The sequence below is a fragment of the Pseudomonadota bacterium genome, from assembly GCA_016195085.1.
GTDB lineage: Bacteria > Pseudomonadota > Alphaproteobacteria > SHVZ01 > SHVZ01 > JACQAG01.
Window position 1 is genome coordinate 1 of the sequence record JACQAG010000080.1, and the last position, 57,671, is coordinate 57,671.

Sequence of the window (57,671 nt, forward strand, 5' to 3'; positions counted from 1 at the left end):
AGACCCGCAAAGATGCTATCGAGGTGGCGCATGCCCGGCTTCCCTTCTGAGTCTCGACAACCAGAAGGTACCCGGCAATCGCAGGGTTTGCCGGGCATGCGCCTGCGACCAATCGACTCATTCCCCGGACACCCGTGCGCGATGCGGGAGAGGGGTCTATGGGCGAGCCTTTCGTAGCCCCTCTCCCGCACCGCGGGGTCGGGACGGTCGGGGACGGGTCCTCCCGTCCCCGACGCCGCGCCGGGAGGATCCGGCGCGGCCGTCCCCGACGGTGCCGAGCGCGAGCGAGGCGGGTGAGGGTCTGTTTACCGCGCATTTACGACTCGGGGAACTAGCGTGGCGGAGAGTTTCGATTTCGTCGTCGTCGGTGCCGGCATCTCCGGGGCCAGCACCGCCTATCATCTGAAGCGCCGCGGTGTGCCCAAGGTGTTGCTGATCGAGCGGGCGAGCCCGGCCTCGGGCGGCACCGGCAAGAGTGCGGCGATCGTGCGCCAGCACTATTCGAGCCCGATCCTGGTCAGGCTGGCGCGCGAAAGCATCGATCTCTTCAAGGCGATGCCGGAGGAGCTCGGACAGAGCGGCGGCTATGTCAATTCCGGCTACTGCTTCCTCATCGCCGCCGACATGCTGGAGGGTGCCAGGCGCAACATCGCCATGCAGCGCACACTCGGCATCGATACCGTACTGGTCGAGGGGGCCGGCTTTCCCCAGCATCTGCCGGAGCTCAATCCTGAAGGGGTGGCCGCGACGGTGTTCGAGACGCTCGGCGGCTATGCCGACCCGGTGAAGTCGACGGAAGCCTATGTCGCCGGCTTCCAGCGCCTAGGCGGCAGCTTCCGTCCGCGCACGCCGGTGCGCTCGCTCCTCAGCGAAGGGCCCAGCATCACCGGCATCGTGACCGACAAGGGGAAGATCGCCGCCGGCACGGTGGTGAATGCCGCCGGGCCCTGGGCGAAGCCGCTCGCCGCCAGCGCCGGGCTCGCGCTCGAGCTGCGCGCCGTGCTCGAGCAAGACACGGTCTGGCAGGTGCCGCCGGGCCGTCCGGTGCCGTCCGTCTCCATCTCCAACGGCGTCGATGCAACCTATCTTCGACCCTTGGGCGACCGCCGGTTCGTCATCGGCCGCGGCTTTCCCAAGGAATATGCCGACGTCGATCCCTACAACTATAAAGAGACGGGCGACGAGGCTTTCATTGCCGACGTCCAGTCTCGCATCGAAAAGCGGTTCCCCGCCTTCGCCGGCATGCGGCTCATCGATGCCTATGGCGCGCTCTACGATGTGAGCCCCGACTGGTATCCCTTCGTCGGCACGCGCGCCGGGCTCGCAGGCTATGCCGATGCCTCGGGCGGCAGCGGCCATGGCTTCAAGATCGGCCCGGCCTTGGGACGGGGGCTCGCGAACTGGCTGGTCGACGGCGATGCGCCCCAGGATTTCAAGGCGCTCAGCCACGACCGGCTGGCCTCGGGGCGGCTCTTCGTCGGCTCCTTCGGCGGCAATCGGGGCTAGGAGTCGGTTGATCTGACCCAAGCGCTTTCTACCTCGCGGGCGAGCAAGCTGCGCCCCCACCCCAGCCCTCCCCCGTCTGACGGCGAGGGAGGGAGCAGGTGCGCATTCGACTCCCTCCCCCATGCGCAGCGTGGGGGAGGGCTGGGGTGGGGGCACCGTGCGGCGTCGGTCTCCGTTTGCGCAGCCGAGTTACGAGCTTCATGAGCCTGCTCGCGGTCGATGGTGTCGTTGCCGGCTATGGGCCGCATGACGAGATCTTGAAGGGCGTGGCGATCCACGCGGAGGCCGGCGAGATGGTGGCGCTCGTCGGCCCGAACGGTGCCGGCAAGTCGACCCTCCTCAAGACCATCGCCGGCCTGTTGAAGCCGCGCCAGGGCTCTGTGCGCTTCAAGGACGAGGACTTGCAGGCGCTGCGTCCACGCGAGATCAGCGCCCGGGGCATCGCCTTCGTGCCCCAGGAGGCCAACGTGTTCGCCTCCTTGAGCGTGAACGAGAATCTGGAGATGGGCGGCTATCTCGAGCCGGGCCAGGTCAAGCGACGCATGGCCGAGGTCTACGAACGGGTGCCGGAGCTGGCCGCCAAGAAAGTCAGCGCTGCCCGCACGCTATCCGGCGGGCAGCGGCAAATGCTTGCCATGGGGATGGCGCTCATGGTCGCGCCGACCTTGTTGCTGCTGGATGAGCCCTCGGCCGGGTTGTCGCCGATCGCAGCGGAGAAACTGTTTGATACCATCAAATCCATACACCAAGATGGCATGACCATCGTCATGGTCGAGCAGAACGCGCTCGAAGCGCTGGCGATCTCGGACCGCGCCTACATCCTGGTCGATGGCCGCAACAATCGCGACGGCCCGGCCAAGACCCTGGCGGCGGATCCGGAGATAAGACGGGTCTTCCTGGGCGGCTGACGCGGTCCGGGAGATGCCCAATAAGCTGCCGATCGAACAGGGGAACCAGATCATGAAATCCAGGCTTCAGACCACCCGTCGCACGCTTCTCCAGGGTGCTGCCGCACTCGGCGCCGGCGTCGCCTTCCTGCCCCGTGGCCTCCGCGCGCAGGCGAGCGGGCCCATCCGCATCGCCGGGCTGGTGCCCTTGACCGGCGGCGGCGGCGCCTTCGGCCCGAATATGAGCCTCTCGCAGAAGACGGTGGTGGACGAGGTGAATGCCGCCGGCGGCCTCTTAGGACGCAAGGTCGAGCTCATCACCGAGGACGACCAGACCAACCCCGAAGCCGGCGTGCGCGCCGCGCGCAAGCTCATCGACGTCGACAAGGTCTCGGCGATCATGAGCGTCTGGGCATCGGCGGTCGGCACCGCGGTCTTGCCGCTCTGCTGGGAGAACAAGGTGATGATGCTGGCGATCTCGGCGGCCGATACCATCGCCGAGCTGCCGCACCAGGGCTATTTCGTGCGCACCCAGCCGCACACAGCACTCCAGGGCGAGCAGTTCGCCAAGTTCGCCATCGATACCGGCACCAAGCATCTCTACGTGATGATGCCGCAGACGCCGTTCACCGAGACGGTGATCAAGGGCATCACCCAGATCTGCCAGTCGAAGAACATCAAGGTCACCTCGATGATCTACGACGCGAAGAAGACCTCGCTTCGCTCCGAGGTCGACGAGATGATGCGGACGACACCCGACACGCTGATGATCGGCGGCTATCAGCCCGACGACATCGTGCTGGCGAAGGACGTCTTCCGCGCCAACTACAAGGGCCGCGTGGTCGGCTTCGCCTATGGCATGACCCCGCAATTCGTCGAAGGTGCCGGCGCCGAGGTGACGGAGGGCATGTATACGATCGAGCCGATTCCGGCCGCCGGTTCGACCGCCTATGGCCGCTTGCAGAAGCTCCTGAAGAAGGACGCGCTCGACACCTACACCTGCCAGGGCTACGACCACGCCAACCTGGCGCTCCTGGCGATCGCCCAGGCCAAGGAGGCGAGCGGCACCGCCATCCGCGACAACATCCGCAAGATCGGCGACCCCGCCGGCGTCAAGGTCGACAACGCCGTCGACGGCATCAAGCTCCTGGCCGAAGGCAAGAAGATCAACTACGAGGGCGCGTCGGGGCCCTGCAAATTCACCGATATCGGCAACATCCGCGAAGTCGTGTTCCGCTTGAATCAGATCAAGGCCGGCAAGATCCTGCCCGCCTAGGCCCGAGCCGATCCTGCCGGCTTTCGTCGATGCCAAAGAAGGCCCCCACCCCAGCCCTCCCCCGCCGATGACGGCGAGGGAGGGAGCGAGACGCGCCTCTTCACTCCCTCCCTCGCCAAAGGCGGGGGAGGGTCGGGGTGGGGGCACTACCGTAGCCTCCGATACCCGGTCCTAGCCGCCTTGTCAGCGCAGGTTCTGCAGCTCATCGTCAACGGCGTGGTGGCGGGCACCATCCTGGCGGTGCCCGCCATAGGCCTCTCCACCATCTTCGCCGTGCTGCGCTTCGCCAATTTCGCGCTTGCCGGCCATATGGCGATCGGCGCGTTCGCCGGCTATGTCGCCAATGCCTGGCTCGGGCTCCCGGCTTATGTGGCGATCCTGGCGGCCTTCGCCGCCGCCGGCATCGTCGGCATCGTCTCCGACCATTTCGGGCTTCGCCCCTTGCGCAACTACGGGGCGCTGACCTTGGCGATCGCCTCCATCGCGCTCAATCTCGTGCTCGAGAACGTGCTGCGCTTCGGCTTCGGCAATCGGCCGCGCGATTATGCCATCAAGCTGGTGCGCGACTGGACCTTCGGTCCCATCCGCATCGGCCCGCAGCAGCTGGAGAATTTGGCGATCGCGGTCGCCGCCATGGCGCTCATCTTCCTCTTCCTGGCGCTCACCACCACCGGCAAGGCCATGCGCGCGGTCGCCGACAACCCGATTTTGGCCGACATCAAGGGCATCGATCCCGACCGCATGGCGCGCTTCGCCAACTTCATCGGCATGGGCCTGGGCGGCGTCGGCGGCATGCTCGTCGGCCTCGACACCTCGGTCGATCCCTTGGTCGGCTTCCGCGCCCTTCTCTCGGTGTTCGCCGCCGCGGTCGTCGGCGGCCTCGGCAGCATTCCCGGGGCGGCGATCGGCGGGCTCTTTATCGGCCTGGCGGAGGAGCTGTCGCTCTTGGCGCTGCCGGCCAGCTACAAGACCGCGGTCGGCTTTCTGGCGATCCTCATCATGCTCACGCTGCGCCCGCGCGGCATCCTGGGCGAGCGCGGCCTATGACCAGCTATCTCGTCGCCATGGCCACCTTCGGGACCATCTATGCGCTCCTGGCACTGTCGCTCAACGTCATGTGGGGCATGACCGGTATGGTCAATCTCGGGTTGACCGGCTTCTTCGCCGTCGGCGCCTATGCCTCCGCCTTGCTGACCGTGCGCCTCGGCATGCCGGTCGCCGTCGGCTTCCTTGCCTCGATGGCGGTCGCCTCATGCGTGGCGGCGGTCACCACCTTCGGCCTCATGCGGCTCCGCGACGACTATCTCGCCATCGTCACCCTCGGCTTCGCCGAGGTGGTGCGCATCGCCGGCGAGAACGAGATCTGGCTCACCAACGGCACCGACGGCATCTCGCGGATCCCGCAGCCGCTCAAATCCACCCTCGGCCCGGACTTCAACACGTTCTATCTGGGCTTGGCGCTCCTGGTGCTGGCCATCGTCTTCTTCCTCCTGGAGCGGCTGCGGCTCTCGCCCTTCGGCCGCGTGCTCCGCGCCATCCGCGAGGATGCGCAAATGGCCGCGGTCGCCGGCAAGAACGTGCTTCTCTTCAAGGTCTGGGCGTTCGCGATCGGCGGGCTCATCGCCGGGCTCGCCGGCGCGCTCTACGGGCACTACACCAGCTACATCGTCCCGGAGCTGTTCCAGCCGCTCTTGACCATCTACATCTTCCTGGCGCTGACGGCCGGCGGCCGCGGCAACAATTGGGGCGCGGCGATCGGCGCCTATGTCGTGGTCTTCTTCCTGGAATCGACCCGGTTCCTGACCGGCATCCTGCCCGGCATATCGGTCGTGCAGATCGCCGCCATGCGCGAGCTCCTGGTGGGCCTCGGGCTACTTCTGGTCCTGCATGTCCGCCCCTACGGGCTCATGCCGGAGCGGCTGCCGCGGCTGGAGGCGCCGCGCGCTCCGAGGAGCTAGAGCCTCGTCACCCTAACCTTGGGCAGAGATCACGCGCGCTGCCTATTTGGTCATCGCCCGGCGATCCGCGGCCCCGCGGGCAAGCGGGAAAAAGCGCGGATGGGATTGTGGCATGAGGCGTGCACCCCCTTGTAAGGCGGCGGGCAAGGCAGCTACGTTTGTCGTAAAGGAAACTCGGTCGCGACAGGCGACGGCTCTTCACCCTAGGAGTGCATCATGAAGCTCGGAAGCCATTGGCGGATTCGATTGCTCTTGGCCTCGGCGGCGGCGACCGCGCTCGTGGCCGGCGATGCCTCGGCGCAGCAATTCGCCTGCCCGAAGAAGGGCGGCGAAATCGTCTTCGCCCAGGAAGCCAAGGTCAACAGCCTGGACCAGCACACCTCGTCCACGATCTCGACGCGCAACGTCGCCATGAACATGTTCGAGTCCTTGATGACCCGCGACGAGAACTTCAATCCGATGCCCGAGCTGGCGGCCTCGGTCGAAGAGAGCAAAGACGGCATGACCTACGTCTTCAAGCTCAGGGACGGCATCAAGTTCCACAACGGCAAGCCGATGACCACCGCCGACGTGGTGGCGACCTTCGACCGTTATAAGAAGGTCGGTATCGATCGCGGGATTTTGGACGTGGTCGAGAGCTGGGAGGCGAAGGATGCCTCGACCTTCATCCTCCACATGAAGGTGGCGCAGCCGACCTTCCTGGAGAATTTCAGCTCCTTCAGCATTCCGATCGTCATCGTGCCGGCGGAGAACGCCAAGGCCGAGCCGATGCAATTGGCGACCGTCGGCACCGGACCGTTCCAGTTCGTCGAGTTCGTCGCCGATAGCCACGTCAAGATGAAGCGCTATGACGGCTACAATGCGGACACCCGCTACAAGGAGATCGACGGCTTCGGCGGCTACAAGCAGGCCTGCGTCGACAGCGTCAATTTCCGCATCGTGACCGAGCCCGGTGCCCGCGTCGCCGGGCTGGAGACCGGCGAGCTGCATGGCGCCGAGGACGTGCCGACTAAGTCCCAGGAGCGCTTGAAGCAGAACAAGGACATCGTGCTGAAGCCGCTCAAGAACTTCTGGATCCAGATCGCGACACCGAACGTGTCCATTCCGCCCACGGACAATCTCAAATTCCGCCAGGCGGTGCAGGCTGCAATGGACATGGACGAAGTCATGGAGGCGGCAACCGACGGCGCCTATCAGCTCAACATCGGCTTCCAATATCCAGGACAGAATTTCTACACCGAAGCCGGCAAGGAGACCTACAACCAGAAGAATGCCGCGAAGGCGAAGACGCTGCTCGCCGAGAGCGGCTACAAGGGCGAGGAGATGATCCTCTTGACCAACCGCGACTACACCAACATGTACAACGCGGCCTTGGTCATGTCCGAGCAGCTGAAGGCCGTCGGCATCAACGCCAAGCTCCTGGTCATCGACTGGCCGGCCTCGGTGCAGATGCAGCAGAACACCAACACCGGCTGGAACTGGTTCTTCACCGGCTACGGCACCAACACGGCCTTGGGCGGTGTGGCGGCCTTGCGCTTCCATGCGCCGCCGTTCAACACCTACAAACCGAAGACGCCGGAAGACGCCGACAAGGAGTTCATTGCCGCGTTCCGCGCCATCGAGAATGGCAAGACGCTGGACGAGCGCAAGGCTGCCTTCGCCAAGGCGCAGGCACGCGTCCTGGACCAGGTTCTGGCGCTGCCCTTCGGCTCCTTGACCAAGGTCCAGGCCGTGCGCGCCAATGTGCAGAACTTCAAGCCGTTCCGCATCCCGCGCATGTCGAACGTGTACTTCTCGGGCTGAGGCAACGCTTGGCGACGCAGTGCCGGACCGGATGAAGCTACCCCCCTCCCTATCCCTCCCCCGCAAGGGGGGAGGGGAAACAAGCTGCGGTGTTGGTCTGGCCTCCTCCCCCTTGAGGGGGGAGGGGTGGGGAGGGGGTGACGCATGCGAGTTCGCAGGTTCGTCGCGATGACCGAGGAAGGCGCATGGGTCGCTACATCCTCAATCGGCTGATCCAGGCGATCCCCGTCATCTTCTTGGTGAGCCTGATCTCATTCTGCATCATGCAGCTCGTGCCGGGCGATCCGGCGATCCTGATCGCCGGACCCAGCGCCACGCCGGCCGAGCTCGACAATGTCAGGCGCAATCTCGGCCTGGATCAGCCCTTCTACGTCCAGCTGACGCGCTACTACACGAACCTCCTGCAGGGCGATCTCGGCCGGTCGCTCTTCCTCGGCAAGCCGGTCTTGGATGCGACGATCGAGCGCCTGCCGGTTTCCATGTCGATTGCACTTTACTCAATGGTGCTGACCTTGTTGCTCGGGCTGTTGAGCGGTCTGGTTGCGGCCATGCGCCAGAATACCTGGGTGGACCAGGCAGTGATGCTGTTCGCGCTGCTCGGCGTCTCGATGCCGAATTTCTGGCTCGGCCTGATGATGATCGTGCTGCTGGGCGTGCATTGGGGTTGGCTGCCGACCGGCGGTTACATTCCCTATACGACCAGCTTCTACGGCTGGCTCGCCACCACCACCATGCCCGCGGTCTCGCTCGCCATGCTGAACACCGGGTTGCTGGCCCGCATCACCCGCTCGACCATGCTGGAGGTGCTGCGCCAGGACTATATCCGCACCGCCAAGGCCAAGGGCCTGCCGGGATGGATGATCATCGGCAAGCACGCCTTGAAGAACGTGATGATCCCGGTGATGACCGTCATCGGCATCATCTTCAGCCTGCTTCTGTCCGGCTCGCTGGTGATCGAGTCGATCTTCTCGGTGCCGGGCATCGGCTCGCTCTTGGGCTCCGCCATCCTCCGGCGCGACTATCCGATGATCCAGGGCGGACTGCTGTTCGTGGCCACCTCGCTCATGCTGCTCAACATCACGGTCGACATCCTCTATGCCTATTTCGATCCCCGCGTTCGCTATGACTGAACGGGCCCTGCCATGATTGAAGCCGACACGACGCTCGTTGCCATCCCCGAGACGATCCAGGCGCCGCCGCCGCGCTGGGCGTTCTGGCGTCATGCGACATTCCGCCGCCTGATGCACCACCAGCTCTTCCTCTCCGGCTCGATCCTGTTTGCCATCATCTCGCTGGTGGCGGTCTTCGCTCCGCTGATCACCGACGCCGATCCCAACAAGCTCGCCATGCGGCTCCGCTTCCATGCGCCGGATTGGGACTATCCCTTCGGCACCGACAATCTCGGCCGCAGCCAATTGAGCCGCGTCCTCTATGGCGCCCGGCTCTCGCTTGCCATCGGCCTCGGCGTGGTCATCCTCAACGGTGTCTTTGGCGTGCTCATCGGCGCCATCAGCGGCTTCTTCCGCCATCTCGACGACATCCTGATGCGCATCTCCGACGCGCTCATGGCGTTTCCGCCGCTCTTGCTGGCGCTCGGCATCGCCGCTGCCCTCGGGCCCTCCTCGAACACCGCGGTCATCGCGCTCTCGGCAGCCTACATTCCGCGTACGGCGCGCATCGTCAGAGCCTCGGTGCTGGTGGTGCGCGAGATGGAATATGTGCAGGCGGCCCAGGCCTGCGGCGCCAAGTCGTTGCGCATCATGTGGACCCATATCCTGCCCAACTGCATGGCCCCCTTGATCGTGCAGCTCACCTTCATCTTCGCCTATGCCGTGCTAACGGAGGCGACCTTGAGTTTCCTGGGCTTGGGCGCCGAGCCGCCGACTCCCACCTGGGGCAACATCATGGCCGAAGGCCGCACCTATCTGCGCGAAGCCGAATGGATCACCCTCATCCCCGGCATCGCCTTGGCGATGACCGTGCTCGGCCTCAACCTCCTGGGCGACGGGTTGCGCGACGTGCTCGACCCCAGGCTCAAGGTGCAGCAGGGCTGATGCCGGGAATGACCCACCCTCTGCTCCGGGTGCGCAACCTCACCACCGTCTTCGCCACCGGCCGGGGCGAGGTCGTCGCCGTCGAGGACGTCAGCTTCGATCTGGCCCAGGGCGAGGTCTTGGGCATCGTCGGCGAGTCCGGCTCCGGCAAGAGTGTGACCGCGCTCTCCATCATGGGCCTCCTGCCGCAGCCGCCGGGACGGGTGGCCAAGGGCGAGGTCTGGCTCGAATCGCGCAATCTCCTGACGCTGTCGGAAGGCGAGATGCGGCGCATCCGCGGCAACCGCATGGGCATGATCTTCCAGGAGCCGATGACCTCGCTCAATCCGGTCTTCCCGGTGGGCAACCAGATCATGGAGACCTTGCGGGTGCATCAGCGCCTGGGCGGCGTGGCGGCGCGCGCGCGGGCGGTCGAGCTCCTGGCCAAGGTCGGCATCCCGTCACCGGAACGGCGCATCGACGACTATCCCCATCAGCTCTCCGGCGGCCAACGCCAGCGCGTCATGATCGCCATGGCGCTGGCCTGCAGCCCGCAGCTCCTGATCGCCGACGAGCCTACCACTGCGCTCGACGTCACCATCCAGGCGCAGATCCTCGACCTGCTCCGTCAGCTGCAGGAAGAGTTCCGCATGGCGGTGATCATCATCACCCACAACATGGGCGTGGTCGCCGAATTCGCCCATCGCGTCATCGTCATGTATGCCGGCCGCGTGGTCGAGCAGGCGACGGTGGATGAGATCTTCGACCATCCGGCCCATCCCTACACGGAGGGGCTGCTCCACAGCATTCCCGACATGGAGAGCGATGCGAGGCGCCTGACCACCATCCCCGGCGTGATGCCGAGCCCGTTCGCCTTGCCGCCGGGTTGCCGCTTCCAGCCCCGCTGCGCCTATGCGCGACCGGTCTGCGGCACCCAGCAGCCGCCCCTGATTCAAGCCGACGACGCCCATGTCGCCGCCTGCATTAGGCTCACGGATTATCGCTTTCCGTTTCCCCAACCGGCGCTGGTGGAGGCGGGATCGTGAGCCAGGGCAGCATCGAAGCCGAGAGGATGACCGCTTCCGGCACCGGCGGCACGCTGCTGCGCGTCGAGAATCTGGTCAAGCACTTCCCGATCAAGCGCGGCTTCATCATCTCCCGGCATGTCGGCACGGTGCAGGCGGTGGATGGCGTCAGCTTCACCGTCAACCGCGGCGAGACTTTGGGACTCGTCGGCGAGTCCGGCTGCGGCAAGTCGACCACCGGGCGGCTCATCCTCCGTCTCCTGGAGGCCACATCGGGCCGCGTCGTCTATGACGGCACCGACATCTTCCGCCTCGATCAGGAAGCGATGCGCCGGTTCCGCCGCGACCTGCAGATCATCTTCCAGGATCCCTACGGCGCCCTCGACCCGCGCATGACCGTGGAAGAGATCATCGCCGAGCCGCTGGTGATCCAAGGCGCCAAGCGCGGGCCCGAGACCCGCCGCGCGGTGGAGCGCATGCTCGATGTCGTCGGGCTTGCCTCCTACCACGCCGGCCGCTATCCCCACGAGTTCTCCGGCGGCCAACGCCAGCGCATCGGCATCGCCCGCGCCCTGGCACCGCGGCCGAAATTCATCGTCTGCGACGAACCGGTCTCCGCCCTCGACGTCTCCATCCAGGCGCAGATCGTCAACCTCCTGCAGGATCTGCAGGAGGAGTTTAATCTGACTTATCTCTTCATCGCCCACGATCTGGGCGTGGTGAAGCACATCTCCGACCGGGTCGCGGTCATGTATCTCGGCAAGATCGTCGAGATCGCCGCCAAGAAGGCGCTCTACGCCACGCCGAAGCACCCCTACACCCAGGCGCTGCTCTCGGCGATCCCGGTGCCGCGGCCGCGCGCGCGGCGCCAGCGCCAGGTGCTCACCGGCGACGTGCCGAGCCCGATCAACCCGCCCGCGGGGTGCCGCTTCCACACGCGCTGTCCCTATGCCGAGGCCGTGTGCCGCGTCGAGGAGCCGCCGCTCCGAGAAGTTGCGGGCGGGCAGTTCGCCGCCTGCCATCTGGTGCCGGCGCTCTGAGGCGACCATGCCGTCCCAGCCGGCGCCGGACTTCGTCCTTGCCAATGCCTTGATGCCGGACGGCAGACGCGGCGCCATCGGCATCGCCCAAGGCCGCATCGTCGAGATCGCCGCCACACCGCGCCCGGGCGTCCCCGGCATCGACCTTGCGGGCGATCTCGTAATGCCCGGCTTCGTCGACGGGCACATGCATCTCGACAAGACGTTGGTCGGCCTCGGCTGGATGCCGCATCAGGCCAAGCCCGATCGCATGAGCCGGATCGAGACCGACAAGCGCATCTGGCCCACCCTCAACCTCTCCGTAGCCGCGCGCGCCGCCAATCTGATCGAGCTCTGCATCGCCCACGGCACCACTCAGATCCGGACCCACGTTGACGTCGACACCGAGGGCAAGCTCTCCCAGCTCCATGGCGTTCTGGAGGCGCGCGAGCGCTACCGGGATCGCGTGTCGATCGAGATCGTGGCCTTTCCCCAGAGCGGCGTCATGCGCCGGCCCGGCACCCTCGATCTCCTGGATGCCGCGGTGGCGGACGGCGCCGATCTCGTCGGCGGCATCGATCCCTTGGAGATCGATCGCGATCCGGCCGGCCAGCTCTCCGGCATCTTCGCCATCGCGGAGCGCCGGGGCATCGGCCTCGACATTCACCTGCACGAGCCGGGAGAGCTCGGCCTCTTCAACGTGCATGAGATCTGCCGGCGCACCGAGGCCTCGGGTCTCGGCGGCAAGGTCACCATCAGCCATGGCTTCTGCCTCGGCATGGTCGCCGACGCCAAGGCCGATGATGCGGCTTCGCGCATGGCGCGGGCCGGCGTGTCCCTGGTCACCCATGGCGGCGCTTCGGCGGCGATCCCGCCCCTCCTCAAGCTGCGCGCGGCAGGCGTGGAGGTCTTCGCCGGCAATGACGATGTCCGCGACACCTGGTCGCCCTATGGCAGCGGCGACATGCTGGAGCGGGCCATGCTGATCGGCTGGCGCTCCGACTTCCGGCGCGACGATCAGCTGGCACTCGCCTTCGATTTGGTGAGCGCAGCCGGGGCTCGGGCCCTCGGTCTCGGGCCCCATGGCATCGCCGTCGGCGCGCCGGCCGATCTCTCGGTGGCGGCGGCGTCGGGCGTGCCAGAGGCGGTGGTGGCGCATCCGCCTAGAAAATGGGTGATGAAGCGGGGACGCATCGTGGCGCGCGGCGGGAGTACCTTGGCGCGGCCTGAGGCACCGGTCGGTCTTGCCTGAGTGGACGCTAAGGTTCCTGCCGCAACGCCAGCACTGCGATTTCGACAAGACTCCCGTCCGCAAGAGTCGCGCCGATGCAGGCTCGTTGCGGCCAATGCTGCGGTTCTGGTCCTACCCAGTCGAGCCATTCCTCGTCGAACAGCGGCTTTTGGCGGAGATCCGCCAGCCAGACTGTCGCCGAGATGATGTTTCGTTTGTCGCTGCCCATCTTGAGCAGCTGGCTCTGAAGCTTCTCGAAGACCTGCCGGACTTGCACCACCAGGTCGCCAGTCTTGTCGGTCGCTGTCGTCGCCGTCCACGCGAAGGGGCCATGCGCGGAGCCAGCGCTTCTCCCCGGAGACCGCCCGGGCAGGCGCTGAATCTTCGCCGGTTTGCTGCGGCTCGGCATCCGAGTTGCTCGCTCAGGTTACGGCGAGCTCGAAGGCTTCGCCGCCGATGTAGAATTGCACCCGGTCGCTGGGGTAAGCCATGATCGAGTAGAATACCGGCTGTCCCGATCGGTCGATGCTGACGGACTCCGTCTCGATCACGTAGTCGCCCGGAGCGACCTCGAGATGCTCGATGTCTTCGCGTGTGGCTTCGCGTGCGCGCAGCCGGATGTCTTTGCGCCGATATTGCGCGATGCCGATGGAGCCCAAAGTCGCCGAGACGGAAAATCGCTCAGGTGATCCCTTCGCCGCTTTCTTGAATGCATTCTCGACGCCAGTCATCCGGCTGCTCGGGAAATAAATGCGAGCGAGAGCGACGGGCATACCATCCGCCTTGCCCAGCGTGCCGACAAACAGCACCGGCGTTGCCAGCTCCAGCTCGAGCTTAGCGGCGATTGCCTGCGTCGCGGGGAGGGTGTGCATTTCGATCATCTCTCGCCGCGGGGTCATGGAGTTCTCGGCGAGATTCTCCTCGAAGGTCTTGCGGGCCGAGATGCGGTACTCGAAGACCTTGTCGGTGACGAAAGTCCCGCGTCCATGCTCGACCCGGAGCAGGCCCTCGCTCTGCAAATGCGACAGCGCCCGCCTTATCGTCTGCCGGGCAACGCCGTAGCGGCTCGCAAGAGCGATCTCCGCGGGCAGCTTATCGCCCGCGCTGAGGACGCCTTGATCGATGTCGCGCACGATCGCGTCGCCGATGCGGCGCCAACGGCTGATTCCTTCAACTTTCACGGGTGCTTCCATCCGCTCGAGGGGTTGCTCGCCAGTGTCCAACCGCCGCGCTGCGTCATTGCCAGCTCTCGCCATGAAACTATCATGGGTTGGTCATAGTTGTCTATAAGTACGAACGTCTTGACATAGGGTCTATCAGACATCTATCGTGACGTAAAGCCGAGGGGAGGCTCGGTCATCGGCCGGGCCGCCGTCAAGCGGGAGGTGCGGGTGTCGGGACTGTCGCTCCAGCGCATCACCAAGAGCTTCGGCGCGACTGCCGTGCTCAAAGGCGTGTCGCTAGACGTGGCGCCCGGCGAGTTCCTGACTCTGCTTGGCCCGAGCGGTTGCGGAAAATCGACCTTATTGCGCGTGATCGCCGGGCTCGAGGCCCATGATTCCGGCAGCGTCTCGATCGGCGGCGCTCAGGTCGACGGCGAGCGGCCGAAGTATCGCGACGTCGCCATGGTGTTCCAGTCTTACGCGCTTTATCCGCACATGACGGTGGCCCAGAACTTGGCGCTGCCGCTGCGAATGCGGCAGCTGTCGGCCGCCCAACGCTTGCCCCTCGTCGGTCGTTGGCTGCCTGGAACGCGCGGCAGAACCGAAGCGATCGACCACGAGGTTCGGCGGACCGCCGCCGCGCTCGAAATCGGACATCTGCTCGATCGCAAGCCGGGTCAGCTCTCCGGCGGCCAGCGACAGCGGGTCGCCCTCGGCCGCGCCATGGTCCGTCACCCGGCGATCTTCCTCATGGACGAGCCACTCTCGAACCTGGACGCGAAGCTGCGGGTGGCAACACGCGCCGAGATCAAGGAATTGCATCAGCGGCTCGGCGCGACCTTCGTCTATGTGACGCATGATCAATCCGAGGCGATGACATTGTCGGATCGGGTCGCTGTCATGCTCGACGGCGAGCTTCTGCAGGTAGCGTCGCCTCGCGAGATCTACGCCGAGCCGGCCGATCGGCGCGTCGCCGAGTTCATCGGCTCGCCGAAGATCAACATGCTGACGGGCAGGGTTCGCGACCGGGATTTCGTCGATGTGGCCGGGGCGACGCTTTCGCTGCGCACCGGAGTCGCTTCCGGCGGCACGATCAGGCTCGGGATCAGACCGGAAGCGTTTCAGCTGGCCGATGGCACGACGTCGGGAACCTTGGCGACGCGGCTCCGTTTCGTGGAGCATCTCGGCTCCGATCTGTTCGTGCACCTGGACGCGCCCGGCGAAGCCGAGCCGCTCATCGCTCGCCTGGATGCCGAGAGGACTCCGGATCTGGTGCCCGGTTCCACGGTCCATCTCGAGGTTCGCCCGGGGCGCATTCTTCTATTTGACGAGGCGGGCTGCCGCATCCGGCTGGAACGGCCCAGGATCGCCGCGCTTCGGAGCTACGCCTAAGTGAGCTCCTCACCGTTCATAGCGGGATCCTCGGCCCGGGGCAGGGCCACTCGATCCGCAGCAGCCGCTCGCGCCGATGAAGCGCTGGCCGGCTATGCGTTGGCCGGTCCCGCGTTTCTCCTGCTTTTGTGCCTCTTCATACTGCCCACACTCAGCGTTCTGCTGATAGCCACAACCGACTGGAAGTTCGGCGCGCGCACGCTTTCGTTCGTGGGTCTGCGAAATTTCGCCGAGCTGTTTTCCGATCCCGTGTTTCGCATTTCGGCTGTCAATACCGTCCTGTATGTCGCCGTGGTCGTGCCAGCCACGGTCTCCTTGGGACTGACGGTCGCGCTTCTCATCGAGAGCGGCCGAAGCCTCCGCGCCTTCTATCGAGCAGTCCACTTCTTGCCCTTCATGGCCACGCTCGCGGCTATGGCGATCGCGTGGGAAATGCTGCTCCATCCCACGATTGGATTGGTCAATCAGGTGTTCACCCTGCTTGGTCTACCGGCGGCGAATTGGCTCAGAAACGCCAACACCGCCTTGCCTGTCTTGGCGGTAATCGGCGTTTGGCAGGACCTCGGCTTTGCGATGGTGCTGTTTCTCGCCGGTCTCAAGGCGATCCCGCAGGAGCTCTATGACGCCGCCGATGTCGATGGGGCCGACCGCATGCTCGACCGCCTGCGAACCGTAACGCTGCCGCTCCTCGGTCCGGTGACGATGTTCGTCGTGATCGTGATGACGCTGAAGGAGCTAAGAGTGTTCGATACCGTGAAGATCCTCACAGAAGGCGGCCCCGCCAAGGCATCGGAGGTTCTGCTCTACACTCTATATGTCGAGAGCTTCGAGTATATGCGGACCGGATACGGCGCAGCGATAACGGTGCTGTTTCTGGCTGTGGTCGTCGGGTTGACGCTGCTGCAGGCGAAGGTCATGGACAAGCGAGTCCATTACTCATGATTGGGCCTGCTTTGCATAGCAGGGTCCGTGGCTTGCTGAGGCACGCGATCCTCTCCACGACCGCGGCCGCCTCGCTCGTTCCTTTCGTCTGGATGATCAGCCTCTCGCTGAAGCCCCGCAACGAGATCTTTCAGTCGACTATCTCCCTGCTTCCCGCCCATTGGCACGCCTGGGAAAACTATGCGCGCGCGCTCACGGCGGCGGCGCTTCCTCGCTACTTGCTGAATGGCGCGGTGGTGTGCGCCGCCATCTTGACGTTGCAGATCCTGGTCTGCGCACCGGCTGCCTACGCGCTCGCCAAGCTCAGGTTCAAGGGCCGCGAGGCGCTGTTTGGATTGGTGCTCGTCGGCTTGCTAATTCCCCAGCAGGTGCTCGCTTTGCCGCTCTTCATCCTCGCCTATCAGGCGGGAATCCTGAACAGCTACGCGGCCTTGATCTTTCCCTTCGTGGTGTCGCCGTTCGGTATCTTTCTGTTCCGGCAATTCTTCAAGACTATCCCTGATGACATCGTGCATGCGGCGCGGCTCGACGGGCTGTCGGAGCTCAGCATCGTCTGGCGGATCATGGTTCCGATGGCGCTTCCGGCCCTCATCGCGTTCTCGATCTTCTCCGTCGTCAGCCACTGGAACGATCTGTTCTGGCCATTGATCGCCGTACAGTCGGAAGCGCTGATGCCGCCGACGCTCGGCGTGGTGACCTTCAAGAACGCGGAAATGGGTCACGACTATGGCCCATTGATGGCGGGCGCGACGCTGGTCATCGCGCCGCTGATCATCGCCTTTCTGTTTGCGCAACGATGGTTCATCGAAGGCCTGATGGTGGGCAGCGTGAAATAGCGGCGTGTGGCCGGAATCGGGAGTGTGAAATGGAAAGCTCTATGCGTCTCGATCTGCGGCCTGCGACCCCGCATATCGGGGCCGATGTCGAGGGCCTCGATCTCGGCAAGCTTGCAGACGATCAGAGTGCCGAGACCCTCGATACCCTTCGGCGTGCGCTCGACCGGCATATCGTGCTGCGGTTTCGCGGCCAATCGCTCTCGCCGCAGCAAATGGAACGATTGGGCGGGTATTTTGGCCCGCTCTTGAGCCTAAAGCGACCGGAGAACAAGACCGCCGATCACATCCGTGGCGTCGAGTTCCTGAAGATCATTTCCAATGCGCGCACCGCCGATGGCCGCCCGTTGGGCGACGGCAGTCCCAATGCTCAGGATTGGCACAGCGACGGGGCGATGAAGCCGCGTCCGGCCACCTATACCTACTTCTACGCGCGCAAGGTGCCGCGAATTCCGCCACGAACCTATTGGATGAACGCATATCTGATCTACACGTCGCTGCCGGACAATGTGAAGGCACGGATCGCGGGGCTGAGCGTGATCCATCATCATTTCACTGCCGGCAACGAGTTTCCGCTCCCGCAGTCGCTGCCGCTGGAGGTACGCCAGAGTGGACCGCGGCACCCGCTCGTCCGCGTACATCCGTCGACCGGGCGGCCCAGCCTCTATCTCCCGCATCGCTCCGACGCGCTCATCATCGGCATGAACTCCGGCGAGAGCGCCGAGCTTATCAGTTATCTCAGGGATTTTGCGCGGCTCGCCCCGTTCTGGTGGGCGGCGGCCATGGAGGTGGACGACGTGGTCATCTGGGACAACCGGCCCGCCCTCCACCGGCGCGATGGCTGGGATCCGTCGGAGGAGCGAGTGCTCTGGCACCTCGCTAACGAAGGCGAGGCACCAATCCCATACAGCGCAAATTCTGGCGCCTCAAAAGCGACAAAGGTGCAGATGGCATCGTGATGCAAAGCGCGGCGCGGGTACGAAAGAAGGCCCGGCCGTCGAAAGATCGGCAATCAATTTACGACAGGAGGTTTCAAATGAGAGCATTTCGGGCAGCGCTCGCCGGGATTCTCGGTCTTCTGGGAACCGACCCAGCGGCCAGCGCTCAGACCATGGTCGACATCAGGGCCAGCTCCTATATCAAGCCCGTCTATGAGCAGCTGGTCACGGAGTTCAATCAAAGCGCCAAAGGCATCGCCGCCAAGTTCACTGTGACGGCGCGCGATGAGGAGGAGGCGGTACAGCAGCTCCTCCGCAGCGGCCTTGTCGGCAGCGATGTTCCGGACGTGCTCTATATCAGCGGAACCTTCGTCCGTCTGCTCGCGGATCGCGGCCTCGCGGTGGACCTGGATCCTCTCATCAAGTCCGACCCAAATTGGAGCAAGCAGGGATTCACGGAAGCCGTAGCCGCGGCGGGACGCGTCAACGGCCGCACTTACGGGCTGGCATTCGGCCTTTCGATGCCCGTAGTCCTTTTCAACTCGGAGCTTGTGCGCAAGGCGGGCGGCGATCCCGGCAAGCTGCCGGGCGAGTGGTCCGGAATTCTGAGTCTGGCCAAGAAGATCGACGCGCTCGGCTCGAGCAATGTCGGTGGGTTTCTCGAGCATGACAATGGCGGCTCCTTCAGCCTGCTCTTTCTGCTCGAAAGTCATGGCGGGCAGATGTTGAGCGCCGACGAGAAGAAAGTGACGCTCAAGACCCCGCAGGGTTTGAAGGCACTCGAGGTGCTGCGCGGCTTTGGCGAATCGGGCCAGGCGCGGGCCAGCATGACGCGCGATCAAGCGCGCCAGGCCTTCGGCGCCGGCAATCTCGGCGTGTTCGTGACCATGAGCAGCACCATTCCCGCCCATGAGCAGGCATCGGCCGGCCATTTCGAGGTGCTCTCGGTCCCGTTTCCGATCGCGGCGGCGGAAGGTAAGTTGCCTGCTGCGGGCCCGATCGGCGTCATGCTGACCCATGATCCAGCCAAGCAGAAGGCGGCGTTCGAGCTGATGAAGTTCGCATCGGGACCGCGCGGCCAGACGATCCTAGCCACCGGCAGCGGCTACGCGCCGGTCAACGAGATTGCGATCAAGGACGCATCGATGCTCGGCGAAGTCTTGTCGAAGCGAAAGAATGCCCACTCCTATATCGCTCGCCTGAACGTCGCCACCAGCTGGTATGCGCCGCCCGGTGACAACGCCATCAAGATCTCGAGGGTGGTCAAGGATGACCTCGAGCAGGTGGTCACGCTCCGCATGACGCCGGAGCAAGCTCTCGATGCCATGACCAGCGAAATCCAGCCGCTGCTTCCCAAGCAGTAGGCTTCCCGGCCGTCTGTGCCGAGCAAAACAAGGCCGGAGAGGGTCTGCGGTCAATGACCCCAGGTGCCGAGACCGCACCCCTCTTGCCGGGCGAGAGGCTGATCCGCTCGGCCGGATTCCCGGCGCTCGCCTATTTCCGCGCCGGCCGCCGCGATAGGCCCCTCATCGTCTTTTTGCCGGGCGCGGGGTTCCTCGCCAGGGTGGCCTATGGGCACCCCGGGGGGGTAAAGCCTGACTTTCTCGATCATTGGCTCGCGCTTCGAGGATATCCTCTGCTGGCGCTTTCCTACCCGACCGACCATCCTACCTTCGATCGGCTCTATCCGGCCATGACCGTTCGCGATTGGGGCGAGAGCGCCGCGCACACAACCGCAACCCAGCTGCAAGCAGCAGGAATCGAGCCGCAGCGTCCGATCATCCTCTTGGCCTGGAGCATGGCAGGGCGCGTCGTCAGGGCTTACAACGTCGCCACCACGCGTCTCGGTCTTAATCTCGAGTGCTGCGTATCGCTGGCCGCAAGTGCTCCGATTCCCGGCATGATTCCCCGATCGCCGGATGGGGAGCCTCTCACCGCGGCCGGTCTGTGGGAGGTTGGCGCTCCGCTACCCAGGGGGCGTGGACGACGGGGAGCTTGGTTGGCGGAGCTGGCAGCGATCGCGAAGGCGAATGGGCGGGAGGTCATCTCGGAAGTGGTGTGCCGGGATTTCTACTGGGCCAATACGCCGATCCAGCTCCGCGGCGAGTCGCAGCGCATCGGCGCCGATAGCCGGATGGTCGACGACTTGGCCGGCGCTCTGGCCGATCTCGGAACCCTTAGCTTTGGCGACTTCCCCGTGACGGCGGCAATCGTTCCAAAGCACCCGATCGACGCCAGACACGCTCTGACCGATAGTGCAACATGGGCGTTTTTCAATGCCCATAAGATCTTTCAGACGTGGCTCACGTCGTCCGGCGGCGACCCGGCTTCGCTTTCGGCACCGGCATGGCAAGAGTTGAGAACGCTCATGCTGGACTTGCCGAACCGATTGACGCGCTCGATCGATGGCGGGCATTTCTTTTTCATCGGTGAAATCGGGGCTCGGCAGACCGTTGAGCACATTGCCGATCTCGCGGGCGAAGCAAGGTCGATCCGCCGGGAGCTGTCCGAACTGACCAACCATGGCCGATGATGATTGGCTTCAGCAATTCGTGCCTATCGGGAGAAATCGACGCATGAGCAAGGCGAAGCGGCTCCGCGCCGCCATGGCTGAGGCCGGCTTGGTCCATATCATGGCGGCGCACAGCCCGCTCTCGGCCGCTTTGGCCGAGGAAGCGGGCTTCGACGGGCTTTGGGCGTCGGGCTTCGAACTCTCGGCGCTCTACGGGCTCCCCGATGTGAGCCTTGTCACCATGACCCAACACCTGGAGATGACGCGCGCCATGGCGGAGCGCTCGCAGCTCCCCATCGTCGCCGACATCGACACCGGCTTCGGCAACGCACTCAACGTGATCCATGCGATCGAGCGCTATGAGCAGGCCGGCGCCGCCGCGGTGGTGATCGAGGACAAGAGCTTTCCCAAGGTGACGAGCCTGGTGGCCGGCGGCCGCCAGGAACTGGTGCGCTCGCAAGAGTTTCAGGGCAAGATCGAAGCCGCGATCGCCACCCGCAAGGATCCGGACTTCCTAGTGATCGCCCGCACCGAGGCCCTAATCGCCGGGCTCGGCGAGAAGGAAGCGCTCATCCGCGCCCACGCCTATGCCGAAGCCGGCGCCGACATGATCTTCGTTCATTCCAAGCAGAAGACACCGGACGAGGTCGAAAGTTTCGCCCGAGCCTGGTCCGGCCGATTGCCGCTGGTGCTGGTTCCGACCGCCTATCCCGATCTCGACGCCGCGCGCATTCGGGCTTTGGGCAAGGTCAAGATGGTCATCTATGGCAACCACGCGATCCGCGCCGCGGTGACTGCGATGCAGAGCGTCTTCCGCCGCATCCGTGAGGATGGCGGCATCAAGAACGTGCACAAGGACATCGTCTCGGTCGAGGAGATCTTCCGCTTGCAGGGCATGGACCGGGTGAAGGCGAACGAGGCGCGATTCCTCAAATAGACTGCGGCGAAGGGTCGGATCGGCGCCCGGGCGCAACTCCCCGTGTCGGCTCGGAAAATATCGCTATAGAATGGCCGAGGGAGTTCGGCCGAGGAGCAGATGCATGTGCGGCATTGTAGGTCTTTTCCTCAAGAACCCGGCCTTGGCGCCCTCTCTCGGCGATCGCCTGTCGGCGATGCTGATCGAGATGAGCGACCGCGGACCGGACAGCGCCGGCGTCGCGTTCTATCGCGAGCCGGCACCTCCAGGTGCCGTCAAGCTCGTGCTGTTCCACCCTGATCCGGGCTTTTCCTGGCTCGAGCTGGCCGAGCGCCTGGCCGCCGAGCTTGCCACCGAAGCCGAGCTCGATGTGCGCGCGAGCCACGCGCGCACGGTCATCGCAGCCCCTTACGAGGCCATCGCCGCGTGGCTCGCCCTGACATATCCCGATGTCAGGATCATGAGCGCCGGCGGGGCCATCGAGATCTACAAGGAGATGGGCCTGCCCGAGGACGTGGTCGAGCGCTTCCAGCTCCGCGGCATCGCCGGCAGCCACGCCTTGGGCCATACCCGCATGGCGACCGAGAGTGCGGTTACCACCGAGCACTCCCATCCGTTTTCGACCGGGCTCGATCTTTGCCTGGTGCACAACGGCTCGCTCTCCAACCACAACCGCTTGCGGCGCACGCTCTCGCGCCACGGTATCCGCTTCCAGACCGACAACGACACCGAGGTGGCCGCGGGCTATCTCACCTGGCGCATGCTCGAAGGCGCCACCTTGGCCGAAGCCCTCGAAGCCTCGCTCGCGGATCTCGACGGCTTCTACACCTTCGCCGTCGGCACCAGCAACGGCTTCGCCGTGCTGCGAGACCCCATCGCCTGCAAGCCCGCGATCCTGGCCGAGACCGACGACTGGGTGGCGATGGCATCGGAATACCGGGCGATCTCGGTCTTGCCCGGCGCCGAGTCCGCCCGCATCTGGGAACCGGCGCCGGGCAAGGTCTATAGCTGGGGCCGAGCCTAGCCGTCCGCCATGCAGATTGATCTCGATCAGGTGTCGATCCGCGAGCTGAACCAGCGCTTGCACGGGCTCTCGCCGGAAACAAATTGGCGGGAGGTCCGCATCGTCAATCCGAAGGGACGCCATGCGCTGGCGGTCGGCTTGACCCTGCCGATCGAGGTCACCGTCGAGGGCCATGTCGGCTATTACTGCGCCGGCATGAACAAGGAGGCCGCGGTCACCATCGCCGGCCATGCCGGGCCCGGGGTGGCGGAGAACATCATGTCCGGCGTGGTCAGGGTCGAAGGCAATGCCTCGCAATACGCCGCCGCGTCCGGCCGCGGCGGGCTGGTGGTGATCGAAGGCGATGCCAGCGCCCGCTGCGGCATCTCGATGAAGGGTGTCGACATCGTCGTCGGCGGCTCGGTGGGCCATCTCTCGGCCTTCATGGCCCAGCGCGGCCATCTCGTGGTTTGCGGCGATGCCGGCGCCGATCTCGGCGACTCGCTCTATGAAGCGCGCCTCTATGTGCAGGGGCGGGTCGAGAGCCTGGGCGCCGACTGCATCGAGAAGGAGCAGACGGCGGCGCATCAAGAGGGCTTGGCGGCACTCTTGGAGCGCGCCCGCATCAAGGCCGATCCACGGGCGTTCCGGCGCTACGGCTCGGCCAGGCGGCTCTATCACTTTCACACCGACCACGCCCATGCCTATTGACGTCCATGCCTATTGACGACAGCAGCAAGCCCGAGCCGGTGCTAAAGCCGGTCTTGCGCGAATCCGCGAGCTTCCCGCGCCAGGTCCTGGCCGAGATCCACCGGGCGGCGGCGGAGGGGGTCTACGCGATCCGCGGCTTCGGCGCCAAAAGGCGCGTGCCGAATTTCGACGATCTCGTGCTGCTCGGCGCCTCGGTCTCCCGCTATCCCTTGGAAGGCTACCGGGAGCGTTGCGCCACGGAGGTCGTCATCGGCACTCGCTTCGCCAAGAAGCCGATCACCCTCAAGATCCCGATCACCATCGCCGGCATGAGCTTTGGTGCCTTGGGCTCCCACGCCAAGGAGGCGCTGGGGCGCGCCGCGACCCAGCTCGGCACCAGCACCACCACCGGCGATGGCGGCATGACCGAGGAGGAGCGTCTTGCCTCGAAGACGCTCGTCTACCAGGTGCTGCCGTCCCGCTACGGCCTCAATCCCGACGATCTCCGGCGCGCCGATGCGATCGAGGTGGTGGTGGGCCAGGGGGCGAAACCCGGCGGCGGCGGCATGCTGCTCGGCCAGAAGATCACCGAGCGCGTCGCCGGCATGCGCGATCTGCCCGTCGGCATCGACCAGCGGAGTGCCTCCCGCCACCCCGATTGGACCGGCCCCGACGATCTCACCATCAAAATCCAGGAGCTGCGCGAGGTAACCGACTGGGAGAAGCCGATCTACGTCAAGGTCGGCGCCACCAGGGTCGCCTATGACGTGGCGCTCGCGGTCAAGGCCGGTGCGGACGCGGTCGTCGTCGACGGCATGCAGGGCGGCACGGCGGCGACCCAGGATGTGTTCATCGAGCATGTCGGCATCCCGACCTTGGCCGCGGTGCGCCTTGCCGCCGATGCCTTGGTCGAGCTCGATCAGCACCGCAAGGTGCAGCTCATCGTCTCCGGTGGCATCCGCAGCGGCGCCGATGTGGCGAAGGCGCTGGCGCTCGGCGCCGATGCGGTCTCCATCGGTGTCGCGGCCTTGGTGGCACTCGGCTGCAACCGCGAGGCCTATGTCGAGGACTACCAGAAGCTCGGCACCATGCCCGGCTTTTGCCACCACTGCCACACCGGCCGCTGTCCGGTCGGCATCACCACGCAGCTCCCTGAGCTGGAGGCCCGCCTCGATCCGGAATTGGGCGCCCGCCATGTCCGCAACTACATCTCGACCTTGGTCCTGGAGCTGCAAACCTTGGCGCGTGCCTGCGGCAAGAGCCATGTGCTCAATCTCGAGCCCGAGGATCTGGCCGCCCTCACCATCGAGGCCGCCGCCATGGCCCGCGTGCCGCTCGCCGGCACCAACTGGATTCCAGGGGTGAGTGGCGGCTAAACAAGCACGGTGCGGGATGCCCCCTCCCTCACCCTCCCCCACCCATGGGTGGGGGAGGGACGGGGTGGGGGCGCAGCCAAGTGAACGGGGGACAGGGATGAGCATCGATCTGGCGAAGGTGGCGCGGGACAAGCGCATCGAGTATTTCCTCATCAGCTTCGTCGACATGGCGGGCACGTCGCGGGCCAAGCTGGTGCCGGCCTCGGCCATCGCGATCATGCAGAAGAACGGCGCCGGCTTTGCCGGCTTCGCCACCCATCTCGACATGACGCCGGCCGATCCTGACATGTTCGCCATGCCGGACGCCGAGAGCCTGGTGCAGCTCCCCTGGAAGCCCGAGCTCGGCTGGCTTGCCGCCGATCTCTGGATGGAGGGAAAGCCGATCCTGACCACGCCGCGCCTGGTCTTGAAGCGTCTCATCGCACAAGCCCTGAAGGCGGGCTACCGGCAGAAATCCGGCGTCGAATGCGAGTTCATGCTGATCCAACGCGATCAGATGGCGGTCTCCGATCCCTTCGATGCAGCGAAGAAGCCCTGCTACGACCAGCAGGCTTTGATGCGCCGCTATGACGTGATCCGCGCCATCTGCGACGGCATGCAGCGTCTGGGCTGGGGGCCCTACCAGAACGATCACGAGGACGCCAACGGCCAGTTCGAGATGAACTGGGAATACGCCGACGCCCTGGTGACCGCCGATCGCCACACCTTCTTCAAGTTCATGGTGAAGTCGATCGCCGAGCAGCAGGGTCTGCGCGCCACCTTCATGCCGAAGCCGTTCATGAGCCTCACCGGCAATGGCTGCCATGTGCACATGTCGCTGTGGAACCCCACGGCCAAGCGCAACCTGTTCGAGGATCCCAAGGGCGAGCTCGGCCTCGCGGCCCTGGCCTACAAGGCGATCGGCGGTCTCGTCGCCAATGCCGAGCCGCTCGCGGCCCTCTTCAATCCGACGGTGAACAGCTATAAGCGCATCAACGCGCCGGTGACGCTTTCGGGTGCCACGTGGTCGCCCAACACCGTCACCTACTCCGGCAACAACCGCACCCACATGATCCGCATCCCCGAGCCCGGGCGCTTCGAGCTGCGCCTGCCCGACGGTGCCGCCAATCCCTATCTCTTGCAGGCGGGCGTGCTCGCCGCCGCGCTCGACGGCATCGGCCAGAACCGCGACCCCGGCAAGCGCCTCGACGTCAACATGTACGAGGAAGGCCACCGCATCAAAGGCGCGAAGCGCCTGCCGCTCAATCTCCTCGATGCGGTGCGCGTGTTCGAGAAGAGTCAATTCGCCCGCCAGGCCTTCGGCGATGCCTTCGTCGAGTCCTACGCCAAGCTGAAGCACCAGGACTGGAAGAGCTATATGGCGGCGCTGTCGCCCTGGGAGCTGCAGCAGACCGTGGATTGCTGAGGGGGAAGGTCGAGGGTGCGGGTCGTGTGGTGGGCAGAAGCGCATGAAGTCGCAGCATCCGACCTAGAGCAGCTCCGGTCAGATGGAATCGCTTTGCGATTTCATCTGGCCGGATAAAGCTGCTCTACTCTTTGAATGATAGGGCAATTTCATCCACCGGCATCGAACCGGATGGTTCGATGCCGGTGGATATTGCCCTAGGCACCGCTTATTTCCCGATCGCTCATCTCCGTCGAAGGCGGGGCCAGGAACGACGCCGGCTGCGCTATCTAAGTCCGTTTTCTTAAGGAGGAGTTGAACGGCGAAGGCTTTGCGATCCTTGCGTGGAGCCGTCCTTAGGCAACCAATCGCTTGTTCCGCCTGGGCAACGGCCGCTAACGCGACAGCACGGGTCACCCGATGACTCGGATCATAGTCAGCGTCATGCCGCGCTTGTTGCAAACTCACAAACGCGTCGGCGCACGAGCATATGTCCGGCGGGAAACCCAGCCCGCGAACTTGTCCGCAGGCATTTTTCGCGAACCCATGCTCAAGTGCCCGGTAGGTTTGCGCCCATGCTTTGTCCGGCCTGTCTTGACCGACACCAAGGAGCAAATCAGCGGCGTCCCGGGCCATGGCATGGAATACCGCGTAGTATGCGGTGCTCACGGCTCGCTTGAGGTCCGCTTGCTTCGGCTTCTTCTTGGTGCTTGCGTTCGCTAAGCGCTTCGCCGTGGCAATGAGATCATCATCCACGCAACGCCACCACCTTCTGGCGGCTCGAGAAGTGATGACGAATGTAGGGGAATCGCATCTCCCCAAGGTCCCATAGCCGATTTCGGAGCTTGGTCACCAAACCGGCGACAACTCTGGGATCTATGGCCCTGCCAGCCGAGCGATACTCGGCATCGATCGCTAGAGTTGGATCGCCATCGTGATCTTCAGCGGCGGTTACCTTTACCGACTTGAGACCAAACGGCTCCATCTCCTGCCGGACGATCGTTTCGATGGCAGCGATCACATCTTCACGGACGACCTGCGCGATCATCATGGCACTCTAACAGTCAGTCTCTTACCGAACTAGCGATGCTAACCGCTCCAACATGTCTCCATACGCTTGGACGCGATGCCTATTCTTCGCCGAGCGGCTCGATAGCGCTTGGGAGCTGGAGCAGACCTTGGATCGCTGAGATCGGCTTTCGCGCGGCTTTCTTTTGGTAAACGCCTGATAAGGCTCGCAGAATTGAGGCGTAGCCGGCGCGGTGCCGGTTCGCCCGTTGCCTCGCTGGGGCGGCCTGCGTACAGTCCGGCTAGAACAAATGCCGCCAAAATCCCATCCATCCGACGGCGAATGAAGGAACCCCGGCCATGCGCATCAACCGCTTCGCCTTGCTCGCGCTCCCGTTCGTCGCCCTGGCGCTGCCGGCCTTGGCGCAGACGCCGGCGCCGCCGGGGGCCACGGTGTATTTCATCGAGCCTGCGGACGGGGCCTCGGTGAAGAGCCCGGTCACGGTCAAGTTCGGCTTGAAGGGCATCGGCGTGGCGCCGGCCCTGGTGGAATGGCCCAACACCGGCCACCACCACCTCCTGGTCGACCACGACGCCGCACCCCCGGGCAAGCCCATTCCAAACGATGCGACCTCCGTGCATTTCGGCGGCGGCCAGACCGAGGCGGCGGTGACCTTGACACCGGGCACCCACACGCTCCTCCTCGAGCTCGGCGACCACCAGCACATTCCCCACAACCCGCCGGTCGTCTCCCAGAAGATCACCGTCACCGTGACGCCATAGCATCGGCGAGAGCGCCATGACGGCTGCCAGCGAAGAGACGGTGCGGCGCGCGACGGAGGCCGGCGGCGAGGCGCCGGCGGTGCTCAGCGGCCGGGCTTGGCTCGACCGCTTCCATTGGACCATCGGCCGCCGGCTGATTCTCGCCATGCTGGTCACCGTCACCTTGGGCGTGATCGCGCTGACCGCCGGCCTGGTCTCGGCCGAGCGGGAGCGGGCGCTGGCGCAGGCAGCAGAGGACTCCCGCCTCTTCCACAAGCTGATGGCAACCGAAGGGGCGGCGGCCCTGCACTTCCGCGAGCTGCCGGCGATCGAGCGCCGTCTCGCCACCTTCGTGCAGGCCTTTAGCGACACGCTGCTTCGGCTCGAGTCCTTCGATCCGGAGATGAAGCCGCTCTACACCTTCACCGCCCCCGGCGGTGCTGCGATCGATCTCAAGACCGGACTCGACGCCGAGAAGGCGCGCATGGATACAGGCAAGATTGCCGTGGTCAGGGCCGGGAATCTGGTCGAGATCGGCAGCCGTGCCGTGCTCGGCGGCGAGACGGTGGGCTATCTCATGACCGGCTGGTCCTTGGCCGGTGTCGCCCAGGCGCACGACCAGGCGGTGCGCGAGCAGTCCTACACCTTGAGCGCGGTCATCGCCGGCGTGGTGCTGCTGGCGGTCATCGCCACGCTTGCCTGGATGGCGCGGCGCTACGTCTCCCGGCCGATCCGCAGCATGACAAGCGTCATGAACGAGCTCGCCGCCGGCAACCTCGCGGTCGAGGTGCCCTCCACCGGCGAGCGCGACGAGATCGGCGACATCGCGCGGGCGACGTCGGTGTTCCACAAAAACGCCATCCGCACCCAGGCCTTGGTCGAGCAGGTGACCCAGAGCGCCCGCCAGGTCGCCGGAGCTGCGAGCCAGGCCAGTTCCGCGGTGGGCCAGGTCTCCGATGGCTCCCAGACCCAGCTCGACGCGCTTCGCCAGGCCGCGGCGGCACTCAGCCAAAGCGCCCAGGCGATCTCCACCGTGGCCCAAGGCACGGTGGAGGCGAGCCAGAAGGTGAGGAACGCCGCCGATCTGGTGACCGGCAGCAACGAGCTCGTCGAGGAGATGGTGACCGGGGTCGGCGAGATCGCCAAGTCGAGCGCCCAGATCGGCAAGATCACCGATGCCATCGGTCGCATCGCCAGCCAGACCAACATGCTGGCCTTGAATGCCGCGATCGAGGCGGCGCGCGCCGGCGAGCATGGCCGCGGCTTCGCGGTGGTGGCCGAGGAGGTGCGGAAGCTCGCGGAAAATTCCGGCACGCTCGCCCAGGAGATCGCCGAGCTGACGCAGATGGCGACCAAGCAAGCCGAAGCCGGCGTGAGCTTGGCCGAGAACGTCAAGGCGGGCATGGCCAAGATCGCCGAGGCGGTGCGTACCAGCGACGCCCTCATCGGCTCGATCGCGACCGCCATGGAACAGCAGCAGCTCACCATCGGCGGCATCGACGCCAATGTCCGCGAGCTGACCCGCATCGGCCAGTCGAATGCCACCGCCGCCGAGGAGATCACCGCCACCATGCTCGAGCTCTCCAAGCTCGCCGAGCGCACCAGGCTGCAGGCCGACCAATTCACCGGGGCGAAGGCGACGTAGCGCCGGCATCGGGGATGCGTGGATGATGCCCCCACCCCGACCCTCCCCCAGCCAAGCTGGGGGAGGGGGCAAGAGATGCACCTTCAGACTCCCTCCCCCATGCGTAGTGTGGGGGAGGGTTGGGGTGGGGGCATCAGATCGTCGGTCCCAGCGCCGGCGCGGAAAAGGAGCCCGATAGGGCATGCTCGAGACGATCGAGGAGACCTTGCGCCAATTGCGGGTGGCGATGGAAAGCCATCGCCGCAGCCTCGCCGCCGAGGGTGCGCCGCTTCCGCCCGGCCCCTCGCCGGTGCCGTCCGGACGGCTGGCGGAGGTCTATGCCGAGATCGAGCGCACCGCCGGCGTGCATGTCTCGGCAACCGTAGCGGTCAAGCTCGAGAAGCTGTTCGTTGCGTCCGACACGGCGGCGCTTGCCGAATGGGTCCGGCGCATCCGCCGGCCTGGACCGATGCATCCCGATCTGCAGCTCCTGATCGAGAGCCTTACCACGCACGAGACTTTTCTCTTTCGCGACAAGGGCCAGCTCGAGCTGTTGCGGACCGACATCTTGCCGGCGCTGATCGCAAGGGCGCGGACGACCGGCGAGCGGCGTCTCCGGCTCTGGTCGGCGGGCTGCTCCAGCGGCGAGGAGGCCTACTCGCTGGCCGTGGTCGTGCTCGCTGCCCTCGCCGATGCCGGGGAGGCGATCGCCGCCAATGGGCGGGTGACGCCGCTGCCGGACTGGCGGATCGAGGTGTTGGGCACCGACATTTCCGGTCGCGCCATCGATGCCGCTACCGCCGGCGTCTACGGCACCACCGGTCTTTCCTCGTTTCGCGCGGTTCCGCCCGAGCTGCTGCACTACTTTCCGCCGGGCGAGGCCGACGCCACGCGGCGCGTCTGCGCGGAGCTCCGGCGCATCGTCCGCTTCCAGCGCCTCAACCTCATGGACATCGCGCCGCCGCTGGTGGAATGCGATGTCGTCGCCTGCCGCAACGTCCTCATCTATCTGACGGACGCGGCCACGCGGCATGTGCACGAGCTGGTGCATCGCGCCCTCATGCCGGGCGGCGCGCTCCTGCTGGGGCCGGCGGACTCGCTCCTGGAGCCGGCGCGCTACCGCTCCCATGCGACCAATCGCGGCGTCATCCATTGCCGGCTGGGCTCGCCATGACCGGGGCCGGGCAATCCTCGGTCCTGTTCGAGGTGGGCGGGCGCATCTATGCGGTTGCCTCCGAGCGCGTGCACGGCATCGTCGAGCCGCCGGTGGTCGCGGCCGTTCCCTTCGCGCCCGCCCATGTCGAGGGTGTGGTCGCCATTGGCGGCACTATTCTGCCCTTGGTCGATCTCGCCTCTTGGGCGGGCGCCGCCGCGCTTCGCTCCGGAAGCGGCTGGACCACGAGCCAGGTCGTGGTCCTCGACAGCCTCGCGGGTCAGGTGGCGGTCAGGGTCACCCGGGTGGTGGCCTTCGTTCCGGAGAGCAGCTTGGGCGACCCGGCGGCACCCGCTTGGAGCGGCCGGCCGGTCATGCGCTTCGGCTACGATGCGATCGATCTCGGCCGTCGGGAGCTGCTCGAAGACGACGGGCTGCCGGACGCGGTCGGCGAAACGGCCGAGGCGGAGGCGCCGGCGGAGCGGCTGACCGAGCCCTTCGTGGTGGTCGGCGTCGGTCATGAGCGCTACGCGCTGCCGATCGGGTCGGTGCGCGAGATTGCGCCCCTTCTGGGATATGCCGGGGGGGAACTCTTTGGCATGCCGGGCGCGCCCATGCCGGTGCTGGGTCTGACCTATCTCCGGGGGGCGCCGCTGGCGGTCTTGTCGCTGGCCGTCCATCTCGGTCGTCCGGCGCGGAACGACGGCGTGCTGATCGTGCTTCTCAGAGAGAATGGCAAGTTCGCGCTGCTGGCCGACCAGGTGCTTGGCGTGCGCCGGTTCGTCGAGAGCCGGGTCCGCGCCGAGGGCTATCTCGATGACGATGATACCGTGGTGCTGCCGCTCGACGCCGCGACGCTCATCCCCGATTCCGTGCCGTGGCGCTTCCAGAGCGGCAGCGAAGCCGCCGCAATGCCGGCCGCGCAAGCGACGCCGATGCGCCAGCTCGTCACCTTCGAGGCAGCGGGCGAGACCTGCGCGCTCCCGGTCGAGGAGGTCGAGCGGGCGGTCGAGTATCGCCTACCGACGCGCGTGCCGCGGACCGGAGCGGGCATCGCCGAGGCGATCGAGGTCGGCGGCGCGGTGGTGCCGATCATCGATCTTCGGGCACAGCTCCGGCCGACCCGGGAGGCGGGGGCGCCCGGCGCCTGCCTGGTGACCCGCATCGGCAAGAACGGCTACGCGCTCGCCATCGACCGGTTGGATCGCTTGGCCTCGGTGCCTTTGGCTGCGATCGAGACCATCATCGGCGATGACGGGCCGATCACCGGGCTGGGCCGGCTCGCCGGACGGCCATTCTGGATGCTCTCGGCCAGGCGGCTTGTCGCCCGCGCGGGGGTCGCGCTGTGAACGCGCCCGCCTCGGCACCGGTCATCCGCGCGCTCATCGTCGACGATTCCAGCTTCATGCGCATCGCCTTGCGCAAGATCATCGAGGCCGACGGCGACATTCGCGTCGTCGGCGAGGCGCGCAACGGCCTGGAGGCAATCAGGCTCGCCCAGGAGCTGCACCCCGACGTGGTCACCATGGATATCATGATGCCGGAGATGGACGGGATCGAAGCCACCAAGCGCATCGTCAGCGACGTGGTGCCGCCGCCGCGCATCATCATGGTCAGCTCTTGCACCCAGGAAGGTGCGGAAGCCACCTTGAAGGCGCTGCATTCCGGCGCGGTGGATTTTCTTTCGAAGTCCTCCGCCTTCGCCGCTACCGATTTGGGCTTCCTCGACACCGAACTGCGCGATCGGCTGCGCCAATGGCGGCCGGCGCCGTCCGCATCGTCGTCTCCCGCCCGCTTCGAGCAACTAGCCGGAGCCGCGCGCACTGTGAAGGGTGGTGCCGTCGACCTGGTGGTGATCGTCGCCTCGACGGGTGGACCCCTAGCGCTGCCGGTGCTGTTGGCGGCGATGGGGAGGATCGAACCGCCGGTGGTCATCGCCCAGCACATGCCCGTGCATTTTACCCACAGCCTGGCGAGCCACCTGGCGAAGGAGGTCGGCGTCGACGTGCGCGAAGGCAGCATGTTCACCCCGCTGCCGCCGCGCACGGTGACCATTCTGCCCGGCGGTCAGGACGGCATCGTCGCCTCCGATCGCCTGGGCGGCTTCGAGCTCCGACCCGGATCCACGACCGGCTCGGTGCATCCCTCGGGCAACCTTTTGCTGCAATCGGCGGCCCTGGTCGCGCGCCGGCCGGTGGCGGTGGTCCTGACCGGCATGGGCAATGACGGCACCGCGGGTGCCGCCGCCTTCCGTCGCCGCGGTCTGCCAGTCCTGGCGCAGACGCCGGCGAGCTGCGTGGTCGGCGGCATGCCATCTGCCGCAATCGAAGCGAAAGTCGTGAGCGAAGTCCTGAGCCTGGAGCAGATCGGCCAAAGGCTGACCGGTCTCGCCGCGCTCAGACGAACCGCCCAAGCAGCGGAAGAGTAAGCGGTGGGACTCGATCTCGAACGGCTCTGGGAGGAGTTTCAGAACGAGGCCGAGGAGCACCTCGCCACTTCCGACCGTCTCATCGATCAGGCGCTGCAGCGGGCGCTGGCGAAGGGCGAGATCGGCGAGCTGTTTCGGGCCTTCCACTCCTTGAAGGGCATGGCCCGGGTCATGGGGCTGGGCGGCCTGGAGCAGATCGCGCATTGGACCGAGAGCCTCCTGGGGCTGGTGCGCGACCGCGGCGTCGCCCTCGATGAGGAGCTGCTGCAGGGCCTCGCCGTCGCCGTCGACCAGATGGACCAGATGCTGACGGAGATCGCCCGCGCCCACGCCGACGTGTCGGCGCCGGCCGAGCTCCTGGCGGCCTTGGTTCAGTTGAACGAGAAGCGCGGGGAGGGCGGTGCGACCGCTCCCTCCGGCGCCGAACCCCCGCCGCCATCTGCGGGGGGCAACGAGATGCATGGGCTCCTGGCCGAGCTCATGCGCGAGTTCCTGCCGGGCATCGCCCAATTGGCGGCGCCCAGCATCGAGGCCGAGGCCGCTGCCGGCATCGCCGACCCGGTGGTGGCACTCACCAATGCGGCCGAGGTGCTGCAGCTTCCGGAGTTCGGCGAGATTCTGGCCGGCCTTGCCGCCTTCGCCGGTCCGATCGGGCCGGAAAGCCTGGCCGCCCGGCACGCGCTCTTGGCACGCCTCCACGCCCAGGCGATCCAGATCGGCAAATTGGCCGGCGCCGATGCGGGTGCCGATGCCTTTGCCGCGGCGCTGGCGCCGCTCATGCAGCTACAAGCGGCCGGCGAGGGCGCCACGGGCGCTGCCGAAGAGGCGGAGGCGAGCATTGCCGGCCTGGCGCTGCCGGCGGAGTTCCATCCGCTGCTGTCAGCGGAGAGCCGCCGCGATCTGGAGCGGGCCGTCGGCGACGGACAGTCGGTCTATGCGGTCGAGGTCGCCCCCGATGGCCTCGAAGGCGGCGGCGCGTTCGAGCGCTTGGCCGAAATCGGCAACCCCATCGCCCGACGCGAGGTGCCCGGCGACGGGGAAAGCCGGGTCGAGGTCTTGCTGGTATCGCCCTTGGCTGAGATCGAGATGCGGGGCTCGGTGGCGGCACTCGATCCGAACCGGCGCTGGATCAAGGCGGTTCGCCCGATCGGCGAGTCGGTGGATCGCCGCCCGACCCCGTCGGGTGCAACGGACGCGCAGGTGGCCGCCCAGGAAACGGGCAGTGCCGCCGAGCCGGGACAAGCCGGCGAATCCTTGGTGCTGCGCGTGCGCAGCGTCGTGCTCGACCGGCTGATGGCCTCGGTCGGCGATGCCCGCGTCATCGCCGGCCAGCTCTCGCAGACGCTGCTCGAGGATCGGCGGAAGGCCGATGCGCTCTCCGGGCTGCATCGCATGCGGGAAACGCTCCCCGTCGCCATCGCAGCGGAGCTTGGACGGCATCTGGAAACCTTGAGAGAGCGCGAGACCGAGCTGGCGGCACTCGACGGCAAGCTCGCCACCGCGCTCTCCCAGCTGCACGCCGACGCCCTCGATCTGCGCGTGGTGCCGGTCGAAACCGTGCTCGCCCGCCTGCCGCGGGTGGCGCGCGAGGTGGCGCAGAGCCAGGGCAAACGCGTGCATATCCGCATCGAAGGCCGCGAGGTCAGGATCGACAAGAGCGTGGTGCAGCAGCTCCTGGAGCCGCTCATGCACATGATGCGGAACGCAGTCGACCACGGCATCGAGACGCCGGCGGAGCGGGAAGCCGCCGGCAAGAAGCCGACGGCGACGATCACGCTCTCCGCCCTGCAACGGGCGAGCGAGTTCCGACTCGAGGTCGCCGATGACGGACGCGGCCTCGATGCCGACGCCATCGCCAGGAAGGCGGTCGAGCGCGGCTTGGCGACGGCCGACGCGGTCGGCCGATTGCCGCCGGAGCGCATCTACCGGTTCATTTTCGAGGCCGGGTTCTCCACCGCTAAGGCCGTCACCGAGACCTCCGGGCGCGGCGTCGGCATGGACGTGGTCTTGCACACCCTCAACCGCCTCGGCGGCAGCATCGACATCAGGTCGGAGAAGGGGGCGGGAACGACCTTCGTTCTCCGGCTGCCCTTGTCCGCCGCCGTCCTGCCCTCGCTCCTGATCGAGGCGGCGGGCCAGGCGCTTGCCATCCCGGAACGCAATATCGTCTCGGTCGAGGAGATCGTGCCCGAGCGCATCCGGCAAGCGGGCGGCAGACGGGTGCTGCTGCGGGGCAATCTCGTGCTGCCGCTCTATCCCTTGTCCGGGCTGATCGGCCTTGGGGCGCAGGCCGCCGGCGGCGGGCACGCGGTGGTGGTGGCGAGCGGACGCGCCTCCATCGCGCTTGCCGTCGACCGCTTGCTCAGGCGCCAGGAGCTGCTGCTGCGCGATCTGCATCCGGCCTTGGCCGCGCTTCCCGGCGTGGGTGGGGCGGCGCTGCTCGGCGACGGCAGTCCAGTGCTCGTGCTCGATGTCGATGTGCTCATCGAGCTCGCCCGCTCCGGCGGTGCCAGAGCGAAGGCGCGCGCGGCCGGCACCTCATGAGCATGCATCTGGAGGTGCGGGCCGGACCCTATCGTCTGCTGATTCCCGCCCTGGCCGTGATGGAGGTTTGGGCGAGTGCGGAGGTCGTCGTGCCGGGAGCCTGGCGCGGCCGGGTTCTGCCCTATGTGGATCTCCGCCAGGTGCTGGGTCAGGAGGCTCGGGCTGGGTGCCCGATGCTCATTGCCTATGGCGAGAGCCCGGAGGATCCGATGGCGGCGATCCTCGGCCTCGACGAAGTCGCCGGCATGATCGCGCTGGAGCCCGCCTCTCTCAAGCCGTTCCCGCCCGGGCTCGCCGACGCGCACGGCCTCTTTGATGCGATTGCCATGTTGCCCGGCGAGCCGCCGGGTCCGCTGCGTCTTCGCCTCGGCGTCGATCTCAGCAAAGTGGCCGGGAGCTCGACCTGGTTAGGATGACTCGATCGGCCCGCGCTCTTTGGCGCGGAGCGCCAGGGCATTGAAGTCCGGCGGCGGCAGACCGACCGCGGCATGCATCACCTCCAGGAGCTGACGGCCGCGCTTGGGCTTCAGATCGAGGCTGACCGAGCCCGAGGGCTTCGGGATCACATCGAAGGCGCCGAGCCGCTTGGCAGTGGCGGCGATCTCGGAGGCGGCCTGGGCGACCGAGGAGAGCACGATGACCTTGGCTTGGCTCAGCAGCTTGAGCCGCTCCAGGACCTCGATGCCGCTCATCTTCGGCATCTCGATGTCGAGCACCACAAGGTCGGGCTTGAGCTTGACGACGGCGAGCGTGGCGGCAAAACCGTCCGCTGCCTCGCCGACGACGTTGAAGACCTCGTCCACGGCGATGATCTGCCGCACCAGCGTCCGGATGATGCCGGAATCGTCGACGATGAGCACTTTCGTGCGCCCGTCATCCGGCTTCAGCGCGCCCATGAACGATCCCATAGCCGCCCTCGTCCTCATCCTTCGAACGGGTCAATTCAGCGGATAGCAGAAATCGTGCCCGTCGTCGTCACCGGCAACCCCGTGCATTTTAGACAATTAATATAATAATCGCTACTGTTACCAACGCCGGCCACGGCTTGGCCCCCTGTCCGCAGCATGCGGACTGAGGCAAGGTAGCCGTGCCGCGCTTCGTCGCCCGCCACAGCCATCCGATCCGCCCTTGCCCTCTCGTTCCTGGCTCGTTCTGCTCGCCGCGACGGTCTTCATCCAGGTTGCGGCCAATTTCATGACCCAGGCGGTCTGGGTGCTGGCGCCGGCGCTCACCTCCAGCGCCGCGGTGGCGCCCGAGCGGATCGGCGATCTGGCGGCGCTGGTGTCGCTGGGCTCCATCATCTTCTTCGTCTTCGGCGGCACGCTGTTGCTGCGCTTCGGCTCGATGCGCATGATCCAGGCCGGCATCCTCGTCACGGTTGCGAGCGTCGGCCTGCTCCTGTTCGGCAGCTGGCCGCTGATGCTCTTGGGCAACCTCATGATGGGCCTCGGCTACGGCCCTTCGCCTCCGGCCGGCAGCGACATACTGGCGCGGTCCGTGCCGCCGCGGCAGAAGGCGCTGGCGTTCTCGGTGCGCCAGGCGGGCGGGCCGCTCGGCGCGATGATCGCCGGTGCGACGCTTCCGGCGATCGCGCTCGCCATGGGCTGGCGCACGGCCTTGGTGGTCTCCGCCATCGTCGGCATCGTTTGCGTGATGGCGCTCCAGCCGCTCCGCGCCGCCGTCGATGCCACGAGGCAGCGCGATCTCCAGCTATCCTTCAGAAGCATGTTCGGGATTGCGAGCCTGCTCGCCCCGATCCGATCGATGCGGCTGGCACCCTCATTGCCGAGCCTGACCGCGGCGGCGGTGGCGCTGGCGCTGGTCCATGGCAGCCTCTCCACCTTCATGGTGACCTACATGACGACCGAGATCGGCCTCCCCTTCACCTTGGCCGGGATCACCTATTCGGCGCTCCAGCTCGGCGGCATGGTCGGGCGGATCTTCGTCGGCTGGATCGCCGACCGGGTGGGCACGGTCATCGCCACCCTCAAGGTGCTGGCGGTCACCACCACGGCGATGACCTTGGTCATGGCGGCGATCCAGCCGACCTGGCCGGTGGCGCTCACCCTTGCCGTCATCGTGCTGACCGGCATCGCCGCCACCAGCTGGAACGGCATTCATCTGGCCGAGGTGGCGCGCCTGGCGCCGGAAGGAAAGGTCAGCGAAGCGGCATCCGGTTCGGTCTTCTTCACCTTCCTTGCCTACAGCCTCGGGCCGTTCCTCTTTTCGCAAGCGGTGTCCGTCGTCGGCTCCTACGGCCCTGTCTTCGCCGCCAGCGCTCTCCTCGGCCTCGTCGCCGGCGTGGCCCTCATCTTCGCCGACCGCAAGGCCCGCTAGCGGCGCGATCCGAAAAATCGGCCAAGCGCGGGTTGCGCCCGGTTTTCGAGGCCGATACTGTTCTTCGAATACCCGATCACCCGGAGCCGCCCATGACCGCTCTTCGCCGCAGCACCGATCCGGCACGGCCAGCGCTCGCCGACCCCGCCGCCGGCGTGGCGTTCATCGAAGGCGCCTATGTGCCGATCACGGAAGCGAAGATCTCGATCCTGGATTTCGGCTTCACCCGCTCGGATGTCACCTACGACGTGGTGCATGTCTGGAACGGCAGGTTCTTCCGCTTGGACCGGCATCTCGAGCGCTTCCAGAACTCGATGCGGACGCTGCGCATGTCGCTCCCCTACGGCAAGGACGACATCCGCCGCATCCTCTCGGAGTGCGTCAAGCGCACCGGCCTCAAAAACGCGTTCGTCGCCATGGTCTGCACCCGCGGGCGGCCCGAACCCGGCAGCCGCGATCCGCGCACCTGCACCAATCAGTTCATCGCCTATGCGATCCCCTTCGTGTGGATCGCCGATCTCGAGCGCCAGGAGAAGGGCTTGCAGGCGATCATCAGCGCGCGGCCGCGCATTCCGGCCCTCTCGGTCGATCCCACGGTCAAGAACTATCACTGGCTCGACATGGTGATGAGCCTGTTCGAGGCCTACGACAAGGGTGCCGAGATCCCGATCCTGCTCGACCTCGACGGCAACGTCGCCGAAGGCCCGGGCTTCAACGCCTTCTGTGTGCGGGACGGCAAGGTGCTGACCCCCGACCAAGGCATGCTGGAAGGTATCACGAGGCGCACCATGCTCGATCTCTGCAAGGGGGCGGGGCTCGCCTTGGAGGTGCGCAAGGTGAGCGTCCAAGAGTTCCGCGATGCAGATGAGATCTTCCTCTCCTCCACTGCCGGCGGGGTGATCCCGATCGTGACGCTGGACCGGCGCATCTACGGCAACGGCGTGCCCGGCCCGGTCACCATGCAGCTCCGCAAGCTCTATTGGGCGAAGCATGACCAGGGGTGGGAGGGAACCCCGATCGACTACGATTGAGATTCCATCCGCCATGAGCCAGATCCGCGACCCCATCGCCTTCGAGCTCTTCAAGAACGCGATCTTCTCCATCGCCGACGAGATGGCGCTCACCGTCTACCGCACCACCTATTCCGGCGTGCTCAAGGACAATATGGATTACTCCACCGGCTTCGCGGATGCGGAAGGCCGGCTGGTGGCGCAGGGCCTGACCTTGCCCGGGCATCTGGGTTCGGTGCCGACCGCGCTCGAGTCGATCATGCGGCATTTCCGCGACGACATGGCGCCGGGCGACATTTTCATCATGAACGACCCCTTCGATGGCGGCATGCATCTGCCGGACATCTTCGTGTTCAAGCCGCTCTATCACGAGGGCGCCCGGCTCGGCTTCGCCGCCACCGTCTGCCACCACACCGATGTCGGCGGCCGCGTCGCCGGCTCGAATGCCTCCGACTCGACCGAGATCTACGCCGAGGGCCTCAGGATCCCGCCCCTGAAGATGTACGAGCGGGGCAAGCGCAACGAGACGCTGTTTTCCTTCATCGAGAAGAACGTCCGTTTGCCGGTCAAGGTCTTCGGCGATCTCCGCGCCCAGCTCGCCGCCTGCCACATCGCCGAAAAACAGTTCGCCGAGCTCATCGCCAAGCTCGGCGCCGAGACGGTAACGCAGTACATGGCGGAGACGATCGATTATGCCGAGCGCTTGACCCGGGCGGCGATCCGCGATCTCCCCGACGGCAGCTGGAGCTTCGAGGACTGGATCGACGATGACGGTGTGGAGGTCGGCAAGCCGATCCGCCTCTTCGTCACCGTCACCAAGAAGGGCGACGGCATGGTCGTCGACTGGACCGGCACGGCACCCCAGGTCAAAGGCGCCATCAACAACACGCTCTCCTTCACCAAGGCCGCCTCCTACACCGCCATCCGCTCGGTCCTGCCGCTGGGCATTCCCAACAACGAAGGCGTGTTCCGGGCGATCGAGGTGGTCGCCCCCCCGGGCACGGTGGCGAACGGTGTGTTGCCGGCGGCCTGCGCGGCGCGCGGTTTGACCGGGTTCCGCATGGTCGATTGCTGCTTTGGCGCGCTCGCCATGATGCTGCCCACCCGTGTCTTCGCCGCTTCCGATGGCGGCAACACCGGCATCTCCATCGGCGGCTACCATGCCGACCGCACGCCCTTCATCTATGTGGACTTCACCTGCGGGGCTTGGGGAGCCCGACCTTGGGCCGACGGGCTCGACGGCAACTCCAACATGTTCGCCAACATGGCCTCGCACTCGATCGAGGTGACCGAGGCCGAGCAGCCCCTGCAGCTCCTGGCCTATGAGTTCGTGCCGAACAAGGCGGGCGCCGGCCGCTACCGCGGCGGCTCCGCCTTCCGCCGCGACTACCGCTTCATGGAGGAGGAGGGCGTGCTGCAAGTGCGCTCCGACCGCCGCACCTTCCGCCCCTACGGTCTCTATGGCGGCAGCCCGGGCAAGCCATCGGCGAATTTCCTCAATCCCGAAGCCGAGAACACGGTGCTGCCCTCGAAGCTCACCATGACCATCCGCAAGGGCGACGTGTTCCGCCACGAGCTCGCCGGCGCCGGCGGTTATGGCGATCCCTTCGAGCGCGAGCCGAAGAAGGTGCTGAAGGACGTGCGCAACGAGCTTTTGAGCCTGGATCTGGCGCGCCGCGACTACGGCGTCGTCATCGATCCCCGGGCCTGGAGCGTGGAGGAGGCAGAGACCAAACAGCTCCGCGCCGAGCTCCGCCGCCGCCGCGGCTGGACCGAGCCGCCGAAAGTCTCCCGGGAAGACCCGCCCGCAATCACCGCCGAGGCCGCGGAGTGAAGGCTCGGCTCCTCTCTTACTCCCTCTCCCATGGGGAGAGGGCCGGGGTGAGGGGAAGAGTCGCCGCCTTCGCGGTGGCGTCGAACTTCTCAGCCAACGCCTCCCCTCACCCTAACCCTCTCCCCACGGGAGAGGGAATACGAGGGGGTGACCTCTGTCGCTGAGTCGTTTCCGCGTCGGCGTCGATATCGGCGGCACCTTCACCGACATCGTCTTCCTCGGCGGCGACGGCCGCATCCACACCAAGAAGATCTCCTCCAGCGTCGAGGACTATGCCCGCGCCATCATCGAGGGCATCGGCGAGATCTTCGCCCAGACCGGCCTCCAGCCCCCCGACATCGCCGAGATCCGCCACGGCACCACCGTCGCCTCGAATGCCATTCTCGAGCACAAGGGGGCATTGACCGGGCTCATCACCACCAAAGGCTTCCGCGACGTGCTCGAGATCCGCACGCTCCGCATGCCGCGGCTCTACGATATCGCCTGGGAGAAGCCGCCGCCCTTGGTCGAGCGTTATCTGCGCAAGGTCGTCGATGAGCGGGTCGATGCGGTGGGCAACATTCAGCGCCCGCTCGATCCCAAGGACGCCGAGCGCGCAGTCGATGCGCTCCTGGGCGAGGGTGTCGAGGCGATCGCCGTTTGCCTTCTCAACTCCTTCGTCAATCCCAAGCACGAGCTGATGCTGAAGGAGATCATCCAAGGGAAGGCGCCTGGCATCGATCTCTCGATCAGCTACGAGGTGCTGCCCGAAATCAAGGAATACGAGCGCACCTCGACCACGGTCATCAACGCCTATGTCATGCCGATCGTGGCCGGATACTTGACCTCGCTGCGTGCTGCCCTCGATCGGGCCGGCATCGCCGCACCGGTCCTGCTGATGCAATCCAACGGGGGCCTCACCACCAGTGCGGCCGCAACCCTGCGCCCGATGAACATCATCGAGTCCGGGCCGGCGGGCGGCGTGGTCGGCGGCCAGGCCCTCGCCCGGCGCATCGGCCTCGACAAGATCGTCACCTTCGACATGGGCGGCACCACGGCGAAGGCATCGCTGGTCGAGAGCGGCCAGTTTACCCGTGCCGGCGAATATCAGGTGGGCGGCGGCATCATGATCGGCTCGCGGCTGCTGACCGGTGCGGGCTACCTCTTGAAGGTGCCGGCGATCGATCTGGCCGAGGTCGGCGCCGGCGGCGGCTCCATCGTCTGGCTCGATGCCGGCGGCTCCTTGCAGATCGGTCCGGAAAGTGCGGGAGCCGCACCGGGCCCGGTCTGCTACGACCAGGGCGGAACCCGGCCGACCATCACCGACGCCAACGTGATCCTGGGCTACATCAATCCTGGTTATCTCATCGGCGGCGCGCTTACGCTCAATGCGGAGCGCGCCCGCCAGGTCTTTGCCGACACCATTGCCGCCAGGACCGGTCTCGATCTGGCGGACGCCGCCTACGGCGCCCATATGATCGCCGCCTCCAACATGATCCGGGCGATCAAGGCGGTCTCGACCGAGCGCGGCCGGGATCCCCGCGACTTCGCGCTCTTCGCCTTCGGCGGCAACGGCCCGATCTTCGCCTGTTCCATGGCCGAGGCCTTGGGTATGCGCCGCGTGGTGATTCCGCCGATGCCCGGCCTCTTCTCCTCCTTCGGTCTGTTGGCGGCCGAAGTGGAGCATCACTATGGCCGCAGCTTTCGGCGCCTCATCCGCACCATGGATCTAGCCGAGCTCAACGGTGCCTGGGATCGGTTGACCGCCGATGCGCTGGCTGAGCTGGCATCCGAAGGCTTTGCGGGTGCCCAGACGCGGATCGAGCGCTTCGCCGCCCTTCACTACCATGGTCAGACCTTTGAGCTCGTCGTGCCCGCACCTTCGGGTCCGATCGACCGACATGCCGTTGCTCACCTTGAAGAAGCCTTCGGGGCCGAGCATGAGCGGACCTATGGCCACCGTGCCGGACCGGACGAGCCGGTGGAGATCGTCGCCATCCAAGTGATCGGCCGCGGCCTCGAGCAAGGCCCGCTCCTACCCGAGCGCCTGGTCTCGAGCCGGGCGGACGGGACGAAGCTGCCGCCGCGCCAGGCCTATTTCGGCGCCAAACAGGGTTGGCTCAAGACGCCGGTCCAGCGCCGAACCGACCTGGCGAAGCCTATGAAGGGCCCCTGCATCGTCGAAGAGTACGACGCCACCACCGTCGTCCCTCCCGGTGCCACCGCCAACCTCGACGGGTTTGGCAATATTCTGATCGAGCTAAGAGTTCGCCGCGAAAGCCCCCACCCTCACCCTCCCCCACGCTGACGCATGGGGGAGGGAGAGGAGAGCGATTTCGACTCCCTCCCTCGCCGACAGGCGGGGGAGGGTGGGGGTGGGGGCATCCGGCGGTAGGACCTATTCTCTTTCGCGTTCGCTTGTGCGTGCTGGTACCTGCGCGTGTGTGGGGCTACTTGCCCAAGCCTGGACGATCCCATGCTCCATCACGCGCCCAGCATCGACATCGGCAAGCGCTTCCAATGTCATCCGCCGCCGTTCTTCGTCTGCGACTCCGCGTGTTCTTGTCATCGCCGCCTCACACCCCGTCGCGCGGGATCTCCGTGTTCCAGTCGCGCTCGAAGACGAGCGTGCTCCCCTCATAGGCTTCCAGCCGCGCTTCCAGCTTGAAATGCGTCTTGGTCGAGGTCATGACCGTGCGGGTCTCGGTGCGCACCCGCCATTCCGGACGCTTCGGCCCCGCCGGGCGCTCGTGCAAGGTGGTCCAGGTGCTCTCGACCCGGGCCGAGAGCGGATCGTCGGGGCGGATCTGGAAGCGGTTGCTGCCTTTGAGCTCGACGGTCAATCCATGTTGGGGGAAGTGGGTGCGGCCGCGGCTGGTCTCGAAGGTGTAGGTCTGGGTGCCGGCGGCGACGTCGCGCTCGACCCGGACCCGGCGCAAGGCCGGCACCAGCTCGGTTGCCTTCGCTGCCGAAGCGCCCTCGGCCGGCTGAAACGGCGGCAGCCGCGAATCCTCCTTCCGCGGCGGTCGCTCCGGCAGCGCCAACTTGGCATTTGCGCCGGTGAAGAGCGTGAGCGTCACCGGCTCCGGCGACGGCCACAAGAGCGGCCAATAGGAGGTGGAGATCGCCAGCCTGAGGCGATGTCCCGGCAGGAAGGCGTGCCCGAGATCGTTGAGCTTGACCGTCACGCGGATGCGCTCGCCCGGCACCAGCGGTTTCGGTTCCGCATGGCCGTCGCGGTGAGTCAGGTTGAGCGGGCCGTAGCTGACCCGGGTCGAGGCGCCGTTCGGCTCGACATCGCAAAGCCTGACGCAGATGAGGGCGAGCGGCCGGTCGACTGCGAGCTCCAGGGTGACTTCCGGCGCGCCCAGGACTTCCAGGCGCTCCGCGAGCGGCTCGGAATCGAAGCAAAGCGCGTTGCCGTCATCCTCGCGCTGGTCGGTCGGCATGTCGCTGTCGCCGCCATAGGGGCACCACACGCCCGACGCGATGCCGGTCGTCTGCTGGGAGCTCAGGGTGAGCGGAACACTCTCGCCGGCGCCGCCGACGAGCCGGCCAGGTGCCAGGAAATAAGTCTTGGGCTTGATTTGCGGCGACGGCCAGACCCGCTCGCCCACCCAACGGCCGGGGCGTTCGGTGTAGCGCTGGCGCGGCTCGACGCTGTCCTGCAGCCAGGCCCGCAGCATCGGCTCGGCCATGACGCCGGTGTCGCGGCCCTTCAGCCATTGGTCCCACCACCGGAGCGCGTCTTGGAGGAAGCCCACGGGCATGATGTGCGCGGCATGGGGATAGCTGTGCGCCCACGGACCGATCAGCCCTTTGCGCGGCACCTTGAGGCCGGTCATCAGCCTCGGGATGGCATTGGTGTAGCCGTCCTCCCAGCCGCCGACCGCATAGACCGCGCATTGGATGGCGCCGAAATCCTCATTGACCGAGCCTTGCTGCCAGAGCGCATCCCGCCGCTGATGGCGAAGCCAGGTCTCGAAGAAGTGCGGGGTCTCCTCCAGCCGCTTCCTCCAGACTTCGCGCCACGCCTCGCCGACGATGAGCGGATCGGGCGGCCGCGCATTGAAAGCGAACATGGTGCAGCCCCAGCCCATGTTGTTGGTGAGCAAGCAGCCGCCCATGAAATGCACGTCATCGGCATAGCGATCATCGGTGGAGCAGAGGGTGATGATCGCCTTCAACGCCGGTGGCCGCCTCGCCGCCACCTGCAGCCCGTTGAAGCCGCCCCAGGAGATCCCGATCATGCCGACCGCACCCGTCGACCAGGGCTGCTTGGCGATCCAGTCGATCACCTCGACGGCGTCAAGTTGCTCCTGCTCCAGATACTCGTCCATGAGCACGCCGTCGGAGTCGCCGCTGCCGCGCATGTCGACCCTGAGACACGCATAGCCGTGCCCGGCGAAATACGCGTGGTTGCTGGCATCGCGCTTGTAGGTGCCGTCGCGCTGCCGGTAGGGCAGGTATTCCAGGATCGCCGGCACCTTGTTGCGCGCGGCATCCTCGGGCAGCCAGATGCGGGCGGCGAGCTTGGTGCCGTCGGCGAGCGGGATCCACTGGTGCTGGATCTCGCGCACCGCGCGGGGAAAGGTCGAAACGACGCGAATGGCCGGCCCCGGTTCTTTGTTGACGGAAGTATCCGGCCCTCTGGAGGCTGCGGTCAAGCCGGGGCGGCTCGCCCCCATTCTTCCTGCACCTGGCCGTCGGTTTCGGCCGCGCCGCGCCGCGCCCTGAGCTGGGCGAATGAGGCGGCATCGACGAGCCGCGACAGGGCCCAGACCGCCATGGCGCGGACCAAGGGGGACGCATCGTCGAGGCGCCTCTCGGCTATGGGCACGAGCCCCGCATCGCCGCTGTTGCCAATCGCGATCATGACGTTGCGGAGAAAGCGGTCGCGGCCCGTGCGCTTCACCGGCGAGCCGGCGAAGAGGCGGCGGAAGCCCGCATCGTCGAGCTCGGCCAGCTCCGCCAGACGCGGCGAGGCCAGCTCCTCGCGGGCGCGGAAGCCCGGCTCGTTCGCGGCTTGTGCGAACTTGTTCCAGGGACAGACGGCAAGGCAATCATCGCAGCCATAGATGCGGTTGCCGATGAGCGGGCGCAGCTCCGCATCGATGGTGCCCTTGTGCTCGATGGTGAGGTAGGAGATGCAGCGCCGCGCATCCAAGCGGTAGGCTGCGGGGAAGGCGCCGGTGGGACAGACCTCGAGACACCGGCTGCAGCTGCCGCAATGATCCGTCTCCGCCGCATCGGCTTCGAGCACCAGCGTGGTGTAGATCTCACCCAGGAACAGCCAGGAGCCATGGGTCCTGGAGACGAGGTTGGTGTGCTTGCCCTGCCAGCCCAGGCCGGCCGCTTCCGCCAGCGGCTTCTCCATGACCGGTGCCGTGTCGACGAAGAGCTTGAGCTCGCCGCCGACATGGCGCTGCATCCATTCGGCCATCTCCCGGAGCCGCACTTTTATTACGTCGTGATAGTCGCGTCCTCGGGCATAGACGGAGATGTTGCCACGGTCGGGCTCCGCCAGAAGCGCCAGCGGATCGTCTGCAGGCGCGTAGGAGAGTCCGAGCATGACGACGCTCTCCGCCTCCGGCCACAGCGCCTTCGGCTCGCCGCGGCGCTCGGCCTTGGCCGCGAGCCATCCCATGTCGCCGTGATAGCCGCGCGCCAGGTACTCCCGGAGATCGGCGCGCGCATGGTCGGCCAGTGTGGCCTTGGCGAAGCCGACGGCATCGAATCCCAGCGCCAGCGCCCGATCGCGGATGGCTTGGCGCGGATCGGTCAGCATCGGTTGTGCCCTTCGCGACCGCTTGCCCCCACCCCAACCCTCCCCCACGTTGGACGTGGGGGAGGGAGCACGAAGCACCTTTCATTCCCCCTCCCCCGCCGAATGCGGGGGAGGGTCGGGGTGGGGGCAGCCTGCATTACCTGATCGCGCAACGCCTATCCCCGGCCGCGATAGGGAGCGACCTCCTGCGGGGGAATCCACAATCCCTCCGGTGCCGGGCCCGATTGGTAGAAGACGTCGATCGGCATGCCGCCGCGGGGGTACCAATAGCCGCCGATCCGGAGCCATTGCGGCTGGATCTCGCGCATGAGCCGTTTGGCGATGTCGAGAGTGCAGGCCTCGTGGAAGGCGCCGTGGTTGCGGAAGGAGCCGAGATAGAGCTTGAGCGACTTGCTCTCGACCAGATAGGCCCCCGGCAGGTAGTCCAGCACCAGATGGGCGAAATCCGGCTGGCCGGTGATCGGGCAGAGACAGGTAAATTCCGGACAGGTGAAGCGCACGAGGTAGCGCTCGCCCTGGTGTGGATTGTTGACGCGCTCCAAGACCGCTTCGCCGGGGGTCGCAGGTAGGGCCACGCGCTGGCCGAGCTGGGTCAGTGTCTCAGTCATGAGCAATCCCTCCTGCGGCGAGCGCGTCATCCAGCCTCTCGCCGCCCTCCTGCATGCGGGTGAACTCCGCCTCGAACGCATCCAGCGTCCCGGCCTCGATGGCGCCCCTGATTCCGGCCATCAGCTCCTGATAATAGTGCAGATTGTGCCAGGTCAGCAGCATCGGGCCCAGGATCTCGCCGGCACGGAATAGATGGCTCAAATAGGCGCGAGCGTAGCCGCGGCAAGCGGGGCAGGCGCAGCGCTCATCCAAGGGACGCGCGCTCGCGGCATGCACGGCGTTGCGAAGATTGAGCGTGCCGTGGCGGGTGAAGGCCTGGCCGGTGCGCCCGGAGCGGGTCGGCAGCACGCAGTCGAACATGTCGATGCCGCGGCGGACCGCGCCCATTATGTCTGCCGGTCGACCGACCCCCATGAGATAGCGCGGCCGGTCTTTCGGCATCGACGGCACGGTCGCATCCAAGACCCGGAACATGGTCTCCTGCCCTTCGCCGACGGCGAGCCCGCCCACGGCGTAGCCGTCGAAGCCGATGGCGCCGAGCGCGGCCACGGATTCTTGCCGGAGCTCCGGATAGACGCTGCCCTGGACGATGCCGAAGAGGCCGTGGCCGGGGCGCTCGCGGAAGGAAGCCCGGCAGCGCTCCGCCCAGCGCATGGAGAGCTGCATCGAGGACTCGGCGACGGCGGCATCGACGGGATAGGGCGTGCACTCATCCAGGCACATGGTGATATCGGAGCCGATGAGATGCTGGATCTCGATGGCGCGCTCCGGTGTCAGCTCATGCCGGCTGCCGTCGAGATGCGATTTGAAGGTGACACCGGTCTCGTCGATGGTGCGGAGAGCGGCCAGCGACATCACCTGATAGCCGCCGGAGTCGGTCAGGATCGGCAGCGGCCAATTGCCGAAGCGATGCAGCCCGCCCAAGCCATGGATGCGATCGGCGCCGGGCCGCAGCATCAGATGGTAGGTGTTGGCGAGCACGATCTCCGCACCGGTGGCGACCACCGAGTCCGGTAGCATGGCCTTGACCGTGCCGGCGGTGCCGCAAGGCATGAAGGCGGGCGTGTTCACCACCCCATGCGCGGTGGTAAGCCGGCCGCGGCGCGCTGCGCCCGACGTCGCCATCAGCTCGAAGCCAATGCTCACGCCGCCCTCGGCAAGAGGCAGCAATCGCCATAGGAATAGAAGCGGTATCCCGCTTGGATCGCATGGGCATAGGCCTGGCGGATGCGCTCGAGGCCCGAGAAGGCGGCGACCAGCATGAACAGGGTCGAGCGCGGCAGATGGAAATTGGTGATGAGGCGATCCACTAGCTTGAAGGCGTAGCCGGGAGTGATGAAGAGGCGCGTCTCACCTTGAAACGGCTGGAGATAGCCGTCGGCAGAGGTGGCGGATTCGATGAGCCGGAGGCTGGTGGTACCGACGGCGACGATGCGGCCGCCCTGGGCCCGCGCCCCATTGATCGCCTGGGCCGCGTCGGGCGAGACCTCGCCCCATTCGGCATGCATCTTGTGCCGGCTCGGATCGGCGACCTTGACCGGGAGAAAGGTGCCGGCGCCGACATGCAGCGTGACCGTGGCCATGGTGATGCCCCGGTCGCTGAGGCGCTGGATGAGCGCAGGCGTGAAGTGCAAGCCCGCGGTCGGGGCGGCCACCGCACCGTCGCGGCGCGCATAAACCGTCTGGTAGTCCACTTCATCGGTGGGTTCCACCCCATGGGGGCGGGGAATGTAGGGCGGCAAAGGCAGCGCGCCGTGGCGCCTGAGCGCATCGGCGAGCCGGCTTTCCGGCATGGCGAAATCGAACACGACTTCGCCGGCCTCGCGCTTGGCGGCGACGCGGGCAGCGAAGCCCGGGGCGAATTCGATGGTCTTGCCATCCGCCAGCTTTCGTGCCGGCCGGGCAAACGCGGCCCAAATGCCGTCACCCTCGCGCTTATGCAGGGTCACTTCGACCCGGGCTTCGCCCACGCGTCCCACAAGCCGGGCCGGGATCACCCTGGTGTCGTTCAAGATGAGGACATCCCCCGGCGCCAGCAGCTCGGGGAGCTCGCTCACCTGGCGGTCGACGAGGCCCCCCTGATTCGCGGTGGGGGTGAGATCGAGCAGCCGCGCCCGGTCCCGCGGCCGCGCCGGATGCCGGGCGATCCGGTCGGGGGGCAGCTCGAAGTCAAAATCCTCAATGCGCATGGCGGGCTGGCTATAGACCAAAGGCCCGAGGGAAGGAACCGGGCGCTATATTCACAACAAAAATATGTAAAAAATTATTTTGTGCGGCACGGAGGAGGTATTTTGTGTTGAAGCGCTTGGGCGGCAATGGAATTGTCCCGGCTCTGGCGCGGAGGATGCGGATGGACAAGATCTATGTGCTGCACGAGAACGCCGAGTGGGTGAAGCCGCTGAAGGCGGCGTTTCAGTCGATCGGCGCGCCCTATGAGGAGTGGTTCCTCGACCAGGGCATCCTCGACCTCCGCCATGCCCCGCCCGCGGGCGTCTTTTATAACCGCATGAGCGCCTCTTCACACACCCGCGACCATCGCTATGCCGCGGAATACACCGGCACCGTGCTGGCCTGGTTGGAGCGCCACGGCCGCACCGTCGCCAACAGCGGCCGCGCCCTCCAGCTCGAGATCAGCAAGGTCGCGCAATACCAGGCGCTTTCCCGCCACGGCATCGCTACGCCGGATACGCTGGCGGTGGTCGGCCGCGACAACATCCCAGCGGCTGCGGACCGGCTGGGATATCCCCTCATCCTCAAGCACAACCGCGGCGGCAAGGGCCTGGGCGTGCGCCTGTTTTTGAGCCGGGCGGCGCTCGATGAGTATCTCGCAGGCGAGGGCGATCCGGCTCCGGTCGACGGCATCACCCTGGTGCAGCGCTACATCGAAGCACCCGAGCCCTCTATCACCCGGGTGGAATTCGTCGGCGGGCGCTTCCTCTATGCGGTGCGCGTCGACACCTCTTCCGGCTTCGAGCTCTGCCCGGCGGATGCCTGCCAAATAGCACCGGCCAACTGCCCGACCGTGGCCCCGGCGGACCGCTTCCGCATCATCGAGGGCTTCGACAGTCCTCTAATCGGCCGCTATCAGGAGTTCCTCGCCGCCAACGGCATTCACATCGCCGGCGTCGAGTTCATCCGCGACAAGGATGGCCGCGCCTATACCTATGACGTGAACACCAACACCAACTACAACCCGGACGCTGAAGCCTTGGTCGGCGTTTACGGCATGGTGGCGATCGCGCGCTATCTCGAAGGCTTGCGGGTGAACCAGCGGATCCAAGCTGCGGCCTAGGCGATCGGTAAGACCCTCACCCGCCTCGCTGGCGCTCGGCACCCTCTCCCGCCCGGGGAGGGTCGGGGAGGGGGTGGTCCCCACCCCCTCCCATAGTCCACCCCTAGGCGGGAGAGGGAGAGGCCCGCGTCTTCGCGGGAGGGTGAGGGCTATCTTAGTTCAATCATGCCGCAAGCAATTCGAGCTACTCGGCACCGCCGCGACGCAAGTGCATCAGCTTCGGCAAGGCCAGCGACACCAAGAGCGCTGCTAGGCCGATCAAGGTCGGCTCCAGCCAATCGGAGCCGCCGAGGGCGCGGCCGCCGGTGGCGCCGGCGCTGACGGCAACCACGGTCGAGGGCACGAAGCCGATGAAGGTGCCGGCGAGATAGGCGCCCCAGCCGATGGGTGTCAGGCCGAAGGCGTAGTTGACCGGCGTGTGCGGCATGATCGGCAACAGCCGCATGGCGACGACCGCCCGCCAGCCGCCGCGCTGGATATGCTGCATCAGGCGGGCGAGCCAGGGCCGCGAATGGGAGCCCAAAACGCCGGCACCGAGATAGCGGCTGATGGCGAAACCGGTAGCCGAGCCGGCCATGCTGCCCAATGTCGACAGCAGGAGGCCCCACCACAAGCCGAAGATGAGGCCGGCAGCGACCGCCATCGCCAAGCGCGGCACGAACAGCAGGCTGGCCACGATGTGGAGCCCCACATAAGCGGCGGGCGCCCAGGGATGGTTTGCCAAGAGGGCGAGGATGGCATCGGGGTTGATGCGGGCGCGCTCGAGATAGACGACCACCATGCCGGCGCCGATGAGCGCGGTTGCCAGCACGCGGAGCGCCAGGGTGCGGCCGGCGATCGGCATCCCAGCCTCTGTCTGGTGCGACTTGCCGTTCATGGCCGCCTCATAGCACAGGGACGGCGCTCCCGCCCGTTTGTCTTTAGGGCGACCGCTTCCCATATGTCTCCATCGAGGAGCCCATGGACAGTCCCGTACTCAGCCTTCTCGGCGATGAGTCTGCCAACAGTCTCGCCGCCGCTACATCCGCTTCCACCGGCCAAGTCGACGATCAGGACTCGCTCGACGCCTATTCCCGGACGGTGAGCGGCGTGGCTGAGAGCATGGCCGCCGCGGCGATCGGCATCCGCGTGCGCAAGCGGACCAAGCAAAGCCAGGGTGCGGCCGCCCATGCGCTGGCCGGTGCCGGATCGGGCTTCGTCATCACCCCCGACGGCTACGCCATCACCAACAGCCATGTGGTGCATGGCGCCGAAATCATCGAGGCCATGCTGGGCGACGGCAATATCGGCGTAGCCGAGCTCATCGGCGACGACCCGGAAACCGACATCGCCCTCATCCGGCTGGGCGAGGGCAACCGCCTGACACCCGCCCCTCTGGGATCATCGGGGCCGCTCCGGGTGGGCCAGCTCGTGGTCGCCATCGGCAATCCCTTGGGCCTGCAGGCGACCGTGACCGCCGGCGTGGTGAGTGCCGTCCGCCGCACTCTCAGGAGCTCGACCGGCGGGCTCATCGAGGACGTGATCCAGACCGACGCGGCGCTCAACCCCGGCAATAGCGGCGGCGCCCTGGTCGATTCCCGTGGGCATGTGGTGGGCGTCAACACCGCGATCATCGCCGGCGCGCAAGGCATCTGCTTTGCCGTGCCGATCGACACGGCGAAGTGGGTTGTCCCGGCGCTGCTGCGCGACGGCAGGGTGGTCCGCGGCCGCATCGGCCTCTCCGGCTCGACCGTGCCGGTGCCGCGCCGGATCGCGGTCGCCCATGGCCTCGATCTTGCGACCGCGGTCAGAGTGGTCGAGGTGGTGAAGGGTGAGCCGGCCGCCGCCGCCGGCTTGGATGAGGGCGATCTCGTGATCCGCCTCGACGGCAAGCCGACCGTCACCGTGGACGAGATGCGCCGCATCCTCGCCCGCAACGCCGTCGGCCGCGCGCTCGATCTCGTCTATCTCCGCCGCGGCAAGTGGATCGAGACCGTGGTGCACCCCGCGCCGGACCACCCGCCGGCCAAGCCGCGCGAGGCGGTGCCCGCTTAGAAGACGCTTAACCGCAGAGGGCGCGGAGGAGCGCAGAGCGCGCGGAGGAACGAGCGAGATTTGCAGGCGCGCTTCGCGCGCGGACCCCGACCTTGGCGATCTCTGCGCTCCTCGGCGCCCTCTGCGGTAAATCGAATGCTCGATCGGGGTCAGTCGTCCGCGGCCGCCGCTTGTCCGTAATCGTTGGTGGCGGCTTTCTTCGAGACGAGACCGTCGCGGCGATCGGCGGCGACGAGATCCTTGGCGCGCTGTCTCGGATCGCCGAGGCCGGCGCCGCCGGGCGTGGTGATGAGGAGCCGGTCGCCGGCGGGAACGGTCTGCGTGCCCTTGCCCTTGAGCTTGGCGCCCGAGGCGAGGCTGACGGCTCCCGCGCGGCCATTGCTGCCGCCGTCGCGGCCCCGGGGGGGATGATCGATGCGGTCGAAGGCGGCCAAGAGCTCGAATTCGAGCCCGTCCTTGTGGGCGATCTCCATCACCTGGCCGTGGCCGCCGCGGGTACGGCCGGCGCCGCCGGAATCCGGCCGGAGCTCCTTCCGCCAGAACAGGAGCGGGGTCGAAGCCTCGACGATCTCGATGGGCGTGCCGCGCACGCCGCTGGGATAGGCGGTGGCAGAAAGGCCGTCCTTGGTCGGCCGCGCTCCGGTGCCGCCATTCGAGGTGACGGTGATGGCGAAGCCGTATTTGCTGTCGTTGGCGCCGGCCACCGGCCCGCGGAAGGTCATGTTCCAGAGGCAGGACGTGCCCTCGCTCGGCACCCGATCGGGAATGGCCTGGCGCAGGCAGCCGAACACCACGTCCGGCAACATCTGACCGACGATGTGGCGGCTGGAGACCGCGGCGGGGAAGGGCGCGTTCAGGATCGAGCCCAAGGGTGCGGTCACCCGATAGGCGCTGAGCGAGCCGGCATTGTTGGGCACGCTGGGGGCGACGATGCAGGCCAAGCCGAAGCAGCTATAGGCCTGGGTGTAGGCGATCGGCACGTTGATGCCGCGCCTCGACATCGGGCTGGTGCCGTCATAGTCGACGGTAATGCCGTCTTTGGCCACCGTGAGCTTGGCGGTCAAGGTGATCGGCTCGTCATAGCCGTCAATGGTCATCGAATTCAGATAGGCGCCCCGGGGCACGCGCCTTACTTCCGCCAGCACCGCTGCCCGGCTGCTGTCGATGATGTGGTCGGCGAGCGCGTCCAAGGAGGGGAGCTTGAACTCCTCCATCATCTCGACCAGCCGCTTGACGCCGATGTCGTTGCAGGCGGCGAGCGAATAGACGTCGCCCTCGCTTTCGATCGGCAGCCTGGTGTTGGCCCGGATCATCTCGATGAGGGTCGTGTTGATGCGGCCGCGCTCGGCCAGCTTCAGCATCGGGATGTAGATCCCCTCCATGAACACATCGGTGCCGTCCGGCCCGAAGCCGATGCCGCCGATGTCGTTGAGATGGCTGGTGGAGGAGAGCAAACCGACGAGCTTGCCGCGATGGAAGGCGGGCGTGGTCAGCACGAAATCGTTGAGATGCCCCGTGCCCTTCCACGGATCATTGGTGATGTAGATGTCGCCTTCCGCCATGGTCTCGATGGGGAAATGGCGGATGAAATGCTTGACCGACTCCGCCATGGAATTGACATGGCCGGGGGTGCCGGTCACCGCTTGCGCCAGCATGCGGCCCTTGAGGTCGAACACGCCGGCCGACAGATCGCCGCACTCGCGCACGATCGGGCTGAAGGCGGTGCGGATCAGCGTCTGCGCCTGCTCCTCGACCACGGCCAAGAGCCGGTTCCACATGATCTGCCGATGAATGCTGGAGAGGCCTGTGTCCATGGCTTCGAGAGATCCCTCAGCTCGCCCTTTGCCGCCGCTCGAGGATGATATAGAGGGAGCGGTCGATCGTCGCCTCGAATTTGGCCGATACCACCGTCGTGGTCTCGTCCTCGGCGATGATCGCCGGGCCGTCGAGGCGCATGCCCGGGCGGAGCCTATCCCGGCGGTAGACCGGAATGCGGATCATCCGCCCCTGATCGGCGTCGAACACGGCGCGTTCCCCCGATGGCTTCGGCGCTTCGGCCTTATTCGGCTTGGCGACGCGCCTGGGCACCGTCGCCTCGGTCGCCACGGTCACCGCCCAGCTCAAGACTTCGGTCTCGGCATTGGGAATGGTGCGGGCGAAGAGGCTGCTGTATTCGCGATCGAAGCTCTCCTGCAGCAGAAGGCGGTCGGCCTCGCGCAAATCCCGGGCGGGCAGCGGCACCACGATCTCGTGGCCTTGGCCGACATAGCGCATATAAGCCTGCCTGGTTTCCGTGAGCTTGAGGTCGCCCGAGCCGGCGCGCACCACCGCGAGCGCTTCCTGTTGCATGGCGCGGAGCAGCTTGTTGGCGATGGCCGGATCGAATTGCGCCACCCGCATGTAGCGGCTGCGCACGACCTCGTAGGCGATCGGCGCCTTGAGGAAGCCGACGGCAGAGCCGACGCCGGCGTTGGTCGGCACCACCACGCGGGCGATGCCGAGCTTCTCGGCAAGCCGCGTTGCATGCAAGGGTGCCGCACCGCCGAAGGCGATGAGGGTGTGGTCGGAGATGACTTTGCCGCGCTCGACCGCATGCACGCGCGCCGCATTGGCCATGTTCTCGTCCACGATCTCGCCCACGCCATAGGCGGCAAGCTCGGTGGTGAGCTTGAGCCTGGCGCCGACGTCGCGCTCGAGTGCCTCGGCGGCGCGGTTCTGGGCGAGCGGCAGCTTGCCGCCGGCGAAGTCGGCGGCATCGATGCGGCCCAGTTCAAGATCGGCATCGGTCACGGTCGGATGCACGCCGCCCCTGGCATAGCAGGCGGGACCGGGCTCCGAGCCGGCGCTGTCGGGGCCGACGACGATCCGCCCCATGGCATCCACCCGCGCGATCGAGCCGCCGCCGGCGCCGATCTCCACCATTTCAATGACCGGGATGCGCAACGGCAGGCCGCTCCCCTTGAGGAAGCGCGCGGCGCGGTCGACCTCGAAGCTGCGCGAGGTGAAGGGCTTGCCGTTCTCGATGAGGCAGATCTTGGCGGTGGTGCCGCCCATGTCGAAGGAGACGACCTTGTCGTCGCCGCATTCGGCCGCCACATGGCAGGCGAGGATGGCGCCGCCGGCCGGGCCCGATTCCACCAGCCGGATCGGAAAGCGCACCGCCGTCTCCAAGGTGGTAAGGCCGCCGCCTGAAGTCATGAGATAGACGGGCGCCACCAGCCCGCGCGCCGTCAGCTCCCGGCCGAGCCTGGTGAGATATCCAGCCATCATCGGGCGCACATAGGCGTTGGCGGCGGTGGTGGAGGTCCGCTCGTACTCGCGCACCTCGGGGCAGACCTCGGCCGAGATGCTGACGGAGAGGCGGGGCAGGGATTTCGCCAGAATGTCGCGAATCCGCTCCTCGTGCCGAGAATTGGCATAGCTGTGGATCAAGGCCACGGCGACGCTCTGGACTTGGAGCTCGACCAGGCGCGGGATCAGCGCCTCGACCGCGGCCTCGTCGAGGGGCTTTAGCACCGAACCGGTGACGTCGACCCGCTCGGCCACGGTCATGCGCAGATGGCGCGGCACCAGCGGCACCGGCTTGTCGATGAAGACGTCGTACTGGTCGTAGCGGCTCTCATAGGCGATATCGAGGACGTCGCGGAAACCATCGGTGGCGATGAGCGCCGTCAAGGCACCCTTGCGCTCGATGATGGCGTTGGTGGCGAGCGTGGTGCCGTGGATCAACGTCGCCACCCCCGCCGCGGCGAGTCCGGCATCGGCGAGCACGGCATCGATCCCGGCCAGCACCGCACGTTCCGGTGCGGCGGACGTGGTCAAGAGCTTGGTGGTCAAGCGGCGCTCGCCGGTATCCAGCACCACGTCGGTGAAGGTGCCGCCGATATCCACCGCCAGTCTCGCCGTGGTCATGAAATGCCAGGTCTCTTGTGCAAAGGGCGGGACTACAGCGGTTTCTTTTGGCTGGCGCAATAGCGCAAACGACCAAGCTCTCGGCCCTTGCGCGGCGCCGTGCGGCGGGTCCACTCTTCGTTTCCCGCCGCCTCGGGCCCCTTCTTGGAGTCGCGGGGCCATGCCGAGGCATGGGCGCTTTGAGACACCCCCCCAAGGACTTTGCCCTTCCATGCGCATTCTGGTCTTCGGCGGCACGCGCTTCGTCGGCCGCCACCTGGTCGAGACTGCGGTCGCGCGCGGCCACAAGCTCACCCTGTTCAATCGCGGGCTGGAGAATCCCGGCCTGTTCAAATCCCTGGAGCAGCGCCATGGCGATCGAACCGACGATCTGAAGCGGCTCGATGACGGCGCCTGGGATGCGGTCTTGGATGTGAGCGGCTATTTCCCGCGGGTGGTCCGCGCGTCCGCCACCTATCTCAAGGACCGCGTGCCCTATTACGGCTTCATCTCGACGGTTTCGGTCTATGCCGACCGGCGGCCGGAGATGGTGACCGAGGCGCACGAGGTCGGCACCATCGCCGATCCCACCGTCGAGGAGCGCAACACGCCGGCTTACGGTCCCTTGAAGGCGCTCTGCGAGGACGCGGTGCGCGAGGTCTATCCCAAGAAGGCACTCATCATCCGGCCCGGTCTCGTCTGCGGGCCCTACGATCCCACCAACCGCTTCACCTATTGGACGCGTCGCATCGCCGAGGGCGGCCACGTGCTGGCGCCGGAGCCCAAGGACCGGCCGGTGCAGTTCATCGATGCGCGCGACCTCGCCCGCTTCACCCTCTCGATGATGGAGCGCCACGAGACCGGCACCTACAACGCGACCGGCCCGGACCGGCCTTTGTCCATGGCCGAGTTCCTGGAAGCCTGCCGGGTTGCGACCGGCGGCACGCCGAATCTCACCTGGGTTTCGGAAGAGTTCCTGGTCGCCTCCGGCGTCGTTCCCTACACCGAGATGCCGGTGTGGCTGCCGAACCATGCCGGACACCCCAGCGTGTCCAGGGTCAGCATCGACAAGGGCCTATCCAAGGGGCTCGAGATCCGGAAGCTGGCGGAGACCATCCGCGACACGCTCGCCTGGGAGCTGGCCGAGCCCGACCCTGGCCGCGGCAAAGCGCTCACCCGTGGGCGCGAGGCGGAGCTGCTGCGGGAGTGGAAAGCGAAGCAGGCGCATTGACACGAAGCTTGCAGAATGCCGACGGCCCCCACCCCAACCCTCCCCCGCCTGACGGCGAGGGAGGGCGCAGGACGGAGCTTTCATCTCCCTCCCCCAACTTGTTGGGGGAGGGTCGGGGTAGGGGCATCTGCCGTGACCGTCGATCATAGCGTCCAAAGAAGAATGTGGGAGCGACAGCCTTGTCCAAGAAAGCCGTGAGCCGCGTCGTGCCGGGCCTCGAGCACGAGGTCGAGATCATCGTCGACCGTTGGGGCATTCCT

At 66.5% G+C, this 57,671-nt stretch carries 50 protein-coding genes (1 of these 50 running past the window's edge); 37 read left to right on the forward strand and 13 right to left on the reverse strand.

The window, feature by feature from the left end:
• Positions 1 to 336: 336 nt before the first annotated feature.
• The 11 genes from HY058_21095 (at position 337) to HY058_21145 (ending at position 12,759) form a co-directional block, all read left to right on the forward strand.
• Positions 337 to 1,506, forward strand: coding sequence for an FAD-binding oxidoreductase (locus tag HY058_21095; protein MBI3499802.1), 1,170 nt, complete (start codon positions 337 to 339; stop codon positions 1,504 to 1,506).
• Between the two features lie 200 nt (positions 1,507 to 1,706).
• Positions 1,707 to 2,414 (forward strand): ABC transporter ATP-binding protein, encoded by a 708-nt coding sequence (locus HY058_21100; protein ID MBI3499803.1) that lies wholly within the window; start codon positions 1,707 to 1,709, stop codon positions 2,412 to 2,414.
• Positions 2,415 to 2,466: 52 nt separating this feature from the next.
• Positions 2,467 to 3,669, forward strand: coding sequence for an ABC transporter substrate-binding protein (locus tag HY058_21105; GenBank protein ID MBI3499804.1), 1,203 nt, complete (start codon positions 2,467 to 2,469; stop codon positions 3,667 to 3,669).
• A gap of 180 nt (positions 3,670 to 3,849) precedes the next feature.
• Complete coding sequence (locus tag HY058_21110) at positions 3,850 to 4,716, forward strand: branched-chain amino acid ABC transporter permease (GenBank protein ID MBI3499805.1); 867 nt, start codon at positions 3,850 to 3,852, stop codon at positions 4,714 to 4,716.
• The gene (locus HY058_21115) at positions 4,713 to 5,627 is read left to right on the forward strand and encodes a branched-chain amino acid ABC transporter permease (protein MBI3499806.1); all 915 of its coding nucleotides are present in this window, start codon (positions 4,713 to 4,715) and stop codon (positions 5,625 to 5,627) included. The genes HY058_21110 and HY058_21115 overlap by 4 nt, the downstream gene beginning before the upstream one ends.
• 216 nt (positions 5,628 to 5,843) lie before the next feature.
• Positions 5,844 to 7,430 (forward strand): ABC transporter substrate-binding protein, encoded by a 1,587-nt coding sequence (locus tag HY058_21120; protein MBI3499807.1) that lies wholly within the window; start codon positions 5,844 to 5,846, stop codon positions 7,428 to 7,430.
• 185 nt (positions 7,431 to 7,615) lie between these two features.
• Complete coding sequence (locus HY058_21125) at positions 7,616 to 8,560, forward strand: ABC transporter permease (protein MBI3499808.1); 945 nt, start codon at positions 7,616 to 7,618, stop codon at positions 8,558 to 8,560.
• Positions 8,561 to 8,572: 12 nt separating this feature from the next.
• Positions 8,573 to 9,484: an ABC transporter permease gene (locus HY058_21130; GenBank protein ID MBI3499809.1), complete on the forward strand. Its 912-nt coding sequence runs from the start codon at positions 8,573 to 8,575 to the stop codon at positions 9,482 to 9,484.
• 8 nt (positions 9,485 to 9,492) lie between these two features.
• Positions 9,493 to 10,509 (forward strand): ABC transporter ATP-binding protein, encoded by a 1,017-nt coding sequence (locus tag HY058_21135; protein MBI3499810.1) that lies wholly within the window; start codon positions 9,493 to 9,495, stop codon positions 10,507 to 10,509.
• 26 nt (positions 10,510 to 10,535) lie between these two features.
• Positions 10,536 to 11,528: a dipeptide ABC transporter ATP-binding protein gene (locus HY058_21140; protein MBI3499811.1), complete on the forward strand. Its 993-nt coding sequence runs from the start codon at positions 10,536 to 10,538 to the stop codon at positions 11,526 to 11,528.
• Between the two features lie 7 nt (positions 11,529 to 11,535).
• A complete protein-coding gene (locus HY058_21145) occupies positions 11,536 to 12,759 on the forward strand; it encodes an amidohydrolase family protein (protein ID MBI3499812.1) in 1,224 nt (407 codons plus the stop codon).
• Between the two features lie 7 nt (positions 12,760 to 12,766).
• Here the strand turns inward: HY058_21145 and HY058_21150 are convergent, their stop codons facing one another.
• Positions 12,767 to 13,147 (reverse strand): hypothetical protein, encoded by a 381-nt coding sequence (locus HY058_21150; protein ID MBI3499813.1) that lies wholly within the window; start codon positions 13,145 to 13,147, stop codon positions 12,767 to 12,769.
• A gap of 13 nt (positions 13,148 to 13,160) precedes the next feature.
• Positions 13,161 to 13,919, reverse strand: coding sequence for a phosphonate metabolism transcriptional regulator PhnF (gene phnF, locus HY058_21155; protein MBI3499814.1), 759 nt, complete (start codon positions 13,917 to 13,919; stop codon positions 13,161 to 13,163).
• Positions 13,920 to 14,129: 210 nt separating this feature from the next.
• Between phnF and HY058_21160 the strand changes: the two genes are divergently transcribed.
• The 11 genes from HY058_21160 (at position 14,130) to glnT (ending at position 25,908) form a co-directional block, all read left to right on the forward strand.
• Positions 14,130 to 15,293: an ABC transporter ATP-binding protein gene (locus tag HY058_21160; protein ID MBI3499815.1), complete on the forward strand. Its 1,164-nt coding sequence runs from the start codon at positions 14,130 to 14,132 to the stop codon at positions 15,291 to 15,293.
• Positions 15,294 to 15,311: 18 nt separating this feature from the next.
• The gene (locus HY058_21165) at positions 15,312 to 16,235 is read left to right on the forward strand and encodes a sugar ABC transporter permease (GenBank protein ID MBI3499816.1); all 924 of its coding nucleotides are present in this window, start codon (positions 15,312 to 15,314) and stop codon (positions 16,233 to 16,235) included.
• The gene (locus HY058_21170) at positions 16,232 to 17,071 is read left to right on the forward strand and encodes a carbohydrate ABC transporter permease (GenBank protein MBI3499817.1); all 840 of its coding nucleotides are present in this window, start codon (positions 16,232 to 16,234) and stop codon (positions 17,069 to 17,071) included. Before HY058_21165 ends, HY058_21170 begins: the two co-directional genes overlap by 4 nt.
• On the forward strand, positions 17,032 to 18,027 hold the full coding sequence (locus HY058_21175) for a TauD/TfdA family dioxygenase (GenBank protein MBI3499818.1): 996 nt from the start codon (positions 17,032 to 17,034) through the stop codon (positions 18,025 to 18,027). Before HY058_21170 ends, HY058_21175 begins: the two co-directional genes overlap by 40 nt.
• 77 nt (positions 18,028 to 18,104) lie before the next feature.
• On the forward strand, positions 18,105 to 19,370 hold the full coding sequence (locus HY058_21180) for an extracellular solute-binding protein (protein MBI3499819.1): 1,266 nt from the start codon (positions 18,105 to 18,107) through the stop codon (positions 19,368 to 19,370).
• 83 nt (positions 19,371 to 19,453) lie between these two features.
• Positions 19,454 to 20,539 (forward strand): hypothetical protein, encoded by a 1,086-nt coding sequence (locus HY058_21185; protein MBI3499820.1) that lies wholly within the window; start codon positions 19,454 to 19,456, stop codon positions 20,537 to 20,539.
• Positions 20,540 to 20,582: 43 nt separating this feature from the next.
• Positions 20,583 to 21,455 carry a phosphonopyruvate hydrolase gene (locus HY058_21190; GenBank protein ID MBI3499821.1) on the forward strand — a complete coding sequence of 291 codons (873 nt, stop codon included), beginning with the start codon at positions 20,583 to 20,585 and terminating at the stop codon, positions 21,453 to 21,455.
• 103 nt (positions 21,456 to 21,558) lie between these two features.
• Positions 21,559 to 22,458, forward strand: a complete 900-nt coding sequence (locus HY058_21195; GenBank protein MBI3499822.1) for a glutamine amidotransferase family protein — start codon at positions 21,559 to 21,561, stop codon at positions 22,456 to 22,458.
• Positions 22,459 to 22,467: 9 nt separating this feature from the next.
• Positions 22,468 to 23,148 carry a protein GlxC gene (locus HY058_21200; protein ID MBI3499823.1) on the forward strand — a complete coding sequence of 227 codons (681 nt, stop codon included), beginning with the start codon at positions 22,468 to 22,470 and terminating at the stop codon, positions 23,146 to 23,148.
• Positions 23,149 to 23,153: 5 nt separating this feature from the next.
• Complete coding sequence (locus tag HY058_21205) at positions 23,154 to 24,503, forward strand: FMN-binding glutamate synthase family protein (protein MBI3499824.1); 1,350 nt, start codon at positions 23,154 to 23,156, stop codon at positions 24,501 to 24,503.
• A gap of 97 nt (positions 24,504 to 24,600) precedes the next feature.
• Positions 24,601 to 25,908, forward strand: a complete 1,308-nt coding sequence (gene glnT / locus HY058_21210; protein ID MBI3499825.1) for a type III glutamate--ammonia ligase — start codon at positions 24,601 to 24,603, stop codon at positions 25,906 to 25,908.
• A gap of 78 nt (positions 25,909 to 25,986) precedes the next feature.
• Here the strand turns inward: glnT and HY058_21215 are convergent, their stop codons facing one another.
• Positions 25,987 to 26,643: a hypothetical protein gene (locus HY058_21215; protein MBI3499826.1), complete on the reverse strand. Its 657-nt coding sequence runs from the start codon at positions 26,641 to 26,643 to the stop codon at positions 25,987 to 25,989.
• The gene (locus HY058_21220; protein ID MBI3499827.1) at positions 26,636 to 26,938 is read right to left on the reverse strand and encodes a hypothetical protein; all 303 of its coding nucleotides are present in this window, start codon (positions 26,936 to 26,938) and stop codon (positions 26,636 to 26,638) included. Before HY058_21220 ends, HY058_21215 begins: the two co-directional genes overlap by 8 nt.
• Before the next feature lie 317 nt (positions 26,939 to 27,255).
• Here HY058_21220 and HY058_21225 point away from each other — a divergent pair, with 317 nt between their 5' ends.
• From HY058_21225 to HY058_21255, 7 genes are all read left to right on the forward strand, one after another.
• Complete coding sequence (locus HY058_21225) at positions 27,256 to 27,678, forward strand: DUF4399 domain-containing protein (GenBank protein ID MBI3499828.1); 423 nt, start codon at positions 27,256 to 27,258, stop codon at positions 27,676 to 27,678.
• A 16-nt stretch (positions 27,679 to 27,694) separates the two neighbouring features.
• Positions 27,695 to 29,302 (forward strand): methyl-accepting chemotaxis protein, encoded by a 1,608-nt coding sequence (locus HY058_21230; GenBank protein MBI3499829.1) that lies wholly within the window; start codon positions 27,695 to 27,697, stop codon positions 29,300 to 29,302.
• 181 nt (positions 29,303 to 29,483) lie between these two features.
• Positions 29,484 to 30,455: a methyltransferase gene (locus HY058_21235; protein MBI3499830.1), complete on the forward strand. Its 972-nt coding sequence runs from the start codon at positions 29,484 to 29,486 to the stop codon at positions 30,453 to 30,455.
• Entirely contained in the window at positions 30,452 to 31,783 is a 1,332-nt protein-coding gene (locus tag HY058_21240) for a chemotaxis protein CheW (protein MBI3499831.1), read from the forward strand. The genes HY058_21235 and HY058_21240 overlap by 4 nt, the downstream gene beginning before the upstream one ends.
• The gene (gene cheB / locus HY058_21245; protein MBI3499832.1) at positions 31,780 to 32,862 is read left to right on the forward strand and encodes a chemotaxis-specific protein-glutamate methyltransferase CheB; all 1,083 of its coding nucleotides are present in this window, start codon (positions 31,780 to 31,782) and stop codon (positions 32,860 to 32,862) included. Before HY058_21240 ends, cheB begins: the two co-directional genes overlap by 4 nt.
• A 3-nt stretch (positions 32,863 to 32,865) precedes the next feature.
• Positions 32,866 to 35,406 (forward strand): Hpt domain-containing protein, encoded by a 2,541-nt coding sequence (locus HY058_21250; protein ID MBI3499833.1) that lies wholly within the window; start codon positions 32,866 to 32,868, stop codon positions 35,404 to 35,406.
• Positions 35,403 to 35,822, forward strand: a complete 420-nt coding sequence (locus HY058_21255; protein ID MBI3499834.1) for a hypothetical protein — start codon at positions 35,403 to 35,405, stop codon at positions 35,820 to 35,822. Before HY058_21250 ends, HY058_21255 begins: the two co-directional genes overlap by 4 nt.
• Here the strand turns inward: HY058_21255 and HY058_21260 are convergent.
• Positions 35,814 to 36,302, reverse strand: coding sequence for a response regulator (locus tag HY058_21260; protein ID MBI3499835.1), 489 nt, complete (start codon positions 36,300 to 36,302; stop codon positions 35,814 to 35,816). The genes HY058_21255 and HY058_21260 overlap by 9 nt on opposite strands.
• Before the next feature lie 232 nt (positions 36,303 to 36,534).
• Here HY058_21260 and HY058_21265 point away from each other — a divergent pair, with 232 nt between their 5' ends.
• The 4 genes from HY058_21265 (at position 36,535) to HY058_21280 (ending at position 42,874) form a co-directional block, all read left to right on the forward strand.
• On the forward strand, positions 36,535 to 37,743 hold the full coding sequence (locus HY058_21265) for an MFS transporter (protein MBI3499836.1): 1,209 nt from the start codon (positions 36,535 to 36,537) through the stop codon (positions 37,741 to 37,743).
• Positions 37,744 to 37,835: 92 nt separating this feature from the next.
• Positions 37,836 to 38,774, forward strand: a complete 939-nt coding sequence (locus HY058_21270; GenBank protein ID MBI3499837.1) for an aminotransferase class IV — start codon at positions 37,836 to 37,838, stop codon at positions 38,772 to 38,774.
• 13 nt (positions 38,775 to 38,787) lie between these two features.
• Entirely contained in the window at positions 38,788 to 40,587 is a 1,800-nt protein-coding gene (locus HY058_21275; protein MBI3499838.1) for a hydantoinase B/oxoprolinase family protein, read from the forward strand.
• Positions 40,588 to 40,741: 154 nt separating this feature from the next.
• Positions 40,742 to 42,874: a hydantoinase/oxoprolinase family protein gene (locus HY058_21280; GenBank protein ID MBI3499839.1), complete on the forward strand. Its 2,133-nt coding sequence runs from the start codon at positions 40,742 to 40,744 to the stop codon at positions 42,872 to 42,874.
• A 268-nt stretch (positions 42,875 to 43,142) separates the two neighbouring features.
• Here the strand turns inward: HY058_21280 and HY058_21285 are convergent, their stop codons facing one another.
• From HY058_21285 to queA, 5 genes are all read right to left on the reverse strand, one after another.
• Positions 43,143 to 45,176: a CocE/NonD family hydrolase gene (locus HY058_21285; GenBank protein MBI3499840.1), complete on the reverse strand. Its 2,034-nt coding sequence runs from the start codon at positions 45,174 to 45,176 to the stop codon at positions 43,143 to 43,145.
• Positions 45,177 to 45,229: 53 nt separating this feature from the next.
• Positions 45,230 to 46,354 (reverse strand): tRNA epoxyqueuosine(34) reductase QueG, encoded by a 1,125-nt coding sequence (queG, locus tag HY058_21290; GenBank protein ID MBI3499841.1) that lies wholly within the window; start codon positions 46,352 to 46,354, stop codon positions 45,230 to 45,232.
• Positions 46,355 to 46,509: 155 nt separating this feature from the next.
• Positions 46,510 to 46,962, reverse strand: a complete 453-nt coding sequence (queF, locus tag HY058_21295; protein MBI3499842.1) for an NADPH-dependent 7-cyano-7-deazaguanine reductase QueF — start codon at positions 46,960 to 46,962, stop codon at positions 46,510 to 46,512.
• On the reverse strand, positions 46,955 to 48,088 hold the full coding sequence (gene tgt, locus HY058_21300; protein MBI3499843.1) for a tRNA guanosine(34) transglycosylase Tgt: 1,134 nt from the start codon (positions 48,086 to 48,088) through the stop codon (positions 46,955 to 46,957). Before tgt ends, queF begins: the two co-directional genes overlap by 8 nt.
• A gap of 17 nt (positions 48,089 to 48,105) precedes the next feature.
• The gene (gene queA, locus HY058_21305) at positions 48,106 to 49,152 is read right to left on the reverse strand and encodes a tRNA preQ1(34) S-adenosylmethionine ribosyltransferase-isomerase QueA (protein ID MBI3499844.1); all 1,047 of its coding nucleotides are present in this window, start codon (positions 49,150 to 49,152) and stop codon (positions 48,106 to 48,108) included.
• A gap of 161 nt (positions 49,153 to 49,313) precedes the next feature.
• On the opposite strand from queA, the gene HY058_21310 reads away from it, so the two are divergent.
• Positions 49,314 to 50,255 carry an alpha-L-glutamate ligase gene (locus HY058_21310; protein MBI3499845.1) on the forward strand — a complete coding sequence of 314 codons (942 nt, stop codon included), beginning with the start codon at positions 49,314 to 49,316 and terminating at the stop codon, positions 50,253 to 50,255.
• Between the two features lie 184 nt (positions 50,256 to 50,439).
• Here HY058_21310 and HY058_21315 read toward each other — a convergent pair whose 3' ends face one another.
• On the reverse strand, positions 50,440 to 51,132 hold the full coding sequence (locus HY058_21315) for a TVP38/TMEM64 family protein (GenBank protein MBI3499846.1): 693 nt from the start codon (positions 51,130 to 51,132) through the stop codon (positions 50,440 to 50,442).
• Between the two features lie 83 nt (positions 51,133 to 51,215).
• Here HY058_21315 and HY058_21320 point away from each other — a divergent pair, with 83 nt between their 5' ends.
• Positions 51,216 to 52,289: a trypsin-like peptidase domain-containing protein gene (locus HY058_21320; GenBank protein MBI3499847.1), complete on the forward strand. Its 1,074-nt coding sequence runs from the start codon at positions 51,216 to 51,218 to the stop codon at positions 52,287 to 52,289.
• A gap of 149 nt (positions 52,290 to 52,438) precedes the next feature.
• Here HY058_21320 and HY058_21325 read toward each other — a convergent pair whose 3' ends face one another.
• Positions 52,439 to 54,103, reverse strand: a complete 1,665-nt coding sequence (locus tag HY058_21325) for a hydantoinase B/oxoprolinase family protein (protein MBI3499848.1) — start codon at positions 54,101 to 54,103, stop codon at positions 52,439 to 52,441.
• A gap of 16 nt (positions 54,104 to 54,119) precedes the next feature.
• Positions 54,120 to 56,201 carry a hydantoinase/oxoprolinase family protein gene (locus HY058_21330; GenBank protein ID MBI3499849.1) on the reverse strand — a complete coding sequence of 694 codons (2,082 nt, stop codon included), beginning with the start codon at positions 56,199 to 56,201 and terminating at the stop codon, positions 54,120 to 54,122.
• Positions 56,202 to 56,412: 211 nt separating this feature from the next.
• Here HY058_21330 and HY058_21335 point away from each other — a divergent pair, with 211 nt between their 5' ends.
• Together HY058_21335 and HY058_21340 are read left to right on the forward strand one after the other, a co-directional pair.
• Complete coding sequence (locus tag HY058_21335) at positions 56,413 to 57,411, forward strand: NAD-dependent epimerase/dehydratase family protein (protein MBI3499850.1); 999 nt, start codon at positions 56,413 to 56,415, stop codon at positions 57,409 to 57,411.
• Between the two features lie 179 nt (positions 57,412 to 57,590).
• Positions 57,591 to 57,671, forward strand: partial view of a penicillin acylase family protein gene (locus HY058_21340; GenBank protein MBI3499851.1) — the beginning only. 2,199 nt of this gene lie beyond the right edge of the window; only the first 81 of its 2,280 coding nucleotides appear in the window; it begins with the start codon at positions 57,591 to 57,593; the stop codon falls past the right edge of the window.

Excerpts from the sequence above, each read along its gene's own strand:
- glnT (MBI3499825.1), top strand. The coding sequence starts at position 24,601 with ATGAGCATCGATCTGGCGAAGGTGGCGCGGGACAAGCGCATCGAGTAT.
- HY058_21325 (MBI3499848.1), bottom strand. The coding sequence starts at position 54,103 with ATGGACACAGGCCTCTCCAGCATTCATCGGCAGATCATGTGGAACCGG.
- HY058_21200 (MBI3499823.1), top strand. The coding sequence starts at position 22,468 with ATGCAGATTGATCTCGATCAGGTGTCGATCCGCGAGCTGAACCAGCGC.
- HY058_21275 (MBI3499838.1), top strand. The coding sequence starts at position 38,788 with ATGAGCCAGATCCGCGACCCCATCGCCTTCGAGCTCTTCAAGAACGCG.
- HY058_21205 (MBI3499824.1), top strand. The coding sequence starts at position 23,154 with ATGCCTATTGACGACAGCAGCAAGCCCGAGCCGGTGCTAAAGCCGGTC.
- HY058_21310 (MBI3499845.1), top strand. The coding sequence starts at position 49,314 with ATGGACAAGATCTATGTGCTGCACGAGAACGCCGAGTGGGTGAAGCCG.
- HY058_21195 (MBI3499822.1), top strand. The coding sequence starts at position 21,559 with ATGTGCGGCATTGTAGGTCTTTTCCTCAAGAACCCGGCCTTGGCGCCC.
- HY058_21170 (MBI3499817.1), top strand. The coding sequence starts at position 16,232 with ATGATTGGGCCTGCTTTGCATAGCAGGGTCCGTGGCTTGCTGAGGCAC.
- HY058_21220 (MBI3499827.1), bottom strand. The coding sequence starts at position 26,938 with ATGATGATCGCGCAGGTCGTCCGTGAAGATGTGATCGCTGCCATCGAA.
- HY058_21150 (MBI3499813.1), bottom strand. The coding sequence starts at position 13,147 with ATGCCGAGCCGCAGCAAACCGGCGAAGATTCAGCGCCTGCCCGGGCGG.
- HY058_21100 (MBI3499803.1), top strand. The coding sequence starts at position 1,707 with ATGAGCCTGCTCGCGGTCGATGGTGTCGTTGCCGGCTATGGGCCGCAT.
- HY058_21130 (MBI3499809.1), top strand. The coding sequence starts at position 8,573 with ATGATTGAAGCCGACACGACGCTCGTTGCCATCCCCGAGACGATCCAG.
- HY058_21125 (MBI3499808.1), top strand. The coding sequence starts at position 7,616 with ATGGGTCGCTACATCCTCAATCGGCTGATCCAGGCGATCCCCGTCATC.
- HY058_21330 (MBI3499849.1), bottom strand. The coding sequence starts at position 56,201 with ATGACCACGGCGAGACTGGCGGTGGATATCGGCGGCACCTTCACCGAC.
- queF (MBI3499842.1), bottom strand. The coding sequence starts at position 46,962 with ATGACTGAGACACTGACCCAGCTCGGCCAGCGCGTGGCCCTACCTGCG.
- HY058_21225 (MBI3499828.1), top strand. The coding sequence starts at position 27,256 with ATGCGCATCAACCGCTTCGCCTTGCTCGCGCTCCCGTTCGTCGCCCTG.
- HY058_21105 (MBI3499804.1), top strand. The coding sequence starts at position 2,467 with ATGAAATCCAGGCTTCAGACCACCCGTCGCACGCTTCTCCAGGGTGCT.
- HY058_21115 (MBI3499806.1), top strand. The coding sequence starts at position 4,713 with ATGACCAGCTATCTCGTCGCCATGGCCACCTTCGGGACCATCTATGCG.
- HY058_21315 (MBI3499846.1), bottom strand. The coding sequence starts at position 51,132 with ATGAACGGCAAGTCGCACCAGACAGAGGCTGGGATGCCGATCGCCGGC.
- HY058_21260 (MBI3499835.1), bottom strand. The coding sequence starts at position 36,302 with ATGGGCGCGCTGAAGCCGGATGACGGGCGCACGAAAGTGCTCATCGTC.
- HY058_21120 (MBI3499807.1), top strand. The coding sequence starts at position 5,844 with ATGAAGCTCGGAAGCCATTGGCGGATTCGATTGCTCTTGGCCTCGGCG.
- HY058_21240 (MBI3499831.1), top strand. The coding sequence starts at position 30,452 with ATGACCGGGGCCGGGCAATCCTCGGTCCTGTTCGAGGTGGGCGGGCGC.
- HY058_21255 (MBI3499834.1), top strand. The coding sequence starts at position 35,403 with ATGAGCATGCATCTGGAGGTGCGGGCCGGACCCTATCGTCTGCTGATT.
- HY058_21140 (MBI3499811.1), top strand. The coding sequence starts at position 10,536 with ATGACCGCTTCCGGCACCGGCGGCACGCTGCTGCGCGTCGAGAATCTG.
- queA (MBI3499844.1), bottom strand. The coding sequence starts at position 49,152 with ATGCGCATTGAGGATTTTGACTTCGAGCTGCCCCCCGACCGGATCGCC.
- queG (MBI3499841.1), bottom strand. The coding sequence starts at position 46,354 with ATGCTGACCGATCCGCGCCAAGCCATCCGCGATCGGGCGCTGGCGCTG.
- HY058_21180 (MBI3499819.1), top strand. The coding sequence starts at position 18,105 with ATGAGAGCATTTCGGGCAGCGCTCGCCGGGATTCTCGGTCTTCTGGGA.
- HY058_21235 (MBI3499830.1), top strand. The coding sequence starts at position 29,484 with ATGCTCGAGACGATCGAGGAGACCTTGCGCCAATTGCGGGTGGCGATG.
- HY058_21320 (MBI3499847.1), top strand. The coding sequence starts at position 51,216 with ATGGACAGTCCCGTACTCAGCCTTCTCGGCGATGAGTCTGCCAACAGT.
- HY058_21175 (MBI3499818.1), top strand. The coding sequence starts at position 17,032 with ATGGTTCATCGAAGGCCTGATGGTGGGCAGCGTGAAATAGCGGCGTGT.
- HY058_21145 (MBI3499812.1), top strand. The coding sequence starts at position 11,536 with ATGCCGTCCCAGCCGGCGCCGGACTTCGTCCTTGCCAATGCCTTGATG.
- HY058_21190 (MBI3499821.1), top strand. The coding sequence starts at position 20,583 with ATGAGCAAGGCGAAGCGGCTCCGCGCCGCCATGGCTGAGGCCGGCTTG.
- HY058_21270 (MBI3499837.1), top strand. The coding sequence starts at position 37,836 with ATGACCGCTCTTCGCCGCAGCACCGATCCGGCACGGCCAGCGCTCGCC.
- HY058_21230 (MBI3499829.1), top strand. The coding sequence starts at position 27,695 with ATGACGGCTGCCAGCGAAGAGACGGTGCGGCGCGCGACGGAGGCCGGC.
- HY058_21135 (MBI3499810.1), top strand. The coding sequence starts at position 9,493 with ATGACCCACCCTCTGCTCCGGGTGCGCAACCTCACCACCGTCTTCGCC.
- tgt (MBI3499843.1), bottom strand. The coding sequence starts at position 48,088 with ATGGCGACGTCGGGCGCAGCGCGCCGCGGCCGGCTTACCACCGCGCAT.
- HY058_21335 (MBI3499850.1), top strand. The coding sequence starts at position 56,413 with ATGCGCATTCTGGTCTTCGGCGGCACGCGCTTCGTCGGCCGCCACCTG.